This is a genomic window from Kitasatospora sp. NPDC057904 (assembly GCF_042887925.1).
Classification (GTDB): Bacteria; Actinomycetota; Actinomycetes; order Streptomycetales; family Streptomycetaceae; genus Kitasatospora.
Genome location: NZ_JBHVOL010000006.1, coordinates 115344 through 172486, shown reverse-complemented (window position 1 = coordinate 172486; position 57143 = coordinate 115344). Strand labels below are relative to the sequence as shown.

Here is a 57143-nt window from a genome sequence, read left to right as displayed (position 1 = left end):
GTGGCCTTCGGGCACGACGTCCGCGCCGGCGGGCTCGCCGAGGCCAGGCTCGGCGCCGGCCGGGGCTGCCGCTCCTTCCTGTTCGTCCCGGTCGGCACCGGCGTCGCCGCCGCCGTCATGCTCGACGGCCGGGCCCTGGCCGGCCGGCACAGCGGCGCCGGCGAACTCGGCCACCTGCGCGTGCGGCCCGACGGGGAGCCCTGTCCCTGCGGCGGCCGCGGCTGCCTGGAGACCGTCGCCTCGGCCGCCGCCATCGCCCGCCGCTACGGCCGGGCCACCGGGGAGACCGGCCTCGGCGCCAAGGAGGTCCAGCAACGGGCCGCCGACGGTGACGACGTCGCGGCCGTGATCTGGCAGGACGCCGTCGAGGCGCTCGCCGACGGCCTCGCCGCCGCCGTCACCCTGCTCGACCCCGAACGGATCGTCATCGGCGGCGGTCTGGCCCAGGCCGGGGCCTCGTACTTCGACCCGCTGCGCAGAGCGCTCGCCGACCGGCTGACCTTCCAGGGCATGCCGCGGATCGTCCCCGCGCGGCTCGGCCACCAGGCCGGGTGCCTGGGCGCCGCGCTGCTCGCCCGGGACCTCCCGGGCGTCCGGGTGCCGGCCCCGTTCCGGAGGGCCGACCGGTGATCCTGACCGTCACGTTCCGGAGGGCCGACCGGTGATCCTGACCGTCACGCTCAACACCGCCCTCGACCTCACCTACCGCCTCGACCGGCTGCGGCCCCAGGCCGACAACCGGGTCCGCGAGGCGGCCGCCCGCGCCGGCGGCAAGGGCGTCAACGTCTCCCGCGTCCTGCACGCCCTCGGCCACGAGACGGTCGTCACCGGCCTGGCCGGCGGACCCAGCGGCGACGCCGTCCGCGCCGATCTCGCGGCGGCCGGGCTCACCGACGCACTCGTCCCGATCGCGGGCGAGACCCGCCGCACCGTCGCGGTCGTCGAGGACCACCTCGGCGACTCCACCATCCTGCTGGAGCCGGGCCCGGTGGTCACCGGCGCCGAGTGGAGCGCCCTCCTCGGCCGGTACGACCGCCTGCTCCCCCGCGCCCGTGCGGTCGTCCTCTCCGGCAGTCTCCCCGGCGGCCTGCCCGACGACGCCTACGCCGTGCTGATCCGCCTCGCCCACGGCCACGGCGTGCCCGCCGTCCTCGACGCGAGCGGCGACGCCCTGCACGCCGGCGTCGAGGCCGCACCCGCGATCGTCAAACCGAACGCCGCCGAACTCCGGGCCGCCAGCGGCACCGCCGACCCGCGCGCCGGCGCCGCGGCGCTACGGGCCGCCGGTGCCCGGGCGGTGGTGGCCTCGCTCGGCCCCGACGGCCTGATCGCCGTGACCCCACAAGGGAGTTGGCGGGCCAGGCCGCCGCGCGCACTCGCCGGCAACCCCACCGGTGCGGGCGACGCGGCCGTGGCCGCGCTGGCGCTCGGGCTGGTCTCGCACACGCCGTGGCCGCTGCGGCTGACCCGCGCGGTGGCCCTGTCCGCGGCCGCCGTCGCCGCGCCGCTGGCCGGGGACTTCGACCCCGCTGTCCACCGCAGCCTGCTGCAGGAGGTGACCGCCGAGCCGCTCACCGAAACATCAACTGCTGCTCCTCCAGAGGCCGTTCAACCAGATTCCACTCAAGCACCCACCACTCGCGAAGGAGAGTCCCGATGCCACTGACGGGTACCGGAGAGATCGTCACCGCCGCCGGCACCGGTCGCGGTGTCGGGGCGTTCAACGTCATCCAGCTCGAACACGCCCAGGCCATCGTCGCCGGAGCCGAGGCCGCCGGATCTCCGGTGGTGCTGCAGATCAGCGAGAACGCCGTCCGCTACCACGGCGGCCTGGCCCCGGTCGGCCGGGCCGTCCTGGCCGTCGCCGCGGCTGCCGCCATGCCGACGGCGGTCCACCTCGACCACGCGACCTCCGCCGAACTCGTGCGAGAGGCAGTCGAATTGGGCTTCTCCTCGGTCATGTTCGACGCCTCCGCCCTGGACTACGCCGACAACGTGCGGGCGACCGCCGAGGTGGTCGCCCACTGCCACGCGGCGGGCGTCTGGGTCGAGGCGGAGCTCGGCGAGGTCGGCGGCAAGGACGGTGTGCACGCCCCCGGCGCGCGGACCGACCCCGCCGAGGCCGCCGCGTTCGTCACCGCCACCGGCGTGGACGCCCTGGCCGTCGCGGTCGGGACCTCGCACGCCATGCTCACCCGCGACGCGGCACTGGACTTCGAGCTGATCTCCGCGCTCCGGGAGGCCGTGCCCGTCCCACTGGTCCTGCACGGTTCCTCCGGCGTGGCCGACGACCACCTCGCCACCGCCGTGCGGCACGGCATGACCAAGATCAATATCGCCACCCACCTCAACCAGGTGTTCACCACCGCCGTCCGCGAGGTGCTCGCCGCCGACGAGCGGCTGGTCGACACCCGGCGCTACCTCGGAGCCGGCCGCTCCGCGATGGCCGAGGAGGTCACCCGCCTGCTGGGGGTCCTGAACACGGCGCCCCGGGGGCTGTCCGTGAGCTCGCTCTGAGGAGGTCCACCCGAGCGAGGAGATCCACCCGAGCCCGCTCCGGCCGTGACACGGCCCGGAGCGCGCTCCCCGGCCGGGCAATCGAAAACATTGCCTCGCTAGGTTTTTAGTTTTACCGTGGCAGGGACGCAGCGGCGCCCCCACCCGCTCGCCCCGCCGCCGACGCGCCGTGCACGACTCCAGCCCGCCGCGTCGGCCGACGGACCCCTGCCCCCGTGAAGGACGTCCCGCCATGTTCGCCTGCGGCTCCGGTCTGCCCCTCCCGTCCGACTTCCTCTTCGGCGCCTCCACCTCGGCCCACCCGACCGAAGGCGGCAACACCGCCAGCGACTGGTGGCACCTGGAACACGGCGATGCCGCCCCGGTTCCCGAACCCAGCGGCGACGCCGCCGACAGCTACCACCGCTGGCCCGCCGATCTCGACCTGCTCGCCGAACTCGGCTTCACCGACTACCGGTTCGGCATCGAGTGGGCGCGCATCGAACCCGCCCCCGGCCACATCTCCCGCGCGGCCGTCGCCCACTACCGGCGCATCGTCGACGGAGCCCTCGACCGCGGCCTGCGCCCCATGGTCACGCTGCACCACTTCACCCTGCCGCGCTGGTTCGCCGACCGCGGCGGCTGGCGGGCCCCGGACGCCGTCGACCGCTTCGCCCGGTACGCCGCGGCCACCGCGCCGATCATCGGGGACGACGTCCGGCACGTCTGCACCTTGAGCGAACCGAACCTGGTCGCCGCGCTTCCGACCGCCGCCGCCGTTCCCTCCCCCCGCCCGCCGCTCCCCGATCAGGCGCCGACCGATCCGGCACTGGCCGATCCGGCGCTGGCCGATCCGGCACTGACCGAGGTGCTCGTCCGGGCCCACGCGGCCGCGACCGCCGTCGTCAAGGAGGCCTCGCCCGCCGTCCGCACCGGGTGGTCCGTCGCCAGCCGGGCCTGCCAGGCCGCCCCCGGCGCCGAGGAGGCCATGGCCGCCTACCGCCACGCCCGCGAGGACGTCTTCCTGGAGGCCGCCCGCGGCGACGACTGGATCGGCGTGCAGGCCAGCACCCGCACTCGAATCGGCCGCCAGGGCCCGCTTCCCGCGCCCGAAGGCGCCGAGGTCACCCTCGGGGGCTCGGAGTACGACCCCGCCGCACTCGGCGAGGCGCTGCGCCACACGGCGTCCGTGGTCGGCGACGTACCCATCATCGTCACCGGGAACGGCATCGCCACCAACGACGACGGCCGCCGCATCACCTACACCCGCCGAGCCCTGGAGGACCTGGCCCTGGCCCTGGCCGACGGCCTCGACATCCGCGGCTACCTGCACGGGAGCGCCCTCGACGGCTACGAGTGGGGTTCCTACCGGCCGACATCCGGCCTGATCGCCGTCGACCCGCACACCTTCCTGCGCGTCCCGAAGCCCTCCGCCCGCTGGCTCGGCCGGATCGCCCGCACCGGCATCCTGCCCTGGCCCGCCGGGTCCACGACCGAGCGCTCCGCCGGGTGAACGGCCGGCCGCGCCGACGGACGAACGGCCCGCCGCGACGGGCCGGGGTCAGCCGGCCCCGCCCGCGATCGGCTGTTCGGCCCAGATCGTCTTGCCGCGCCGGCCGTAGCGGCAGCCCCAACGGGTGCTGAGCTGGGCGATCAGGAACAGCCCCCGGCCGCCCTCGTCGGTGTTGCGGGCCCTGCGCAGCCTGGGCTGGGTGTTGCTCGGGTCGGTGACCTCGCAGAGCAGTACCCGGTCGCGGATCAGGCGCAGCCCGATCGGGGCGCCGCCGTAGCGGACCGCGTTGGTGACCAGCTCGCTGACGATGAGCTCGGTGGTGAAGGCCAGGTCCTCCAGCCCCCAGGCCGCGAGTCGCCGGGCGACGGCCTCGCGGGCGTCGCCGACCGCGGCCGGATCCGCCGGGAACTCCCAGTGCGCGGTGGCCCCCTCCGGGACGGCCCGGGTGCGGGCCAGCAGCAGCGCGATGTCGTCGCGGCGCGGGTGGGTGCCGAGTTCCGCGAGCAGGGCGTGCCCGGTCTCGGTGAGGCTCCGCCCCGGTCCGCAGAGTCCGGGGAGGAGGTCCGCCAGCCGCCGCAGTCCGGCGTCGGCGTCGTGGTCGTCGCCTTCGAGCAGGCCGTCCGTGCACAGGACGAGGACGCTCCCGGGCGCCAGGTCGATCGTGGTGGCCTCGTAGGGCGCGCCGCCCACCGCCAGCGGCGGGCCGGGGACGACCGCCACCACGTGCGCGGTGCCGTCGGGGCGCACCACGACGGGCGGCGGGTGCCCCGCGCTGACGAACGTGCACCGGCAGGCGACCGGGTCGTAGACGGCGTACAGGCAGGTGGCGCCGACGGCGTCCTGGGTCCCGGGCGGCGCCTCCTCGGCGAGGCGCTGGACCAGGTCCTCGACGTGGGTGAAGAGGTCCTCGGGGTCCAGTTCCAGGTCGGCGAGGGTGCGGATCGCGGTGCGCAGCCGGCCCATGGTGGCGGCGGCGTGCAGGCCGTGGCCGATCACGTCGCCGACGACCAGGGCGACCCGGAGCGACGGCAGCGGGATCACGTCGTACCAGTCGCCGCCGATCTCGGCCCCGCCGCCGGCCGGGCGGTAGATCCCGGTGGTCTCGGTCGCCGCGGTGTCGGTGGTCTCCGGCGGGAGCAGTCGCCGCTGGAGCGCGACGGCCGCGCGGTGCTCGCGGGTGTAGCGGCGGGCGTTGTCGATGGCGAGCGCACCCCGTGAGGCGATCTCCCGCAGCACGCCGGCCTCCCGTGCGGTGAACGCCTCGGGGTCGTCCACCCGCCAGACGGACAGGCTGCCGAGCATCAGGCCGCGGGCCAGCAGCGGGGCCACGACCGTCGAGCGCCCGCCCTCCGGGAGGAGCAGTCCGGCCAGCCGCTCGTCGCCGCCGAGCAGGGCGGCGGCCTCGTCCCGGCCGAGGATCACCGCCCCGTCGCGGCGCACCCTGGTGACGACTTCGCGGTCGACGTACGGGAGGGCGGGGATCGCCTCGCCCAGCTGGACGTGTCCGGCCGGCCAGGTCCCGTCGGCCGAGGCGACGGCGACCTTGCGCATGTGGGGGTCGCCGCCGCCGATCCAGCGCGGTGGCTCGTCGCCGGCCAGCACGGCGTCGGCCAGGTCGACCGAGGCGAGCTGGCCGAGGGCGGGGACCACGACGTCGGCCAGTTCCTGCGCGGTGCGCTCCACGTCGAGCGATCCTCCGACGCGCAGGGCGGCCTGGTGGAGCACGTCGAGGTGCCGGAGGGTCCGCTGCTGTTCGACGGCGGCGTCGGCCTCCGCACGTTGGGCGCCCGGCTGCGCGCGGTGTGCCAGGACGAGGACGTCGGACGAGCCCTCCAGGGGCATCGTCCGGAAGGCGACGTCGACCGTGTGCCCGGAACGGTGCCGCAGGAGCGCCCGGCCGGCCGTCGGGACCGCGACGGCCGCGGCACGGGACGGCTTTTCCGGATCACGTGCGAGCAGGTCCCGGACGGGATGGCCGCAGACCTCGGCGGCCTCGCGCCCCACCAGTTCCGCCGCTGCCGCGGACCACCGGGTCACGGTGCCCCGGTCGTCGAGGACCGCGGCGGCGAGGGCGTCGAAGGGGAAGGACCGGTCGTCGGCGGAACCGCTGGGAACGTCCATCTCGCTCCTCGTCGGTGGAATCACCCGTCCCAGGAGGACCATCCCATTATCGGTGCCCGGGCCCGGACCGGCCGTACGACGGCGGCCTCCCGCCGCCCGCGCTGTCAGGCGTCGGGCTTGCCCGCTCCCAGCGAGTCGAGCAGGACGTCGCGCAGCCGGGCGATGTCGTCGGCCATGTCGATCGACGGATCCAGCAGCCACTGGATCTGGAGCCCGTCGGCCGCGGCCAGCAGGATCCGGGCCGCCCAGTCGGCGTCCGCGGAACCGGCCAGACTGGGGGGCGCGGTGGCCGGACGGCCCGCGCCGAGGGCGCGGACGATGCGCTCGTTGAGCACGCGGTAGCGTTCGGTGAAGAACTCGTGGGCGGGGTGCTCCGGTTCGGCGGCGGCCGCGGCCAGGTCGACGAAGAGCTTGACCAGTCCGGGCGTCCGGGCTGCGTCCGCCACCATGTCGGCCCGCCAGAGCGCGGCCTCGTGCCCGAACTCCTCGGCCGCGGCGGCGTCGCGGGCTTCGAGCACGGCGGTGAGGAGGGCCTCCCGGCCGCCGAAGTGGTGCAGGACGCCCGCGTCCGTCAGACCGACCCGCTCGGCGATGTCCCGGACCGACACCCCCCGGCTGCCTGCCTCGGCGTAGGCGGCCAGCGCGGCGTCGAGGATCATCTTCCGCTTGGCGGCGGTCTTGGCGTAGGGGCCGCGGGGTTTGCGCGTACTCACCGCAGCACTCTAGCCCCGGCCTGCGACGAAAACCTCGCGCTACTGACTTTTCACGCTTGTCGTGGCGCCAGGGCATGGGCCGTGGTCGCCCTTGGCGCACTCCCGTGCGTCGCCAGTGCCGGACATCGGGGGCCTCGTCGCCTCACTCGCGAACACCCGGTTCGCCCGCGCCACGGTAGAACGCACTCGGAGCCCGGCCGACGGCGCGGCGGAACATCGCGGTGAACGCACTCGGTGTCGCGTAGCCGAGCTCGGCGGAAATGCTCGTCACCGGAGCGTCCCGCGCCAGCAGGGTCAGGGCGTGGACGAGCTTCGCCTGACGGACCCAGTGGGCGAGGGTCATCCCTGTCGCGGCGGAGAACCGGCGATGCAGGCTCCGCGTGCTGAGGTGGGCGCAGGCCGCCGCCGATTCGGCCGTCCAGCGCGCGCCCGGGTTCTCCCGGATCGCGGAGCACAGGCGGACGAGGGCGGGGTCGGCCGGGGCGGGGAGGTGCAGGGCCGGGACGGGTTCCGGTTCGAGTTCGAGCAGCAGCAGGTCCATCAGCTTGCCTTCGCGCCCGTCGACCTCGTAGTCGATCGGCAGGCGGGTCGCCTCTTCGACGAGCTCGCGCAGGAGGGGGGACACCGAGACGACCAGCGGGCCGGTGAGCAGGCTCGGCGCCGCCGACGGCTCGATGTAGAGGGTCCGCATGCGCACGGCACCCGTGCAGGTCATCGCGTGGGTCACTCCGGCCGGGACCCAGACCGCACGCGTCGCGGGAACCACCCAGATCCCTTGATCGGTGGTGACGGTGACGGCCCCGCTGGTGCCGTAGATCAGCTGTGCCCGGCGGTGGCTGTGCGGGGGGATGTGGTGCCCGTCCGGGAGGTCGCGGGCCATGGCCGCCACGGGCCTGGGGACGAGCTGGTAGTCGTCGCGGTCCTCGCTCTTGCCGTGCATTGGCACACTCTCGACAGTAGACGGCACATCGGCGACAGCTTGCCATGTCCCGCCCTCCCTAGCGTGTCCTCACGTGATCGAATCCGACAGTCGACAGCACCGTGGCAAGCGTCCCGCTCAGCGGCGGCTGACCGCCTTGCTGGCCACCACCAGCGCGGTGACCGGGGCGAACGTCTACCTCTGCCAGCCCCTGCTGGGGGACGCGGCCGGATCGCTGCACGTCTCCGCCGGGGCGCTCGGCGCACTGCCCACCGTCACACAGGCGGGGTTCGCCGCGGGGATCGCGCTGATCGTCCCGGCCGGTGACGGTGTCGACCGGCGCCGGCTGATTCTCGGCCTGTGCGCGGCCTCCTCGCTCGTTCTCGCCGCCTGTGCCGTCGCACCTACGGCCTTCTGGCTGGTGGCCTGCGGCCTGGTCCTCGGCGTGCTGTCTCCGGTCCCCCAACTCGTGGCGCCGGTGGCCGTCGCGCTGGCCGGCGCCGACCGGATCGGCCGGACCCTGGGAGTCGTCCAGGGCGGACTGCTCGTCGGAGTGCTGGCGTCCCGCGCCTATTCGGGCGTCCTCGCCTCGGCGGCCGGGTGGCGCGCGGTCTTCTGGTGTTCGTGCGGGGCGACCGCGCTGCTGTCGCTCGCCCTCCGGCGGGCCCTGCCTCCTCTGCCGCCCGCCGGGCCCGTGGCCTACCGAAGCGCGCTGTCGTCCGTTCCGAAGGTGTTCGCCGCCGACCCGCTCATCCGCCGGATCACGCTCTCAGGAGCGCTGGTCGGGATCTCCTTCGGCGCGTTCTGGACTCCGCTGACGTTCCTCCTGGAGGAGCGCTACCGCTACGGGTCCGCCGCGGTGGGCCTGTTCGGTCTGGTGGCCGCGGCGAGCGCCCTGGTGTCCCCCCTCGCCGGGCGTCTGGCCGACCGTCTGGGCCCGCGGCGCGCCCAGACGGTCGTGATCGGGACGGTCCTGGCCGGTTGGGCCGTCCTCCTGCCCGGCGGGACGAACCTCGGCCGGCTGATCGCCGGCGTGACGCTGCTCGACATCGGGACGTGGAGCAACCAGGTGGGCTGCCAGCGGATCCTGTTCGCGCTGCGGCCCGCCATGCGCAGCCGGCTGAACGCGTGCTACTTCACCCTCCGCTTTCTCGGCATCGCCGTCGGCTCCTTCGCCGGCACCCTGGCGTGGCGGTACGGCGGGTGGGGCGCGGTGGCCGCCGTCGGCGCCACCGCCAGCGCTTCGGCCCTGCTGCTGACCGCCGGCCGCCCCGACGGCCTCGCGGGATGCTTCGGCCACCGGTCAACGAACCACGGTCCAGCAGCTTCATGATCGAGGCCCTCACGACAGCCTCGGGTGCGGCACCGGGTGCCGGTGCAGGCCGGTCACAGGAGGAAGACGGCGACGGTGGTGGCGAGGAGGAGGGTGGTGACGGTGGGCCGGCAGAGGAGTCGGGCGGCCATGTTGCCGTTCCAGTCGAGGAATTGGAAGCGGCGGGTGGAGGTGTACTCGACGACGTTGAAGGCGACCAGGGCGATGACGAGGTAACCGCCCCCTCGCTTCCCATCGGAGCGAGAGGGCGGTCGTGCGTCAGCCGGCGAGACGGCGGGACTCCTCGAAGTGGCTCGGCCTGCCGTCGCGCAGCACCAGGGCGCCCTGCTGCTCGGCGTCGGCGCGGCGCATCAACTGCCAGGTGCCGTCGGCGCGGTGGAGGACGGTGGAGTGCCAGGGGGTGGTCCAGGCGTCGGGGGCGTCGAGCAGGCGGATACCGAACTTGGCGGCGCCACGCGGCTGGGGGTGGATGGACAGGCGGACGGTGCGGGGGCGGTGCTCGGCGATGAGGTCTCCCCACGCGCGGCTGCGCTGGATGACGCCGTAGGCGCGCTGCCGGCACTCGCGCTGGAGGGCGGACCTGGTGCCGGTGAAGTCCACGGTGTCCTCGGTGAGGAAGCGGGTGATGCCCCGGTAGAGCGCGAGGGTGTGCTCGTCGCGCCTCACTTCGGCGCGCAGTTCCTCGACGGTGGGCGCGTACGCGGCGTGCACCCGGGCCCGCTTCTCGTCGTACGGCAGGTCGCCGAGCACGTCGCGCAGGTCGAAGACGGACAGCCGGGTCAGGCCCTCGCGGCGGATCAGGGCGGCGAGTTCGTCGGAGTAGGCGTCGATGTGCGGGTCCGGCACCCGGATCAGGTCGCCGAAGATGTGCCCGTCGGAGCAGATCTCCATCCGGGCGCCCGGCTCGTACACCTCGCCGACCGCCCGGCAGAGGTCGTCGAGGAAGGTGAGCGAGAGGCGTTCGCCCTCGTCGGGGAGATGGCCGAGGACCTTCGCGGGGCTGGGCGACTTGCAGGGGAAGCCCGGCAGGGCGAAGACGATCCGCTCCCCCGCCTCGACGAACTCGGCCAGCTGCCGGAGCTGTTCGGGGAAGTCGTCGACGGCGGCCGGGCGCGCGGTGTCGGTGGCGCGGCGGTGGGGCAGCAGCAGTTCCAGGACGGCGGCGCAGGTCTGCCGAACGGGTCTGGACGTGCTCGTGATGGACTCGGTGGGCATTGCGGCTCCTCCATGAGGGCATGGCGGGATGGCGGCCCGGCGCCGCTTGTCTCGGCAGGAGGCGGTGCCGGGCCGCCCTGGTCGGGCGGGATGGGTCAGGCGGGATGGGTCAGGTCAGGTGCGCTTGTCGTAGGCGACCGGGTTCTTGCCGAGGCTGGGGTCGTTGAGCGCCTGGTGGGCGGCGTCGTAACCGGTGACCAGCCAGGCGGCGATGCCGGAGGGGAAGCGGACCCGGTGGACGGGCCCGGCGTCGCGCATCCGGCGGTAGAGGTCGTAGGGGTCGGTCTTGTAGGCCGAGCCGTACAGCGGGATCGGTTCGCCGGCGGCGGCGCCGGTGACGGGGCAGCGGCCCTCGGGGCGGTCGGGGGTGGTCATGCCGGGTTCCTTCGGGGTTGTGCGGAGGTCGTGCGGTGGCGGGGTCACAGGGCCAGGGCGGGGCGGTAGCAGGGTCACAGGGCCAGGGCGGGGCGGTGGTGGTCGAGCCACAGGGCGAGGTCGACGACGCGTTCCAGGCGGAGCCGGTGGCCCCACTGGAGTTCTTCGGCGGGGGTGTCGAGGGCGGTCTTGATGACCGTCTCGTCGGCGATGTCCCGTACGTGCGGCGCGTCCAGCGCCTCGCGGGCCAGGTGCTGGAGGCCGCGGTTGTAGTCGGCGTGGTGGGTGGCCGGGTAGTGGTTCTTCGGACGCCAGAGGACCGAGCCGGGGGCGATGCCCCGGCCGACGTCGCGCAGCAGGCTCTTCTCGCGGCCGTCGTGGTTCTTCATCGCCCAGGGGGCGTTGAAGGCGTACTCGACGAGCCGGTGGTCGCAGTAGGGCACCCGGACCTCCAGGCCCTGGGCCATCGAGAGGCGGTCCTTGCGGTGCAGCAACTGGCGCAGCCAGCGGGTCAGCGAGAGGTGCTGGAGTTCGCGCTGCCGGTGCTCCGCGGGCGTCTCGTCGTCGAGGTGCGGGACCGCGGTGAGCGCGCTGCGGTAGGTGTCGGCGCGGAACTCGGGGATGCGCAGCCGGGCGGCGAGCTCGGGGTTGAGCGGCATGGCGGCGGCGTCGCCGGTGACGAGCAGCCAGGGGAAGGCCTGTGCGGCGAGCGCCTTGGGGTTGTGGAACCAGGGGTAGCCGCCGAAGACCTCGTCGGCGGCCTCGCCGGACAGGGCGACCGTGGAGTGCCGGCGGATCTCGCCGAACAGCAGGTAGAGCGAGGTGTCCATGTCGCCGACGCCGATCGGCGAGTCGCGGGCGACGACGACGGCCCGGCGGTGGTCGGGGTCGAGCAGGGCGCGCGGGTCGAGGATCACGGTGGAGTGGTCGGTGCCGATGAAGGCGCCGGCCTCGGTGGCGAAGGGCGTGTCGTGGCCGGTGCGCAGGACGTCGCCGGTGAACTGCTCGGCCTGGTCGCTGTAGTCGACGGCGTAGGAGCGGAGCCTGGCCTGCGGGCCTTCCCTGAGCCGGAGTTCGTCGGCGACGAGGGCGGTGACGACGGTGGAGTCCAGGCCGCCGGAGAGCAGGCTGCACAGCGGCACGTCCGCCTCCAGCTGCGACCTGGCGGCGCGGTCGACGAGCTCGCGGACCCGCTTCTTGGTGGTCTCCGGGTCGTCGGTGTGCGGGTGTGCGGCCAGGTCCCAGTAGCGGCGCTCGCGGATGCCGTCGCGGTCGAGGACGAGCAGCCCGCCCGGGTGGACCTCGCGGACGCCGGCCCAGACGGTGGGGCCGGTGTTGAACAGCAGGCTGTAGGCCTCGCGCAGGCCGTCGGCGTCGACGGTGGGGGTGAGCTCGGGGTGGGCGAACAGGGCCTTGGGCTCGGAGCCGAAGGCCAGGCCGCCGTCGACCGCCGCCCAGAAGAGCGGCTTGACGCCGAGCCGGTCGCGGACGAGCAGCAGGCGCTCGCGCCGCTCGTCCCAGATGGCGAAGGCGTACATGCCCTCCAGGTGGTCGACCAGGGCGTCGCCCCACTCCAGGTAGGCGCGCAGCACCACTTCGGTGTCGCTGCGCGTCTCGAACCGGTGGCCGCTGCTTCTGAGCCGCTCGCGCAGCTCGTGGTGGTTGTAGACCTCACCGCTGTAGGTGAGCACCACCTGCGGCTGCTCGGGGCGGTCGGCCATGGGCTGGGCGCCGCCCTCGATGTCGATCACGGCGAGCCGGCGGTGGCCGAGCGCGGCGTGGGCGCCGGTCCAGACGCCCCCGGCGTCGGGCCCGCGCAGGGCCATGGTCGCGGTCATCGCCTCGATGACGGGGGTGCTGCGCCGGAGGTCCTGGTGGAAGGACGCCCAGCCGGTGATTCCGCACATGCGTGTGCTCCAGGGGTGGAAACGTGACGGGGAGGTGGCGCGGGCTCAGACCGCTCGCGCGGCGGTCGCGCGGCCGTGCCGTGCCAGCAGCGGGACGGCGAGGCACGCGCAGGCCGCGGCGAGACCGAGGCCGAGGTGCAGGCCGCCCGTCCCGGAGCCGCCGAGGCTCCACGTGGCGGTGGCGAGGGCCGGGCCGAGGGTGAAGCCGAGGCTGCGGGCGAGCTGGACGGTGGAGGCGGCGGTGGCCGTCGTCGCCGGGGTGGCCGAGGTCATGACCATCGCCTGGGTCGGGCCGCCGTACAGGCCCATGCCGGCTCCTGCGAGGGCGAGGCGCCAGGCGATGTCCGGCAGGCTCCAGGTGTCGCCCAGCGGAACGAGCAGCAGGAAGCCGAGCGCGGTGAGCGTGGCCCCGGCGGTCGCGGTCGGCCGGGCGCCGAAGCGGTCCGCCAGCCGTCCGCCGAAGGGCCCGCCGATCCCCATGGCGAGCGGGAAGCACAGGATGGTCAGGCCGGTGGCGGTGGCGCTGGCGGCCTCGTCCCGTTGCAGGTGCAGGGCGAGCAGGTAGTGCATGACGGCGAAGGCCAGGGCGATGGCCAGCACCGCGGTGTTCAGGCCCGCCGTCCGGTTCGCCCGCAGCACGGATCTGACGGGCTGTCCGCCCGCGCGCCGCAGCCACAGCGCGGTCAGCGGTGCGGCCGGGGCCGCGAGCAGCAGCCAGGCCGGGGCGTCCGCCGTGAAGGTGAGCCCGAGGAGGACCGCGCAGACGGCGCCCCCGATGAGCGCCGCGTCGGTGAGCTCCGTCCGGCCGGGCTTGACCAGGGCGCCACTCCGGGGCAGGTGGCGGCGGGCGAGGAGCCAGGCCCCCAGGCAGACGGGCAGCTTGACGAGGAAGATCGCCCGCCAGCCGAGGTGGTCGAGCAGCACTCCGCCCAGGGCCGGGCCCGTGACCGCGCCGAGCGGCCCTAGGGTCGCCGGCACGCTCATCGCCCGGCCGCGCAGTTCGGGCCGTACCGACCGCATCGCCAGCACCGGCATCAGCACGAACAGCACGGCGCCGAAGGATCCTTGGACGACCCGGGCCGCGATCAGCGCCCCGGCCCAGGGCGCCGCGGCCGCAGCGGCGCTCCCCAGGGCGAACCCGGTGACGGCGGTGAGCAGCGCGGGGCGGGTACCGACCGCGTCCAACCAGCGTCCGGCCGGCAGGAGCAGCGCCACCAAGGGGAGTTGGTACCCCAGGACGGCCCACTGAGCGGTCTGCGCGGATATGTGGAAGCCCTTGCCGATGTCCGCGAGCGCGATGTTGACGATGTTCATGTCGAGCATCGCCACGAACGACAGCATCCCCGCGACCGCGACCAGGCTCCAGCGGTCCGTGCCGGCCGGCGGCGCCGCCGCCTGGCCCGTCGTCGCGCTCACGCCGTACACCCCTTGCCGGCGGATCCCGGCCGATCCGACCAGCGCCTCATGGGCCGCATGCTCCGTCCTCCTCCTGTGCCGGGCGCCGTCGGCGACGACACCCGGCCCATGAGTCGGACCGGAACCCCGAGAAGTTCCGAACACCTGCATGATTCTTCGCCGGACCGGCGAACTGCCCCCGAGCTGCCAGTCCGATGTTATGAATAGTTCAGCTGTCCCAGCGACAACAGCTCAGATCCCGCTTGGCGGGGATCAGCTTGACGGGGGCACGGCCACCGGGGTGCCCCGCAGTGCGGGGTCGTCCTCGGCCATCCCGGCATGCTCTCGGCCCGGGTCTCACCGATGGACTCCGAGGCACGCCGGAATGAGGGTTTGACGTCACCGCGAGCACAACCGGTTCAATGCCGACTTGCTCTCATCGTCCGCGGCACGGCAGATCATCAACCGCTGGTCCGGATCCTGGAGTGGCATGAGCACTTCGAAGTTCACGGCGATCACACCTGCGTCCGGATGCCGCATCACCTTGTGTCCGCGGCCGTTGACCTTCACGTCCCGCTCGGCCCACAACCGCGCGAATTCCTCGTTACGGGTGGTGCATTCGGTGATGAGGTCGGTCAACGCCTGGTCCTCCGGGTGCGCGGCCCACGCTGCGCGCAGGTGGGCGATTCCCTCCCGCACGACGCGCTCTCGGTCGACGTAGAACTCGCGTATCTCCGGGTGCACCAGGCACAGCCACATGGCATTGCGTTGCGACGGCGGCAGGGTGTCGAAATCCAGCAGCAGCCTCGCCATTTCGCCGTTCCAGGCCAGGATGTCGTAGCGGTGGTTCATCAGCAAGGCCGGCAGCGGCGACAGGTCGGCGACCAGCCGGGCCAGCGGGGGTGCTGCAGTGGTGGCGGGCTTGTCGGCGTTGCGGGGGCGCTGCTGGGCCAGGTTGAAGAGGTAGGCGCGTTCGTCGGGGGCCAGGCGCAGCGCCCGGGCCAACGCCTCCACCACGTTCGCCGAGGGCCTCAGTCCCCGGGCCTGTTCCAGCCGCGCGATGTAGTCGATGCTGACCCCGGCCAGTTCGGCGACCTCTTCACGACGCAGTCCCGGGGTCCGCCGGGCCTGCTGACGCGACGGCAGGCCGAAGTCTTTCGGGTCCAGGCGCTCGCGCCGGGTCCGCAGGAACGCGGCCAGCTCCATTGTCGTGTCCACGGTGCGGGTCATCATGTCCGCTCCAACAGCCAGGGTAGGACTGGTGTTCCCAGGAACTTCTTTCCCTTATCCCCGGCTCGCGGCGGTCACAGACTTGTTCCCGGTAACGGATGACAAGCACAGGAGGACACGATGTCGCTCACCCTCGACACCTACCGGCTGCTGGGCCGCTCCGGGCTGCGGGTCTCCCCGCTGGCGCTGGGCGCGGCGACCTTCGGCACCGAGTGGGGCTGGGGCGCCGAGCAGGACGAGGCCCGAAAGCTGTTCGACCTCTACGTCGAGCGCGGCGGCAACTTCGTCGACACCGCCAGCACCTACACCAATGGCCGCTCCGAGCGCCTGCTGGGTGAATTCACCCGCGACAACCGCGAAAGTCTGGTGCTGGCAACGAAATACACCACGCTGCGCCGGCCCGGCGACCCGAATTCCGGGGGCCCTCACCGCAAGAGCCTGTTCGCGTCGGTGGAAGCCAGTCTGCGACAGCTGAATACGGACTACATCGATCTGCTCTACCTGCACGTGTGGGATTTCACGACACCGGTCGAGGAGATCCTGCGTGGCATGGACGATCTGGTCCGGCAGGGCAAGGTCTTGTACGTGGCGATCTCCAACGCCCCGGCCTGGCAGGTGTCGCGCATGCAGGCGATCGCCGACCTGCGCGGCTGGTCGCCGCTGGTCGCCCTGCAGATCGAATACAACCTGATCGAGCGCACCGGGGAACGTGACCTGATCCCGATGGCACGCGAGATGGGGTTGGGCGTGGTGCCGTACTCGCCACTTGCCGGCGGGGTGCTCACCGGCAAGTACAGCCGCGACGACCTGACCACGACGAACACCGCGGTCGACGACGGCACCCGTAAAATGTTCAACATCGCCAACGGCGGGCTCACCGAACACGACTTGGACATCGCTGATGTCGTGAAGGAGATCGCCGCGGAGCTGGGCCGCACAACCGCCCAGGTCGGGCTGGCCTGGACCCTGCAGAACCCGGATGTGACGGCATCGCTCATCGGCGCCCGCACTCTCGCGCAGCTTGAGGACAATCTGGGTGCCCTGGAGGTCGACTTCACGGCCTCCCAGCTGGCCCGCCTCGACGAGGCCGGCGCGATCGAACTCGGCTACCCGCACGACCTGCTCGCCGGCGACAGGATGCGCACGGCGACCCACGGCGACCTGTTGGTCGAAACCCGCCGCTGATACCCGATCGAGCCCCGGGGCCCGACCCGGGCCTACGACGTGACCGGCTCGGCGCGGTAGGCGTGGTCGATGTTGTCCTCGACCCAGGAGCGCAGCGCGTTGAGCGGGATCGCGGCGCTGCGGCCGAGCGGGGTGAGGGAGTACTCGACGTGCAGCGGGACGGCGGGGTAGACGGTCCGGTCGAGGATGCCGAAGTCCTCCAGACGGCGCAGTGTCTGGGTGAGGACCTTGGGGCTGACGCCCTGGAGCTTCCGCTGGAGTTCGCCGAAGCGCTGGGGGCCGTCTTCGAGGGCACCGATGGCGAGCGCGGACCACTTGTTGGCGAGCAGGTCGAGCAGGGCGCGGCAGGGGCACTGGGCGGCGTAGACGTCGTGGTGCACGTGCTGGCCGCTGGGGCAGGTGGTCGCCATGCTCACTCTTCCTCATCAGGTCACTTCCCAACGGGAAGTACTAGACCTTGATGGTAGCCACCCCCACGGGGATAGCGTCGTCGACGTCGGAGGAGGGCCCGTCAACAGCCCTCCACGGAGCGCACTTGGGCCTCCACGCGGCGGTCTACGGCCACGACCGCTGGAAGAACGAGATCGGCCCCGTGGTCTACGGCCTGCTGATCCCCGAGAAGTCCGTCGTCACCCGTGTGACCCCCACCCCTGCCTCACCGCTGCGGTAGCAACGCACTTCTCGGTGCCCACGCCGCGTACGGCGCGGAGCACAGGTGGTCGGCGGTGACCGTCCTGCAGAGCACGCCGACGTCCCGTCCGAGGCAACCCCCGCGGGAGCAGGGACTTCAGGGTTCCGGAGCCCCCACGGCGCGCAGGCTCCGGAACCCTACGCTTCCACAACGAATGTGGCATTCCGCACCCGACGTGCGTGCACGCTCTGGTAGGCAAGTGGCGGCTGCAGGCGGGCGGCCGCGCAGTGCGACGCCCGCGGGAGGGGAAGCACATGAGCACGTCATCGAGGTCGGCCGTCATCGCCACCGAACAGCGGGCGGTCGACCGCGCGTACGCCTGTTACGAAGCCAAGCTCGCCGAACTGTCCGGCGACGCGACGGCCCGGGCGGCAGCCAGCGGGAAGGACGGCATCGCGGCCCGGGCGGAGTCCTCGGCCAGGGCGGAGGTGTTCCGTCTGGAGGGCGAGAACCTCGTCACGATGCGGGTGGACACCCGGGCGGACGGGACGGGCGAGCCGGAGGTCTTCTACGTCGGGCGGCGGACGGTGCACGACGTCGAGACCCGCGACACCGTCGTCATCTCCTGGACCAACGCGCTCGCCACCGCGTGGCGCCTGGCCACGCCGGACGCCCCGGGCGAGGTCCGGTTGCGGCGGCGTCTGGACTGCGACCAGCGGACGGTCCGGGACTACCGCGACGAGATAGCTCCGCCGGTCCCGGCCTCCGTCGGCCCGGGCACGGATGTGCCGTCCCCCGGAGACGTCTTCGGCCCCGTCTCCGGGGCCCGGCAACCGGTGGTGGACGACCTGCTCCTCCGGGACCTCGACCGCGCCCGCCGCAGCCGCATGCGCGACATCGTCGAAACCATCCAGCCCGACCAGATGGCGCTGGTGGCCGGCCCGTCCACGGGTGTCCTGGTCGTCCAGGGCGGTCCGGGCACCGGGAAGTCGGCCGTCGGCCTCCACCGGGTCACCTGGCTCGTCGACAACAAGCGCTTCCAGGCGCAGGACATCCTGGTGGTCGGCCCGCACCGGAGGTTCCTGGAGTACGTCGGCCGGGTCCTGCCCACCCTGGGCACGCGCAACGTCACCGCCGTCGAGCTCTCCTTCCTCTGGGAGGGGAGCGTGCGAGCCGAGGACGACCCGTCCGTGCGCCGGATCAAGTCGGACGAGCGCATGGCCGACGTGCTGCGGCGCCGGGTCGAGGGCAACTGCCGGCCGGCCGCCGTCGACGCCGCCGTCACCGCCCCCGCGGACGAGCACGGCGAGCCGATGTTCACCATCGTCCTGGGCAGCGCACCCTTGAGGGTGCCGGCCTCCGAGGTCCGCCGCGTCTTCGAGGCCGCCCGCACCGGACCGGGCCACTACCGGGCCCGTCGGGACCGCTTCCGCGACGTGCTGGTCGACCTCCTGCTGGCCGCGCTGCGGCAGGGTTTCCCCCAGCGCGCTCGTGACCGGGCCGTTCGGCAGAGCATCGAGCGCCATCGCCAGGTGGCCGCGCTCGTCGAACGCGCGTGGCCTCCCCTCAGCCCGGAGGAGGCCCTGCGGAGCCTGCTGAACTCGCCGGGCAGGCTCACCGAGTGCGCCGCCGAGGTGTTCGACGCGGCCGAGCAGGCACTGCTGTCGCGCCCGGCCGCCGAACGTGCCGAGGACGAGCCGTGGACCCTGGACGACCTGGTGTGCCTCGAAGAGCTACGGACCCTCATCTCGGGTGAGACGCCCCAGCGTTACCCGCACATCGTCGTGGACGAGGCCCAGGACCTGACTCCCATGCAGGCCCGGTCGCTGCGCCGCCGCAATCCGAAGGGGTCGATGACGGTGCTCGGCGACCTCGCGCAGGCCACCGGGCCGCACGACTACCCGAGTTGGGAGCGGATCGGCCGGATCCTGGCGGGTGAGGGCGGCTGGCAGCTCGAAGAGCTCACCACCAGCTACCGGGTGCCGGCCCAGATCATGGAGTTCGTCGCTCCGCTCGCCCGGGCGGTGGCCCCGTCCGTTCCCTTCCCGGCCGCGGTGAAGGAGGCGGACGGCGAGCCGGTGCGGATCGTGGAGACGACGCCTTGGCAGCTCCTCGCCGAGGCGGTCGGGCACGCGGCACGGCTGGCCGGATCGGACGGTCACACCCAGCGCTCGATCGCCCTGGTCGTCCCCGACGATTCGGACTGGCTCCAGCAGGTCCGGCTCCTGGTCGACTCCACGGAGGCGATGACCGACGAGGTCCGGGAGGCGGTGACCGTCCTGACCGCCGGCGAGGCGAAGGGCATGGAGTTCGACCACGTCCTCGTCCTGGAGCCCGCGACCATCACCGCCCGCGGGGCCGAGGGCCCGCGGCAGCTGTACGTGGCCCTGACCCGGAGCACACAGACGCTGACGGTGCTGCACACCTCGCCCTTGCCTGCGGTCATGCTGCCCGCCGTCGGCCCGTCGCCCTCCGCCGGACCGGACGATCCCGCACCGCGGCCGCTGTCCGGCCCGGCACAGGATCGCGTCTGCTCACGCTTCCACCTGGACGGGGAACGCTGCGAGCTGCCCACGCAGAACGCCGACGGCTGGTGCCGTGACAGCTCGTGCGGCGGCTTCCGGACGAGCTCGGTGCCGGAGCGCCCGACACCTCGCAACCTGCCCAGGGTGCCCGCCGACGCCGACCTCGGGACCGGGCTGGACGCGTCGGAGGCCTTCCTCGGCAGGCTCCGGGTGACCAGGGCCGCCGTCCGGGCCTTCGTGACCGCGCACGGCGGGAGTGACCAGGAGGCCGAAGCCGAGATCCGTGGCGTGATCGCCACGTTCCTGACCGACGGGCGCCAGGCCCAGCAGACGGACGGCTACCGCCTCGTCGACCTCCATGGCTACCGGTTCGTCCTGAGCCACGACGGGACGGCCCTGACCGGCTACCGGAGCGTGCACGGCGAGCGGAGCCCCGCGCAGTACCTGGCCGGGGTCCCGTCCCGGTACCGGGTCTCCGGGCCCGCCGTCGCCGACCGCGGCCCGGCGCTCCAGGACACGGCCGCGGTGCGCGCCCTGACGGTCGAGCAGATCCAGGTGAGCGCCGAGGCCCGGGCCGCGTACGCCGACCTCACCTCGGACCGGTCGGATCAGACGGACGCCTTCCTGGGCCGGCTCCGCAGCGCGCTGGCGGCGGACCTGTCCGGCGGCCACGTCGAGACCCAGCCGCGGGGCAATCACCTCGTCCTCGGTTCGTCGCGCACCTGGAACCTCTCGCCGGACGGCAGTTCGGTGCTCTTCGTCCGCAGACCCACCCCGTTGGACGCGGAGATCCTGGCGGCCACCGGCCTGGAAGCCGCGGACGAACTCACACCCGGTACCGAACTGCGGGTACGCGCCCTCGCCCACGGTGACCAGCTCCACTGGAGGGTCACCCCCGTGCCGGAGGACCGGAAGCGGCGGTACATCCTGAAGCTGAGGCCCACCGAGCGGGCACCCGAGGCCGGGCAGGAGCTGGACGTCTGGGTCGTGCAACGCCGCTCCGGCGTGTACGTCGTGTCGGCGAACGACTTCGGGCGCCACGAGATCTCCGGGCGCGCGACCGAGCGGTACAGGAGCGCGCTGGCGGTCCTCACCGCCGTCGGTGAGGACGACGTCCCGGCCGAACTCCCCCAGACCGGCCTCCTGGGGCTCGACGCTCTGGTCGGCGGCTGCCTCCGCCGCGACCAGGCCGACTGGCTCTCCGTCTGGCGCCTCCTGGGATCGCCGTCCTCCGCCGACCTGACGGTGCTGCGGGACCTCTCCCGCAGCCTTCCGGAGGCCGTGCGGTCGGCGGACGCAACCGAGTTGGCGCGGCTCGGCGAGGTCCTGCGGAGCAGCGGCTGGCGGGACCGGGCGGGCGCCGCCCTGGCGAAGCTCACGGGCGAGGAGTCGGGCGGGGAGTCCTCCGAGGTGGCCGCCGAGGTGTCCGCCGTGGCCGTGCCGGCCGGTGTCCTGACGGCCGAGCTCGCGGCCGCGGCCGAGGCCGACCGGACGTGCCTCCAGCACGAGGCGGTGCGCCACCGGCTCATGGCCGACCTCTTCGCGGCGGGCCACAAGCCGCGGGACTCGTCGATCGTCGACGTCGTCCGGCCCGGAGAGCGGGGTCCGATCGTCTGCGAGGTCCTTCCCGCCGGCCACACCTCGTACCACGCCGTGCGGGCCGGCGCCGTCCGGGTCCGGGAGATCGGGCAGGTGACCGACGAGACCCCCGAGCGGCTGCACGTCGTCCTCACCTCGCCGCCCGACGAGCCGTGGATCCCCGGCCTCGTGGAGCGGGTCCTCGACGTCGCCGTCCTGTGGCCCTCGGCCACCGGCTGGCAGGGCCCGGGAAGCTCGTCCGCGACCGGCACCGAACAACCGGGCCGCTGACCGTCCGACACGTGTGCCCGACGGCGGGGTTCCACCGTCGGGCACACGTCCGGGGCACCGAGTTGCGCGAACCGGGGGCACACGTTCATGTGCCCGCTACAGCACCAGGGTCACTTGGCGAACGCGGTGTTGCTGTTGTACGCAACGGTGGCCCGAACGACGGCTGCCCGTCAGTACGAAGCGCTGGTGGCGCACCGACCGAGGTCGGTGTTACACACGATGACGTACGAGGTGATTCCGGAGTCCTGGAGTTGGTAGGTGTAGTGCTCATCGCCCCGGACGTTGCTGTAGGCGCTGGACCAGTTGCCGTTCGACTGCTGGAGGTTCACCGTGCAGTAGTTGCCCATGGTGGAGATCACGTAGCCCTGCACCCAGTCGTGCCCGTTGTAGTACTGATCGATCATGCCCCCGGCACAGCCGGGGACGTTGGCGGTGAAGGTGGCGTCGGCCGACGCCACACCAGTGCTCAGACCCAGGCTGCCTGCTGCGACGGCAGTCACGGCGGCGAGGCGGACAGCAGCGGTTCGCAACCCAATCATCTTTTCCCCCTGTGGAGTTGACGGCTGGTCACTGCGACGACCCATGCTGCCATCGAACCCCCCTGAAGGCACGTCTCCCGTACAAATCCGCACACCCCTCGGAGTCGCTGATCACGGTGGCGTAGCGGCTCCGGCGCTTTGTCCTAGGCGTGGGAGTGGTCGTGGTCCTGCTGGAGCCCGTATTCGTCCCACACCGGGAACGGGTCATCGAACGACGTCCAGACGTGCGGCCCGGCCGCGTGCTCGGCGTCGTCCAGCAGGCAGTGGGCGAGTGCGGCGCGCAGCTCGTCCTTGCGCAGACCGGTGCCGATGAAGACCAGCTCCTGGCCGCCGTGCACCTGCTCGTCGCCGAGGCCGGTCAGCGCCGTGGCATCGGTCAGAGTGGCCAGGTTCGTCGTCAGGCTCATGGACGGGCGCATGCCGGAGGGTTCGAAGCGGGCGACCGAGCCCGCCTGGGACCACAGGCCGGTGAAGGCCGGCCGGGAGGCGAGCCAGAAGAAGCCCTTCGAACGCAGGACGGTGCCGAACTCCCCCGCGTCGAGCCGGCGGCTCACCAACTCCCAGAGCCGGCCGGGATGGAAGGGCCGCTCGGCGCGGAAGACCAGGCTGGTGATGCCGTACTCCTCCGTCTCCGGCACGTGGTCACCGTTGAGCTCGGCCACCCAGCCCGGGGCCTCCTGGGCCTTGGTCAGGTCGAAGAGCCCGGTGCCCAGGAGTTCGGCGGGCGGGACCCGACCGCCGGTCGCCCGGACGATCCGGGCCGCGGGGTTGAGGCGGCTGAGTGCGGCGGCGAGCCGGTCGGCCTCCTCGGCCGTGACCAGGTCGGTCTTGTTCAGGACCAGGACGTCGGCGAATTCGACCTGGTCCATCAGCAGGTCGCTGACGGTGCGTTCGTCGTCCTCGTACTGATCGAGGCCGCGGGCCGTCAGCTCGTCGCCGCCGCGCAGCTCGGGCAGGAAGTTCGCGGCATCGACCACGGTGACCATGGTGTCCAGGCGGGCGACGGCCCCGAGGGTGGCACCGTCGTCGCGGGCGAAGGCGAAGGTGGCCGCGACCGGCATCGGCTCGGAGATGCCGCTGGACTCGATCAGCAGGTAGTCGAAGCGCCCGGCCCGGGCGAGCCGGTCGACCTCCTCCAGCAGGTCGTCGCGCAGGGTGCAGCAGATGCAGCCGTTGGTCATCTCGACCAGGCGTTCCTCGGTCCGGGAGAGCGCGCCGCCACCCTCGCGGACCAGGGCGGCGTCGATGTTGATCTCGCTCATGTCGTTGACGATGACCGCGACCCGAAGGCCGTCGCGGTTGTTCAGCAGGTGGTTGAGCAGCGTGGTCTTTCCCGCGCCGAGGAACCCGGACAGCACGGTGACCGGCAGGCGGCCGTTCACCGGCCGACTCGCACTGCGCCGGTGCCGTAGGGCAGCAGAGCCATCTCGCGAGCGTTCTTGATCGCGCGAGCCGTCGCGCGCTGCTGCCGAGCGGTCATCCGGGTGATGCGGCGGGCACGGACGCGGCCGCGGTCGGAAATGAACTTCCGAAGCAGGTTCGTGTCCTTGTCGTCGATGTACGTGAGGGGAGGATTGGGGCCCGTCCTGCGGCCCCGGCGGGCGGGGGCGATCTTGATCACAGCTTCCCTGGTTCTGGTGAGAGTTGCGTACGCGTGAGGCGACGACGGGATCGAGCGTGTCCCTCGGGGTCGCACCCCGTGCCGCGCGGGCCGGGAGGGTCCGCGTGGCACGGGGCACGACCGGTTCACGAGGTGTGCTACCAACTGGCCTTGCGCACACCGGGCAGGACCCCGGCGTGGGCCTGCCGGCGCACACCGATGCGGGAGAGCCCGAAGGCCCGCAGGTAGCCGCGCGGGCGGCCGTCGACCGCGTCGCGGTTGCGGACCCGGGTGGCGCTGGCGTCGCGCGGCTGGCGCTGCAACTCGGCCTGCGCGGCGAGACGGTGCTCGGGCGAGGTCGCCGGGGAGGCGATCAGTCGCTTGAGCTCGGCGCGGCGCTCGGCGTACCGGGCGACGATCACGCGGCGCTGCTCGTTCTTGGCGATCTTGCTGCGCTTGGCCATCAGACCTTCCCTCCCCGGGCGCGCACGACGGCGACGGCCTTCTCGATGCCGAGCTTGTCGACGGTCTTGATGCCCTTGGCGCTGAGCGTCAGGCGGACGAACCGGCCCTCGCTCGGCAGCCAGTAGCGCTTGGTCTGGATGTTGGGGTCGAAGCGGCGCCGGGTGCGGCGGTGCGAGTAGGAGATGGCGTTGCCGAACCCGGGCTTGCGGCCCGTGAGTTGGCAGTGGGCGGACATGGCGACTCCGTGCCGGTGAGGACAGCGGCGGCAGGCGGGCCGGCCCGTGGGGATGCCGCCGCTGCCGCGAATGGTGAGCCGACACTAGCACTAGATGAAAACGAAAACCATTACGTTATGGTGGGGCTCGCACCCGGGGCCCACACCCGGCCCGACACACCTTCCAGCGCCGATACGGCCTCACCGGCTCCAAGCCCGGCACAGCGAGCCGACGCACACCGGCTCGCCCGGTACCCCAAGGAGGAATGAGTTGACCCCGCAGGGCGATCCCCGCCCACTGCCCGTCACCGTGCTCGGCGGCCTCGCCACCGGCCTCCGGGACTGCGTCGCCGACCTGGCGCGCATCGAGGTCCCGGGCCTCGCGGTGCTCGCCGTGAGGGTCGGCTCCGACGGCCGTACGGTCGCCTGGCAGGTGTACGAACGCCGCGGACCGGTCGGCGGGGGCACGCTGACGCCGGCGCGGCCGTGCGCCTCCGACGCACTGCCGCCGGCCCTGCTCGCCGTGCTGCTGCGCCTGGCGCGCACCGCCCGCTACCGGCGCCTGCTGCTCACCCTGCCACCGGGCATGGCACCCGACCTGGTCGCCCTGGATATGGGGGAAGGGCACGTCTGTGGGCAGGCACTCGCCGACCATCTGCACATGGACACGGTCGCCGCCTGCGTCGACCTGTCGCGACTCGAGAACGATCTCGGCAGCGGCGACCGGCTCCTGGACCGGGGACTGGCCATCGGGCCCGCAGACCGGCGCACCGTCGCCGAGACCGCCGCCGGCCACCTCGCGAGTGCCGGCACCGTGGTGACCTCGGACGCACACGACCCCGATCCCGCCGCCTCCGCACGCGCCGTCGCCCTGGTGAACCACCTCTCCGCGTGCCACTCGATGGCCCACATCTGCCACGACCCGCTGACCGGCGCCCTCTGGACGCCCAACCTCTCGGCGCTGATCGGCCAGAACCGCTTCGACCCCGACGACGTACGGGACCGGCACGGCCCATTGCCCGTCCCCCGGCAGCCGCGCGCACCGGAGTTCGGCGTCCGCACCACGTACTGGTCGTCCCGCCGACCCCTGCACGCACAACGCTTGTACGACGCCCTGCCACAGATCTGCCCAAGCGCCATTCGCGGACGCGGGCACCTGTGGCTCGCCAACCGGCCCCGGTCCATCCACCGGTGGGAGTCCGCCGGCGAGCACCTGGCCATCCAGACCGCCGGCACCTGGCTGCCCGAGCAGGACGACACGGCATGGCGAACGGCCTCGGCCGAGCGACGCACGTTCGCCGCGCTGTTCTGGCACCCCTACTACGGCGAGCGCCGCTGCGAACTGACCTTCACCGGCATCGACCTCGACGTCCCCTCGCTCCACGAGCGGCTGAACGACTGCCTGCTCACCGACGCCGAACTCGCCCTCGGCGTGGAGCACTGGCAGCTGTCCGACGACCCCTTCGCCGCAACCCTCGACACCGACCCGCCATCGCCCTGACCTCCGACGATCACGACGCCCGGCCTGACACGGACTCAGCGGACGGCCACGTGGACGCAGCTCGGGCCGCTCCCGCAGGTTCGTTCAGATCACATACATGACTGCCGACGACACCAGTCACCCCTCGTCGTCACCAACTGCGGGACAGAGCCGTTCACGGGACACGTCCATCCCTCGAATGACGCGACCACGATCGCGAGGGTCGAACGCGGGTTGTCCATACGTACCGGTGTCACCGAGTTGCCGACCGGACAGGTGCCCGTGCCCGTGACCTTCGAAAGGGATTCAGCGTTGATCCGGCGTGACCTACGCATCGTTTGACGGGACGACAGCTGGTTCATTCACTTCGATGTGTGGCCTGGCCCCGGTCTCTGCATGCGGAGAGGAGCACACGTGGCGCTGACCCGTGACGAACGCGAGGGGTTCCTGGCGGAGCCTCGTGTCGCTGCCCTGTCGGTCGATGCAGGGGAAGGGCGCGGTCCGCTGATCGTCCCGATCTGGTACCGGTACGGGCCCGGTGGCGATGTCAGGGTGATGACCGATGTGGGCTGCCGCAAGGCGCTGCTCATCGAGAAGGCCGGACGCTTCAGCCTGATGGTCGAATGTACGGAGCCGCGGGTCCGCTATGTCTCCGTCGAGGGGCCGGTGGTCCGCACGTCGCCCGGGTCGATCGAGCTGCTCCGCGAAGTGGCGGCCCACTACCTCCCTCCCGAGCTGGTCGATCGCTGCGTCGAGATCGCGACAGCGAGGTACAGCGGCGAGCGCGTGGTCTTCCACATGGCCCCCGAGAGGTGATTGAGCAGGGACCTCAGCGCGCCATGACCAGGCCGGAGGAGGACGGGCCCGGAGCCCGGTTCGGACCGTAGCCGCGGTCTTGGTGCAGGCGGTTCGGGCCCTCTGGTGTACATGTGGGGCGCCGAAGGCGGCAAGCCCGGCAACGGAGTCACCAGCGTCCGAGAACTCGATCACGTGCCCGGGGTCACCGTAAGTGCCGACCAGGCCGATGACCTCGACCTCGATGCCCGTCTCCTCGCGCACCTCGCGAACGACGGCACCCGGGAGGTTCTCACCGATCTCGAGGCCCCCGCCCGGCATCCCCCACCGGCCGTTGTCCGAGCGCCGTTCGAGAAGCAGTGCCACGCACCGCCAACCCCCACCTGCTCATCACCCAGCAGACCGCCAGCACCACCAACCCAGTCAGTCGAACCCCGGGGCCGCCTTGCCCGGAGCCGGGAGGGCCGGCACCTGATCGACTGGGACCGTCGATGCGCTCGGCGGCATACTGGCGGGATGAGCTTCGGGGTGGGGTCCGGCGAGAGCAACTGGGGTGGCGGGGTGCTCCAGGAGACGTTGGGGCGTGTGGCGGAGGGCCTCGGGGTCGTCTTGCCTGAGCCGGACGGGCAGTGGAGCGGCATGGCGGTGTACGTCGACGCGGGGCTCGGCCGGCGGGTGTCGGTGCGTCCGGCCGGCGAGCAGCGGCGTGCCTTCTGGGTGTATCTCCACAGCAACGGCCGGCGCCTGGCCTGCGGGTGGACCGCCGATCCGGCCGAGGTGGTCAGGGCGGCGGTGGCCTGGACCGGCGGAGCGGGGCTCGAGGAGACCAAGGAGCAGGCTCCGTGCATCGAGTTCCGCCCTTGGGCCCTCGCGCACGAGCGGGAGCCGCTCGGTGTTGTCGAGTTGGCCTGGTGCCTCAAGCTCGACAGCATCCACATGCCGCCGATGAACCGGTTCCCGCGCGTGCATGCGCTGTTGGCGGCCGCGTACACCCAGCCGGTGCTCCGCCAACTGATGCCGGTGACCAGCCACTTCAACCTCTGGTTCTCCACCAGTACCACGGCGCGATGGAATACGACACGGGTCGGGTACATGATCTGGCCGCACGATGAGGGGTTCTACGGGGTACGGAACCGGAGCGAGTTGCTCGCGCGCTTCGAGACGCCGGAGGAGGCCGTCGCCTTCGTGGTCGCCGTCCTGCCGGCGGGAATCGGGCCGGCACGTTAAAAGGGTTGTTTCCCCACTCGGAGCGCTGGTTGCCGTGGGCCGGGATGCCGCCGGCGTCCTTGAGCATGCGGGCCAGGTGGAGCTGGTTCCACGTCATGAAGGTCGTGTTGCGGTTCGTGAAGTCGTTCTCCGGGCCGCCCGAGCCGGGGTCCAGGTAGGACGGGCCCGGGCCCGCCTCGCCGACTCAACCGGCGTCGGCCTGTGGTGGGATGACGTAGCCCAGGTGCTGGAGGCTGTAGAGGATGTTGCAAGCCCTTCAGGACTGATCACAGCGCCACCGCCGGTACCCGCTATTGGGGGCGCGGATCACTTCGCAAGCCCTTCGGCCCGTCGAACAGGCTGTCATCGTATGCAACCCGGACACCGCGGCGGCCGGTCCTTGGGCGTCCCTGATGTCCGGCAGCGCAGCTCGCTCGGGTGGACGCTCACGGTGAACGTGCGGCCCTTGTCCTTGCCACCTCACCGGTGTCCTGCTGGAAAGTGCCGGTGTCCGCGGGCCCCGACGCCGGATCAGATGAACCGCCACAGGTGGTCGCTGGTGCCGGAGTCGTCCCAGAGCACGGCCTGCGCTCCCAAGGCGGTGGAGGCACCGGAGATACCGAGGACGCGGCCGCTGTTGGCGCACTGGATCCTGAAGGTGTCCCCACCTCCGTGGCGCAGGCGCCACCGGTGGTCGGTGGCGCCGTTGTCGGTCCACTGGACGATCCGCGCGCCGTTGGCGGTGCCGCCGTTCTCCACGGCGAGGACTTTGCCGCTGTTGGAGTTGCGCAGCCGCAGGTGGCCGCCGGTGTCGAGGGCGGCCGTCCAGAGGTGGTCGGCGGTGCCGTTGTCGTCCCACTGGATGGCGAGGCCGCCGTCGGCGCTGGACATGTCCTTCACTCCGAGGACCCGCCCGCTGGCGACGTTCTGGATCCGCCTGGCACCGACGGGGGCGAACTGCCACTGGCCGGCGGCGGCACCGCTGTCGGGCAGCTGTACGGCTGCGGTGCCCTGGACGGTGGAGCCGCCGGCGATGCCGAGCAGCTTGCCGGTGTGGACGTTCTGGAGCTCGTGGTAGCCGTTGCCGGCGTCGACGACGGTCCACCGGTGGTCGGCGGTGCCCGTGTCGGCCCACTGGAGGATCGGGGCGTTGTCGGCGGTGGACATGTCCTTCACGCCGAGGACCTTGCCGCTGTTGACGTTGCGCAGCCGCAGTGCGGTGCCGTCGACGACGAGGGCCCAGTTGTGGTCGGCGGTGCCGGTGTCGGGCCACTGCAGGGCGAGGCCGCCGTCGGCGGTGGACATGTTCTGGATGCCGAGGACGAGTCCGCTGGCCGCGTTGACCAGACGAAAGCTCGCACCGTCGGTCCGCCAGTAGACGGTGTAGTTGAAGCCCTGGGCGTCGTGGAACGGGCCGAGGTCGACCGTCGCTCCGTCGGCGGTGGCCGTGAAGGCGAGGGCGGTGCTGCTGGTCCGGGTGATCGTGGTGGCGTCCAGGGTCGGGAGGGCGGACAGCGCGGTGCTGCCGTAGTTGCCGGCCAGGACGGCGGGGCCGTACGTGATCGCCGCGACACCGGGGCTGTCGTTGGCGGCTTCGAGTGCCACCCGCATGGGGAGCTCCACGGTGACGGTGTCGCCGGAGACCCAGGACCGGGTGAGGGTGGCGTACGTGCCCGGGGTGGCCGCGACGCTCTGCGCGACGCCGTTGACGCTGACGCTGGCGCCCGAGGTCCACCCAGGGATGCGGACGCGCATGGACCACGTCCCGCCGACGTCGCCGGTGACCTTGAGTGTCGTGGTGTCCTCGGCCGGGAACGCGGTGGTCTGGGTGACCGTGATGCCCCGCTCGGTCCAGTCCAGGACGGACGGGAGGAACAGGTTCACCGTGAGGGTGGTGCCCTCGTGGAAGTAGATGGAGTCCATCAGCTTGGTGTTGGACTCGATACCCGTTCCCTGGCAGCACCAGAACGTGCCGTAGTCGGTGCTCCAGGTGCCGCCGCCCCAGGCCGGGCCCTTGCCCCGGCGGCCGCCCGGGTCGAGGGAGCTGAAGTACGTGATGTGGCCGTGCGGGTCGGCCGGGTTCTGGGCGCCGATGACGTGGTTGAGCAGCGCCTTCTCGTAGAAGTCGAAGTACGAGGCCCGGTCCGGGCTCAGCTGCCACAGCTCCCGGGTCAGCTTGAGCATGTTGTAGGAGTTGCAGAGCTCGCAGGTGTCGTCGGTGAGGTAGCCGGAGATCGCGTTCGCGGCCCGGAAGTGCTCCGCCTGGCTGTTGCCACCGATGGCGTAGGTGTGCGCGCCGGTGGTGATCGCCCAGGCGTTGGCGGCGATGTCGCGGTAGCGGGTCGTCCCGGTGGCCTTGTACTCGCGGACGGCTCCGATCCACTTGGGCACCTGCGTGTTGGCGTGTAGGCCGTCGAGCTGGTCCAGGTTCGCGGCGAGCGGATCGAAGACCGCGGCGTGGTCGAACCGCTGAGCGGTGGTCAACCAGCGTGCGTCACCGGTCTGTTGGTAGAGACCGGCCAACACGTCGTTCATGCCGCCGAACTCGGTGCCCAGCATCGACTGCATCGTGCCGTAGCCGAGCGCGGCGGTGCGGCGGTCGACCCAGCCGGCGAGTGCGAGGAGCACGTCGCGGGCCTGGGTGTTGCCCAGGAGGCGCCACACGTCGAGCAGACCGGCCATGGTCTTGTGGACGCAGTAGTACGGGACGTTGCCGTTGCCCAGCCTGCCCGCTTCGAGGCTGGCGAAGTCGGCCTCGGGGAAGCCCGACAGGTAGCCGGCGGAGAAGCCCGCGGCAGCGTTGTTGGCCTGGCACTTGGCGAGTTCGGCCACCATCCGGTTGGCCTTGTCGCGGCAGACGGTGTCCCCGAGCGCGGCGGCGGCCTGGGCCCACGCCGAGAGGAAGTGGCCCTGCACGTGGGTGCGGAACGGGAACCCCGGGTCGTCCCAACCCCCGTTCGTGGCAGCCGCGTTGGTGGATAGCCGGTGGTTGGCGCGGAAGTTGTACAGCAGGCGGTCGACGTCGACGAAGCGGAGGTAGGCCAGGGTGCGGTTCTGGTTGTCGAGCCATCGGCTGCTGGTGAGCCGGACCTGACCCAGCTCGAACGGGACTGTCGACACTCCGACGTCGGACCTGACCGGTCCCGTCTGCGCCGCGGCGGAGACGGGACCGAGGGCGGGGCCGGCGGCGGCCACGGCCGCGACGCCGGTCGCCTTGAACATGGCACGGCGACTGAAGGGGCGAGCCTGCATGGCGAACTCCACGGTGTGTAAGAGAAGAGAACGGGGAGTGCAGCGGCCAAGGAATCCACACACAAGGGCTGTTCGGCTCCAACCGGCTACCGCAGGCGCGGCGCCCGCCCGCCCGCCTGTTACAAGAGTGTTAACGCTCACAAATAGCGTGTCAATACTTTCGACGGGCAGTGCCGGCAACGTCGCTGCGGCACAACTGTCCTGCATCCCCGCCGTCCGAGCTTTCCCGCCCCCACCAACCTCGGGAATCTCTTCACCCGTCACGTCGGCACCTGCCCCGGCACCTTCCGCCGCGTCCGCCAAGGCCAGTAGCAGTTCCGTGAAGGCCAATTGGCGCGCGCGGCCGATGCTGTCGAAAGCGATTCGACAGTCCTTCGAGGGCGATTCGACAGTCAGCAGGTGAAAGAAGTGTGTCCCCCTGCACAGAGCCTTGCTGTGCTGAGTCCCCGTCATTATTACTGTCTACAGACGCAAGCGCTTCGACCCTTCGCACCTGCGTCGGGCGAGCCCGGTGCTTGCGAGCAAGGGGACCGAGCACCGTTCCCGCAATTCCTGAGCGCGCCACCTCGGACGGGGCTGAGCCGCGCCCGTCCCGAGCCCGGACCCGCCGGCGAGCGACACCTCGCTGCGCCGGACCCCGCCACCAGACCGGGGAGTCCGGAACAACCCATCGCCGTCCTTGGAGGGACACATGAGATGGCACACCCGTAAATCCATCAGCAGCAAGTCAGCCGGGTCCGGTCGGCTGGTCCTTGTCGTCGCCGTGATCGCCGGGTTCCTGAGCCTCGCGTCTCCGGCGCAGGCCCAGGTGTCCTCGACCTGCGACAAGGGGGGTCAGTACACCCAGGGCAGCTGGACGATCTACAACAACATCTGGGGCCAGAACGCCGGTTGGCAGTGCCAGACCGTCAACAGCATCAAGTCCTGGTACGTCGACGCCGACCACTCCGGCGGCGGGATCAAGTCCTACCCGAACACCTCGGTCCGACCCCGGACGCCGCTGTCGCAGTTGAACTCGGCGGGCTTCTGGTTCAACACGTCGTCGGCTCCCGTCTCCGGCAGTGACTGGTGGAACTGGACGAGCGACTTCTGGTCGACCGGCAACCAGGACGAGATCATGGTCTTCACCAGCTGGTCCGGGACGGCAGGCGGCTGGGGACGGCAGATCGCGTCCAACGTGACCATCGGCGGCATCCAGTACGCGTCGGTCTGGCAGGCCGATCCCGGCTGGAACGTCCTGCAGCTCATCCCCGCTCAGCAGAGCAACACCGGCACCATCGACGCCTCGGCGGTCTGGCGATGGGCCGCGTCGCAGCACCTCCTGCGCAACACCGACTTCGACACGATGCAGTTCGGCATCGAGATCACCTCGACCAGCGGCATGCAGAAGCGGTACTCGCTGAACTCCTACAGCGCCTGGTGGAACAACACCTCCGGCGGCGGATCGAACATCTAGCCGCACGACGCGCGACCCGACGGTGCACTCCGTCCGCGTATAGGGACGGCGCCGGAGCGATTCCCGACGCGCACCTTTCCGCACCGCAACACCCAGTGGCCGCCCGTCGACGACGGGCGGCCACATGCGCCGCACGTCCACGTGGCAGAGGCTGAGGGCCTTGGCCACGTGGGCGCCAGATCATGGGCAAAGCCCCAGGCCAGAGGCCTGGGGCTGGCCTTTTGCGTGCCCGGTTCCCGCTGCGGGTGGCCGATCGGCGGGTCCGGCACCCCCGCGCACGCCGGAACCGGACCGGCCGGACCGTCACGCACGGTGACGCCGAGTCCGTCGGCGCGGCGTTCATCACGATCAGGTTTCAGCCACCGGCTCAAGGCTTGCCCTACGGGCGTGTAATCGATTCCAATCGTGGGAACGCGTTGATGTAATCGATTCCACGAGGAGGTGGGACGGCTGTGACGAGCATCAAGGACGTCGCCGCCGAGGCAGGCGTGTCCGTCGCCACTGTCTCGCGTGTCCTGAATGAGCACCCTTCGGTGAGCGAGGACGCGAGGGCGCGGGTGCTGGCCGCCGTTGCGTCGCTCGGGTACCGGCCCAACGCCGTGGCGCGGTCGCTGCGCACCGATCAGACCCGCACCCTGGGCCTCGTGATCAGCGATGTGCTGAATCCGTACTTCACCGAGCTCGCACGGTCCGTCGAGGAAGAGGCGCGGGCGCTGGGGTACAGCGTGATCATCGGGAACGCCGACGAGCGGCCGGAACTGCAGGACCACCACGTACGGACGCTTCTGGACCGCCGTATCGACGGGCTGCTGGTCTCGCCCACCGACGGCGGGTCGCCGCTCATGCTGGACGCCGCCCGGGCCGGGACACCGATGGTGTTCGTGGACCGGTGGATCCCCGGCGTCGACGTGCCGGTGGTGCGGGCGGACGGGCGGGGTGCCGTACGGGATCTCGTCCTGCACCTGCACCGGCTGGGGCACCGGCGGCTGGCGATCATCGCCGGGCCGGCGGCGACCACGACCGGGCGGGAGCGTGTGGAGGCGTTCCGCGAGGCGATGGAGGAGTGCGGCCTCGACCTGCCGGGCCGGTACATCGGCCAAGGCGACTTCCAGGCCGACAGCGGCCGACGGGCGACCGAGCGATTCCTCGACCTCGCCGAGCCCCCGCAGGTCGTGTTCGCGGCGGACAACCTGATGGCGCTGGGCGCCCTGGACGCCGTACGCGCCCGTGGTCTGCGGGTGCCGGACGACATCGCGCTCGCCGCGTTCGACGACATCCGCTGGTTCGTGCACACGGACCCGCCGATCACCGCGATCGCCCAGCCCACGGGCGAACTGGGCCGGGCCGCCGTGCGCGCGCTCGTGGACCGCATCGAGGGGCGGGAGCCACGATCCGTGACGCTCCCCGCCCGTCTCGTCGTTCGCCGCTCGTGCGGCGAGAACGCCGCTACGAACGAGAACGCTACGAACGAGAACGCAACGAACGAGACCCCCGCAACGAACAGGAGCCAGTCGTGAGCAACGCGGACGAGTTGCTGCGCATCGAGGGCATCCGGAAGACCTTCCCCGGGGTGGTCGCACTGGACCGCGTCGACTTCGACCTGCGGCGGGGCGAGGTCCATGTGCTGCTCGGTGAGAACGGCGCGGGAAAGAGCACCCTGATCAAGATGCTCTCCGGTGCCCACGCACCCGACGAGGGCCGCATCCTGGTCGGTGGTGAGGAGGTCCGCATCCATGGTGCGCAGGACTCCCAGCGACTCGGGATCGCCACCATCTACCAGGAGTTCAACCTCGTCCCCGATCTGACGGTCGCCGAGAACATCTTCCTGGGGCGCCAGCCGCGCCGGTTCGGGATGATCGACCGGAAGAAGATGGAGGCGGACGCCTCGGAGCTTCTGGAGCGCGTCGGCGTCAGCGTGTCGCCCCGCGCGCGGGTGCGCGAACTCGGCATCGCGCGCCTGCAGATGGTCGAGATCGCGAAGGCGCTGAGCCTGGACGCGCGGGTTCTGATCATGGACGAGCCGACGGCCGTGCTGACCTCCGAGGAGGTCGAGAAGCTGTTCGTGATCGTGCGCACGCTGCGCGAGGACGGCGTCGGGATCGTCTTCATCACGCACCACCTGGAGGAGATCGCCGCCCTCGGGGACCGGGTCACGGTCATCCGGGACGGCAAGTCGGTCGGACAGGTGCCCGCCTCCACGCCGGAGGAGGAGCTCGTCCGGCTGATGGTGGGCCGGTCCATCGAGCAGCAGTACCCGCGCGAGCGGGCCGTGCCGGGCACCGCGCTGCTGTCCGTGGAGGGACTGTCCCGGGACGGTGTCTTCCACGACGTCAGCTTCGAGGTGCGGGCCGGCGAGGTCGTCGGCGTCGCGGGGCTGGTCGGGGCGGGCCGTACCGAGGTGGTCCGGGCCGTCTTCGGGGCCGACCCGTACGACCGCGGTACGGTCCGCGTCTGCGGGGCTTCCCTGAAGCGGCACGACATCGGCGCCGCCATGACCGCGGGGATCGGGCTGGTGCCCGAGGACCGCAAGGGTCAGGGGCTCGTGCTCGACCAGTCGGTCGAGGAGAACCTCGGACTCGTCACCCTCAAGTCCGCGACCAGAGCCGGAATCGTCGACCTCAAGGGTCAGCACGACTCCGCCGCGCGGATCGCCGGGCAACTCGGCGTCCGGATGGCGGGGCTCGGTCAGCAGGTGCGCACGCTGTCCGGCGGCAACCAGCAGAAGGTCGTCATCGGCAAGTGGCTCCTGGCCGACACCAAGGTGCTGATCCTCGACGAGCCCACGCGCGGCATCGACGTCGGCGCCAAGGTCGAGATCTACCAGCTCGTCAACGAACTGACGGCGGCCGGGGCCGCCGTACTCATGATCTCCAGCGATCTGCCCGAGGTGCTCGGGATGAGCGACCGGGTGCTGGTGATGGCCCAGGGCCGGATCGCGGGCGAGTTGTCCGCCGACGAGGCCACGCAGGACGCGGTCATGTCGCTGGCCGTGAGCAATCCCACTACCGAACTGGAGGCCTCCCGTGGCCGCTGAAACGCTCACGAGCGGTACGGGCGCCGGTGGCGCCGCGGCGTTGCGCCGTCTGCTGCTCGACAACGGCGCGCTGACCGCGCTGATCGTCCTCGTCATCGCCATGTCGGCGCTGTCGGGCGACTTCCTCACCACCGACAACCTGCTCAACGTCGGCGTCCAGGCGGCCGTGACCGCCGTCCTCGCCTTCGGCGTCACCTTCGTGATCGTCTCGGCGGGCATCGACCTGTCGGTCGGTTCGGTGGCCGCGCTGTCGGCGACCGTGCTGGCGTGGAGCGCCACGGCACACGGAGTGCCGGTGGTCGTCGCGGTGCTGCTGGCGCTGGCGACGGGTGTGGCCGCCGGCCTGGTGAACGGCTTCCTGATCTCGTACGGCAAGCTGCCGCCGTTCATCGCGACGCTCGCGATGCTGTCGGTGGGGCGTGGTCTGGCGCTGGTGATCTCGGACGGATCGCCGATCGCGTTCCCGGGCTCGATCTCCCACCTGGGTGACACGCTCGGCGGGTGGCTGCCGGTGCCGGTGCTCGTCATGGTGGTCATGGGGCTCATCGCGGCGTTCGTGCTCGGCCGTACGTACATCGGCCGCTCGATGTACGCCATCGGCGGCAACGAGGAAGCGGCCCGGCTCTCGGGTCTGCGGGTGCCCAGGCAGAAGCTCGCGATCTACGCGCTGTCCGGTGTGTTCGCCGCGGTCGCCGGTGTCGTCCTGGCCTCCCGGCTCTCCTCCGCGCAGCCGCAGGCCGCCACCGGGTACGAGCTGGACGCCATCGCCTCCGTCGTCATCGGCGGCGCCTCCCTCGCCGGGGGTACGGGCAAGGCGTCGGGGACGCTGATCGGCGCGCTCATCCTCGCGGTGCTGCGCAACGGGCTGAACCTGCTGAACGTCTCCGCGTTCTGGCAGCAGGTCGTCATCGGTGTCGTCATCGCCCTGGCGGTGCTGCTCGACACGGTGCGGCGCAAGGCCGGGGCCGCTCCCACGGCGATCGGGGCGCCCGGCGGCGGGAGGGGCAAGCAGGTCGCCACCTACGGGCTCGCGGCCGTCGTGGCGGTGGCGATCGTGGGTGCGACGTCGTTCCTGCACAACGGTCCGAAGTCCGGCACTCAGAAGATCGGGCTCTCGCTCTCCACGCTCAACAATCCGTTCTTCGTGCAGATCCGGTCGGGTGCGCAGGCCGAGGCGAAGAAGCTGGGGGTGGACCTGACGGTCACCGACGCGCAGAACGACGCCTCGCAGCAGGCCAACCAGTTGCAGAACTTCACCAGTTCGGGGCTCGGGGCGATCGTCGTCAATCCGGTGGACTCCGACGCCGCGAGCAACCCGGTGGCGGCCGCGGGCAAGGCGAAGATCCCGGTCATCGCCGTCGACCGCGGCGTCAACAACGCCGACGTGAACGCGCTGGTCGCCTCCGACAACGTCGCCGGCGGTGAGCAGGCGGCGAAGAGCATCGCCGAGAAGCTCGGGGGCAGCGGGAAGATCGTGATCCTCCAGGGGCTGGCCGGTACCTCCGCGGCGCGCGAGCGGGCCGAGGGCTTCGCCAAGGGACTCGCGGCGTACCCGGGGATCGAGGTCGTCGCTCAGCAGCCGGCCGACTTCGACCGGACCAAGGGGCTCGACGTCATGTCGAACCTGCTCCAGGCACACCCGGACGTCCAGGGTGTCATCGCCGCGAACGACGAGATGGCGCTCGGCGCGGTGAAGGCGCTCGGGTCCAAGGCCGGCGATTCCGTGCAGGTCGTCGGTTTCGACGGAACCCCCGACGGGCTGAAGGCGGTCGAGCAGGGGACGCTGTACGCGTCCGTGGCCCAGCAGCCGTCGCAGCTCGGGAAGATCGCCGTGGACAACGCGGTCAAGGCGATCAAGGGCGAGAAGGTCGAGGAGACCATCAAGGTGCCGGTGAAGGTGGTCACGAAGGAGACCGTGGCCGGGTTCACCGGCTGAGACGGGGAAGGGGTGGCCGGAGTGCCCGCGGAAGCGGGGCTCCGGCTGCCCTGTTTCGGATTTCTGATTGGGGAGTTTCATGTACGACTACGACGTGTTGGTCGTCGGGTCGGCCAACGTCGACCTCGTGATCGGTGTCGAGCGCAGGCCCGGGGCCGGGGAGACGGTGCTCGGCTCGGACCTCGCCGTCCATCCCGGCGGCAAGGGGGCCAACCAGGCGGTCGCCGCCGCGCGGCTCGGGGCGCGCACGGCGCTGCTCGCGCGGGTCGGGGACGATGCGAACGGGCGGCTGCTGCTGGAGTCGCAGCGGAACGCGGGGGTCGACACCGAGGGCGTCCTGGTGGGCGGGGCCCCGACCGGCGTCGCGCTGATCACCGTCGACCCGTCGGGCGACAACAGCATCGTGGTGTCGCCTGGCGCGAACGGGCGGCTCACGCCGGAGGACGTCCGGGCCGCCGGGCCCCTGTTCCACGCCTCGCGGGTGGTCTCGACGCAGCTGGAGATCCCGTTGGAGTCGGTCGTGGAGGTCGTGCGGCAACTGCCGCCCGGCACGAGGTTCGTGTTGAACCCCTCTCCGCCGCGGGCGCTGCCGGCCGAGGTCCTGGCGGCCTGCGACCCGCTGATCGTCAACGAGCACGAGGCCCGGGTGATCCTGGGCGGCGAGGCCACCGGCGACGATCCCGCCGAATGGGCACGGGAGTTGCTCGCGAGCGGCCCCAAATCGGTCGTGGTGACGCTCGGTGCGGATGGTGCGTTGGTCGCGTCCGCCGAGGAGAAGGTCGTGCGGGTGGCGTCGGTGAAGGTCGACGCCGTCGACACGACGGGCGCCGGTGATTCCTTCACGGCCGCGCTGGCCTGGAAGTTGGGTGCGGGGGCATCGCTCGCGGAGGCAGCCGCGTACGCCGCCCGGGTGGGCGCCGTCGCCGTGACGCGGCGGGGGGCCCAGGAGTCGTTCCCCACCGCCGCGGAGGTCGAGGCGTTGTGAAGAAGGGCGGGATTCTGAATCGCCATCTCGCCGGAGCCATCGCCGGGTTGGGGCACGGTGACCGGGTGCTCGTGTGTGACGCGGGGATGCCGGTTCCGGACGGGCCCCGGGTGGTCGACCTCGCCTTCCGGGCGGGGATCCCGTCGTTCGAGGACGTACTGGCCGGGCTCCTCGACGAGTTGGTGATCGAGGGGGCGCAGGCGGCGCAGGAGGTCCGGGAGGCGAACCCCGCCGCGGACGGGTTGCTGACCGGCTCCTTCGCCGGGCTGGAGTACGTGCCGCACGAAACGCTGAAGGAGCTGAGTGCGGGGGCGCGCTTGGTGGTGCGGACCGGGGAAGCCCGGCCGTACGCGAACGTGCTGCTGCGGTGCGGAGTGTTCTTCTGACTGACGCCGGGGCGCGGCTCGTCACCCAGGCCGTCCAGTCTGCGCTGCCGTAGCAGGCGATGGCACGGGCCCGGGTGCGTCGCAGGTGTAGGCGGCCGGGTCGAAGCGGCTCAGCTGCCGGATGAGCCGCCCGGTGGACCAGGGCCAGGCGAAGGTGTTTCGCCCGCTCGGGCTGAAGTAGTAGCTGGTGCAGCCGCCGGAGTTGTACACGGTGGTCCGTAACGCCTCCTGCACCGCCGCATTGTGTGCGGCCTGCGCGGCGGCCCGGACCTCCAGGACCCGCCGGCCGTCGCGGTCGAGGTGGGCCAGGGCGTCGGTGAGGTAGGCCAGTTGGGCTTCCAGGACGGTGATCGCGGAGGTGGAGCCCCCGAGCAGGTTGGGGCCCAGCAGTAGGAAGAGGTTGGGGAAGCCGCTGACGGTGGTCCCCAGGTACGCCTGCGGTTCGCCGTCCCAGGCGTCGTGCAGCGTCCGGCCGCCGCTGCCGTACAGGCTCCGGGCGAGCGGCGGCTCGCCCACGCGGAAGCCGGTGGCCGTGACGAGGACGTCCGACCGGGCGGTAGTGCCGTCGGCGCCGACGACCTCGTTGCCTCGCACGGCTGCCACGGCGGTGGGGTGCACGTGGACGTGTGGCTGGGCGAGCGCCCGGTAGAAGGTGCTGGAGGTCAGCAGGCGCTTGCAGCCCAGTCGGTAGGTGGGCGTGAGCGCCTGGCGCAGCAACCGGTCACGGACCGCGAGCCGCAGGTGTGCACGCGCGCCCGTCTCCAGCAGGCGGGCGAGGCGCGGGTGGCGGAAGGCGTAGCCGAAGCCCTCCTGCAGCACGTACTGCCCGGCGCGCAGTGCGTTGCGGGAACGGGGCAGGTGGTCCAGCAGCCAGTTGGCCGCCGCGGGCACCGGCAGGTCGGGCTTGGGAAGCACCCACTGGGCGGTTCGCTGGAAGAGGTGCACGGCGGCCGCTCGGGAGGCGATGGCCGGGACGAGCTGCACGGCGGAGGCGCCGGTGCCCACCACGCTCACCCGACGCCCCGTCAGGTCGATGCTCTGGTCCCACTGGGCGGTATGGAGCACCGGCCCGCTGAACTCCTCGACCCCGGGGACGTCGAGGTGGCGCGGGATGTGCCACGGTCCGGTGGCCAGGACCAGCACCTCGGCACTATACGGCCCTTTGCTGGTCTCCAGCAGCCAGCGCCCGGCCACCGGATCCCACCGGGCTCCGCGCACCTGGACGCCGAAGCGCAGCACCTCGCCGAGCCCGTGCCGCTCGGCTGTCGCCCGCAGGTAGGCGTGGATCTCCTGCTGCCCGGCGAACAGCCGGCTCCAGGCGGTGTCCGGAGTGAACGAGTAGCTGTAGAGCGTCGAGGGCACATCGCAGGCGCAGCCCGGGTAGGTGTTCTCCCGCCAGGTGCCCCCGAGTTGCGCCGCCTTTTCCAGCACGAGGAGATCGCGCACCCCCGCCTGGCGCAGCCGGATGGCGGCGCCGATGCCCGAGAACCCCGCGCCGACCACGAGGACGCGCACATCTCTCCTGGGCCGGGTGTCCTGAGTCGGGATGACGGCGCCGGTTCGCAGGCCGGTCACGTTCATGGGTGCCTTCTGACTTCCGCAGCAACAGGACGAACCGGCGTGGAAAACACCGGAGTTGTTCCTGGAGAACGGAAGAGGAGGCCGGGAGGTCACTCCTTGATGGATGATCCGTGGTCGGCGCCTCTCAGCGCTCGAGCAGTCCCTCACGATCCGCGTGATCCGTGCGCTGGATCTCCCTGTAGATCGTCGCGACGCCGCCCGCGCCGCAACCGCCAAGAACGGCACGGACGGCGGCCGGGGCAGGCCCACCGCCAGGAAGGTCGCCCCGAAGCGCGGAAAGCCGCGCCGCCGCTCCTGAGCCGCACTCCCCGTCAGGCGCCCGCGGCCTTCTCCGGCACGGCCGTGGCCGCGTCGGGTCCGGACGGGGTCGCTGCCGGGAGCCTGGCGCTGCCCAGCACGGCCGGGCCGACGAAGGACGGACTCGCGGGGAAGACCTGGCGCTCGACGTGGTCGACGACGAATCCGGCCGCCCGGATCGAGTCGAGCGTCGGACGGTTGCACTCGCAGCAGACCACCAGCCGGTTCAGCCAGTTCATCCGGTCCTGGTGGCGGGCCACCTTCGGGTCCTCCGAGCGCATGTGCTCCAGGAAGAGCAGCCGCCCGCCGGGGCGCAGCACCCGGCCGAGCTGGCGCAGTGCCCGCTGCTGATCGCTCACCCCGCACAGCACCAGCGTCGACACGACGACGTCGAAGCTGTCGTCCTCGAACGGAAGGTCCTCGGCCGGCGCCCGCAGGACCGTGGTGCGCGGAGCCCGCTCCGCGACGTGCCGCTCCAGCCGGCGGACCATCGCCGGCTCGGGCTCGGTGACTGTGAGCGAATCGACTCCCTCGCCGTAGAGGGCGAGGTTGGCCCCGGTGCCGCCGCCGATCTCGAGCACCCGGCCGCCGGCCTCGGCGATCAACCGGCGACGCAGGTCGGTCAGGCCCTGCCGCTCGGCCTTGGCCATCATCCTGTCGTAGGTCACCGCGAACAGTGTGCTTCTGACACCCATGACTGCCTCGATTCACGGTCCGACGTTCTGCCTCGACGCTAGGCCCGTGCCGTGCCAGGCACATGGGGCGGATGCCTCATCTTCGGCATCTGCGGCGCCGTCGTCCGCGTCGTCGTTCCCGGAACCGGCCCCGCTCTCAGATCAGACCGTTCTGCACCGCGAAGAGGCAGGCCGAGGCCCGGGTCGAGGTCCCGATCTTGGCGTAGATGTGCTCGATGTGGTTGCGCGCGGTCTTGGGCGAGATCACCAGCCGTGCGGCGATCTCCTTGCTGGAGCAGCCGCGGGCCAGCAGCCGCAGCACGTCGATCTCGCGGGCGGTCAGGCCCGCGGGCCCGGCGCCGCGCCGCGGCGTGCGGTGCCCGGCGGCCGCGAGGACCGCGGCGACCGCCTCGCCGTCCAGGCGTCCGGCGGCGACCTCGGCGTGCAGCTGCGCGGCGGCCTCCGCCGCCTGGAGCGCCGCCCGGTGCGGGCGCGGCTCGATCATCGACTGGTACGCGTCCGCGACGCCCAGGATCCGGCTCGGCCGGGAGATCGCGCCGCCCGCGAGCCCGCGCGGGTAGCCGGAGCCGTCCAGCCGTTCGCGGTACTGCACGGCGACCTCGCCCAGGGGGGCGAGCGCCGGGGACTGCCGGAGCATCCGCTCCGTCAGATAGGGCTGCAGCCGCACCCGTTCCCACTCCCCCGCGCCCAGCGGGCCTGGTTTGTCCCAGATCGCGTTGGAGACGCCGAGGCGGCCCAGGCCGTGCACCAGGCCGGCCCGGCGCAGCGTCGTCACCTCGGCCGGATCCATCCGCAGCCCGAGCGCCGCCGCCTCGGCCAGCGCCGCCACGGCACGGCCGTGGCCCAGCGTGTACGGGGACTTCAGATCCACGAAGTCGGCGACCGCGAGCAACGCCGCGTCGAACTCCTCCTCGCCGAGACGCACGCCGAGCGCGGGCTCGGCCCCGATCACCGCCTCCCAGGTACGGGCCGTGTCCAGTCCGCCCACGATCTCCTCGGGCTCCCGGCAGAACTCGACCGCGAGTCCGGGATCGAACTGCGTCCCCGCCCGACGCCTGGCCAGCGCCGTGGCCGCGCCGGTCCCGCCGATCCGGTGCGCCACCTCGACGTACTCGGACAGCTGCGCGAGCCGGGAGGGCAGCGGCACGGCCTCGCCCTTGAGCTCCCCCGGCCAGCCGCGCCCGTCCCACTGCTCGTACGAACAGGCCACCGCCTCCTGCACGGCGTCCGGCAGACCGAGCCGCCGCGCGAGCTCGCGGGCCAGCGCCGAGTGCGAGCTGATCATCCCGTTCATATCGCGGAACCCGCCGAGCGTGAACTCCAGGCCGACCCGGAACCGGTGCAGCGGCGGATTGCCCGATCCGATCAACCGCAGCGTCGCCGCCGCGCCCGCCAGACTGCGCTGCTCGTAGGCGTACTTGCCGGCCTTCAACGTGATGTCGTCGCCGAACCACTTCGCCTGCTCGTGCGCGTCCGAGTGGCAGCCGACGTTGACCAGCAACGCGGTGTAGTAGACGACCAACCGGGCGTCGTCGTCCAGGCCGAGCCGCTCGGCCAGCCGCAACGCGATCAGGCACTGGCGCAGCACGTGCTCCATCGGCTGGCCGAAGCCGAGGTCCACGCCCAGCGAGAGCGCGGCCACCAGCTCCGCCAGACGCACCCCCGCTCCGCTCTCCGCGCGGCTCGTCACCCTCACCACGCTACGCCCCCACGCACCGCTGATCTCGATCTGTGGAGGTCTTGGGCCGAGCCCGGCAGGTCCAACACTCTGTTCACGTTGCATCCGATGCAGTACCGCGCATGAGACTGGCGGACTGTCGATATTTCAACCATGCCGTGTTCCCTGGCATCGTCCGTTGGATGGCCGAGTGGCAGTTCGCCTATGGGAGGTCGGCTCTCCTGGCTTGGTTCGCGAGTAGCGACAGCGCCCTTTACCGGCCGCCGTCACCCGTGCGCACCGGGGGTTCGTCGGGCGACGGTCCGGTGTGGAAGATCGGCCAGCAGATCTCGGTGCGCCACTCGGCGGTCTCCGCGCTCTCGTGGCGGCCAACGGGGTAGTACTCGCGGATCGGGCCGTCCACGGCCAGGGCATGCTCGGCGACGTAGGCGCCGAGGGTTCCGTAGGCCAGGTCGATGTTCGCGTGCGGGCCGCGGTGGACGATCGTGGCCAGCTCGACAGGCGGTACCACCAACCCGTCGACCCGGCCCATCGGCCGTACGGGTCCGGCGCACGGCACGAAGATCGTCGCCGGTCCGTGCCCGTGGGTGAACAGGTCGGTACCGAAGATCCCGCCGGCCGGCGCGTCGGCGGCCAGGCCCTGGGCGTCGAGCGTCGCGTAGATCTCACCGAGCGCACCCTGGTACCAGGCCAACGCCTCGGCGACGTCCACCGTCCCGGTGATCGCAGCCGCCGGCGTGGCCGGAACGCTCCGGCGCCCGATCTCGGCCCGGGTGCCGCCCGGCGGGCGGGTGAGCAGGTCACGCAGCGAGGCGACCGCGGACTGGCTGCGCGCCAACTCCTGCTCCATCTGGTTCAGGTGCGCGGCCAGCAGCGCGTTGCGGGTGCCGAGGTCGGGGGCGGCCAGCACCTTGGCGATCTGCTCGACCGGCATGTCCAGGGCGCGGAAGCGGCGGATGATCTGCGCGGTCGGGATCTGCGCGGTGGTGTAGTACCGGTGGCCGGTGTGCCGGTCCACCTCGTCCGGTTCCAGCAGGCCCACCTGGTGGTAGTAGCGCAGCGTCTTCACGCTCAGGTGCGTGGCCCTCGCGAAGTCCCCGATCGGCAGTGTCGCGTCCATGCCTGCCACTGTGCCACCTCCCCCAAGGGGAGATGCAGGGGCGCGCACGGGTCTTGCACCTCTCGCCGGGGCACGCCCGAGCCTGCTTGCAGGCGGTCGACCGGGAGATCGTCGGCCTCGCCGTGATCCGCAACCAGCCGTCCCCGCACCGACGGACACCGCTGTGTCCGGCCCGCCCGAGGCCCGCGGCGCACGCAACCGGCCCGCCGACCCGCGTGCGCCGCCACTTCGTTGCGCACCCATCCGTCCACCTCCGGAAAGCGGGACCACTTCCCATGAACCACACCCTCGACCCCGAACTCGTCCCCCTCCTGGCCGCCCGCACCGAGCAGGCCGCCGGCGTAGCCGCCCGCGAGCGCGGGGACTGGAGGTCGATTCGCGAGGCCGGCAACCTCGGCCAGGCCGCCATGGCGGCCCTGGTCCCCCCGGTCACCGGGATCAAGACCGCCACCTACTTCGCCACGGCGCCCGACGGCGCCCGGATCGAACTGCGCTGGTACACCGCCGGCGAGACCACGGCACCCGGCCCGGCCGTGCTCTGCGCCCACGGCGGCGGCATGATCCTGGGCGACCTGGACGCCTACGACACCCTGCTCTCCTGGTACGTCGCGCACAGTCGGGTGCCGTTCCTGTCCGTCGGCTACCGCCTGGCCCCCGAGGCGACCGGCACCATGCTCGCCGAGGACGTCTTCGCCGGCCTGACCTGGCTCACCGACCACGCGCGCGAACTGGCCGTGGACACCGGACGCATCGCGGTGATGGGCGACAGCGGCGGCGGCGCCCCCGCCGCGGCCACCGCCGTCCTGGCCCGCGACCGGGGCACTCCCCTAGCTCGGCAGATCCTGGTCTATCCCATGCTCGACGACCGCAACCAGGGCCCCGACCCGGCCCGCGAACCCTTCCTGACCTGGACCTACGACGACAACCACACCGCCTGGAAGGCGGTGCTCGGCGACACGTTCGGCACCGCGGATGTCTCCCCGGTCGCCGCACCGGCCCGCCTGACCGACTTCACCGGACTGGCCCCTGCCTACATCGACACCGGTGACCTCGACATCTTCCGCGACGAGGACATCGCCTACGCCGCGCGCCTGGCCGCCGCGGGCGTCCCCGTTGAACTGCACGTCCATCCCGGGGTCCCGCACGGATGGGACCGCCTCGCCCCCCAGTCCGGGGCCGCCCGACGGGCCTTCGCCGACCGCATCCGCACCCTGGCGGCCCTCTGAGCGGCCGGCTTCGCGGGGGAAACCCCCGATGTCCAGCGCTGACGGCAGGTCCTGGGCAGGGGATCTCCCCTCGGGGGAGACCCCGTCTCGGGGCTGGGTCTTGCACCTCCCCTGACGGCACGCCGCAGGGTTGTCCGTAGCGGCCGATCAGGGCCGCGAGACGAAGGGAGCAAAGTCATGACGACGACCGTGCAGGACAAGGAAGCCATCATCGCCATCGTCCGCGAGATGGCGGCGTCGATGACCGGTGCGCAGAGCACCCGGCACTGGGCGTCCGACGTGCTGTGGTTCGACATCCCGCCGTTCGCGTCCAGGGGCGTCGCCCCGGCGCGCAAGCTGTTCGACGACACCTTCGCCAACTTCGAGTCCTGCAACGTCGAGATCCTCGAACTGGACGCGAAGGTCAACGGGGACATGGGCATCGTCTGCACGGTGCAGAGCACGAACATCGTGCTCAAGAACGGCTCCGCCAAGCACGTCATGGCCCGGCAGACCGACTGCTTCGAGCGTCGTGAGAACGGCTGGGAACTGATCCACCAGCACGCCTCCGTCCCGGCCGGCGGCGAGTGGGACGGCAAGATCACCACCATGTAGGGCCTGATCCGCGACGCGACCGGCCTCCCTGCCGAGCGGATCTCCTCGGCAGGGAGGCGCCCGTGACGGCAGACCCTCCCAGCCTCGCCGCAGGCAGCAGCCGAGCCCCCCTTTCAGCACCTCCCGGGCCAGCAGATCCCGCCGGTCGCGGCGCCACCCGGGCTCACCGATTGCCACCGCCCGAGGGCCCGCGCCCCGGTGGCCGAGTTGCCGGCGCTCGCACCGGATGAAGGGCGCCCCGCCACTCCGGGCAGGAGTGGCGCGGCCTCGGGTGCATTACGGGAGGTCTCGCAGCATCACCGAGTACCGGGGTGAGTCCGGGAACGGCTGGCGGTCACCGACCTTGCGGTAGCCCCACGACGCGTACAGCGCTGCGACCTTCGGGTGGTCCGGATCGACCAGCAGTACGGCCAAGGCCTCGTCACGACCTGCCATCAGTGCGGAGTGCAAGAGCTCGGCGGCTCCGGTCTTGCGCCATCGGGGACGCACCATCAGCTCGGAGAAGGAGAACGTCGAATCCCGTTCCGGTGCAGGATCGATGTGCTCCCGCCACCATTCTCGCCCGGTCTTCGCCGGTGCGCCGTAGGCGAATCCGACCGGCTCCTCGCCGTCGAACCCCACCACGCATGTGAAGCCTTCCAGCCCCGACCAGTGATCCACGAACCACGGGAACCGCTGAGTGAACGGATCGTCCATCTCGGCTGCGTAGGCATCGGCGTGCACGTCTATGAGCAACTGACGGAACCCGTTCGGCAGTTCGCCGCGCTGGTAGTACCGCAGTTGGAGTTCGGTCATGATCGGCTCCATTCGGCGCGGAAGCGGTCCGCCCACTCTCGCGCACTGGGGGTGGTCGCGGAAAGGGTCAGCAGGCTCGACGGCGGAACACCGTTCATCAGGTCGACGACGCTCACCGCGGTAGCCGTTGCGAGTTCCGCATCTCCTTGTCGAACCTGTGCCAGTGCCAGGCGAGCCGTAGCGAGCGCTCGGTTCCGACGGAACTGTTCGGGCAAGGCACTGAGCGCTCGGTGCGACGCGCCCTCGGCCTGCTCGGGTTCGTCAAGCCGCTCATACACGATGGCCGTGAGTACGTGCAGCTCCGCAGGCCCGTAGAACGCCATCCACGTCGGCCGAGGCTGTTCGATCGAATGCCCCAGCGCCTCGTCGGCGAGCCCGATCGACCGCAGGGCGGCCTGACGGTCCCGAAGGTTGGCGAGCGCCACCGCAACGCGCGCATGAGCCATGGAGGCGAACAGCGGGTCACGGCGGGTGATCCGCGTGGCCTGCGCGGCTCGCGCAGCAGCGAGCGCATCGCCGTACCGACTCTGGCTGTTGGCCAGAATCGCAATCGAGTTCCACACCCGGAGTTGGGCGGTCGAGTCCCGCGCGAGACCGGCAAGCGTTGCGCAGCGGTCCAGGTGTCGCTGCGCCTGGTCGAACAGGCGGCTGTCGATGCACGACCAGGCGGCGAGAGCCGTGTAGGCGGCCGCGACGCCGAACAGGCGTTGACGCACGCGTTCGCCGGCAGTGCCGTTCTGCAAGTCGACAGCCTGCTGGGCGCCGGCGACCGCGGCGCGTTCGAGGGCAGTGTGGCCGCCCTGGTGGTCGTCCAAGGCGTCCAAGGTCTGGAGCCTGGCGCTCGCACGCTCAATGTCGGCGTGTCCGACCGTGCTGCGACTTGCAAGCATCGGAACGGCAAGCGCGGCGACGGCGGACGGTCCGGATGTGAGGAATGTTCTACGTCGCACAGGTCCCTCCGGCGGCAACACGGGGCGCTGGCCCCGAGGGGTGAAGCCGAGTGCCTCGGCCGAGCAGTCGAATACTGCCTCCAGCCCAGCGCGCTGCTTCGCGTTCGGCCACCCGGTCCGCCCGGACACCCAGTTGTGGACGGTCCGCTCCGTGACGGTCCCCAACCGGCCCGACACGGATTCTGTGTGCTGGTTGATCCGCTGGGCCAACTCGGAGTGACGCAGGCCCAGTTCTGCGATGGCCCGGCGAAGTACGACGTTGCCTCCCACGCGCTCACCGTAGCCCTGCAGTCACCCCCTGTGCAGACTGCCAAGTAAAGGGACTCTCAAGACTTCCGGTGGCTGGCGCGTAGGAAGCGGCGGGATTTCCTTACAGTCTCAGCTCCGCAACCGTTCACTGGACAGCACCGCCAGGCGGCGGATCGGCCTGCGCTCACCGTTCGACAACCAAGCAGCCCACTCCCAAGCCGATGTGGTGGGAAGCCAGTGCGCAAGGAGGTGTTGCACCGTGGCTGAGTCCCTGCTCTCCCGCCTCACAGAGGAGATGCGGGCGCAGGCCGAGGAGGCGTGCGCCGAGCTTCGGAACGCGACCGAGGCGGCAGGATGCCCGTTGCCCTCGCTGACGGTCGATACCCCGTCGATCGTGACGGGACGAGTCCTGGTCCACCTCGGCGGCGCGCCGCCCGAGGTGATCAGCCGACTCGCCGAGGTACTGCGGGCCGGGGCCGATGCCTTGGCGGCCAAAGACCAGAGCGCCCGGGAAGCCGACTTGGACGACCCGGCGTTCTGCACGGCCCACCTGAGCCCCGAGCTGCCGCCGAAGGGGGCCGTGAAGTGATCCCGCGCATCACCACCGCCGCCGAGCGGCAGCGCGCTGCCCAGCACTGGCTCGCCTGCGCCGCCCCGGTGCCCCGCCTCGTCTACCGTGACTGGAAGCAGGACGGGCTGGCTCTGCTGCCTGCGGGTGTTCTGTTCGCCGTCGTCGCGGTCTCGGCGGCCGAGGTCCACGCGGCGGCGCGGACCGACCAGCCCACGCTGGTGGACCGCTATCTCAGCCGCGTTCTCGGCGGCCCGGTGTTCTGCTACGACTCGTTCGAGGCCTACTTCGCGATGGTGCCGGCCGGCACCGCACGCGGCTGGAACCTCTGGTGACCGGCTCCGTGCCGGCTCGGTCCCGGCCGTTCGCGCTCACCCCGACACTGCGGAGCTGTGGGTCGCCGCCACCCTCGCCCTCCACTCCCGGAGCGCCGCCGCCAGTGTCGCCGTCCAGCACCCCGACGAAGTCCGCGACACCGATGTTCACAAGGGCGCCGCAGCCCTCGGCGCCGGCCTTCGACAGGCCCCTCGCCCTACCCGCTCGCCCGTAGCCACCTCCTCGACACACCGGGAACCGACCTTGGCCCCGCCGGCACCCACGCGGCCGGCACAGCTTCAGCTGTACGGACTCCAGCCGCCGAAGCGGGCCAACAGGTGACGGGCGTCGTCCTCGTTGAGCCCGAGGGCCCCGGCGGCCTGTTCGAGGCTCGCGTCGTCGCGGGCATCATGGGCGGCCCAGTACGCGACCCGCTCGGCGGTCACTTCGAGTTGACGAGCCGCCCGCACGGCCGCGAGCGGAGAGGTGGTGCCCAGCCTCTGGATCTCCTCGCTCAGCCGGCGCAGCAGGTCGGTGACGGTCTCGGGCAGGGGAACAGCGGACCGTTCGACGTCGGTGGTGTGCTCGTCCCACTGCTCCAGGCACCTGTCCGCCGCGTCGCCGCCTGCGACGGCCAGCTTCTGCTCGCCGATGTCGTCCCAGTCCAGCGGGTGTTCGGGGCCGGTCCACCCGCAGGAGCACACCGCGCGCAGGGCATGCGCTCGCGGGACGAAGGCGAAAGCGCCGTCATAGACGCTCCACTCCGAGACCGTCTGCCCGCCCGCGCTGCTCGACAGCGGGAAGAAGACCGGTCCGGGAACGGTACCGTCGGCCAGGAGCACGCCGACCGCACCTTCGTGCGAGGAGCCGAACTCCGGTGTCGTCCACGTCTGCCGCTCACCCATCGCACCCCTCCACAACCTCATGAGCCTGCAAGCCCGTTGCGAGGCCTTGAAGGCGACGATGGCGCAGCCTCGGCTCCCGTGTCACCGAAACAGCGAAACGTCAGCCCCCGGGGTGGCAAGCGGGTACAGGCCCTTGGGTCGGCTCAGCGGTGCTCGGGGTTCTCGAAGTCGAAGCGGCAGCCCGCGTCCCACTCGGAGCGCTGGTTGCCGTAGGCCGGGATGCCGCCGGCGTCCTTGAGCATCCTCGCCAGATGGAGCTGGTTCCACGTCATGAACGTGGTGTTCCGGTTGGTGAAGTCGTTCTGCGGACCGCCCGAACCCGGGTCCAGGTAGGACGGGCCAGGGCCGGCCTCGCCGACCCAACCGGCGTCAGCCTGCGGGGGGATGACGTACCCCAGGTGCTGGAGGCTGTAGAGCACGTTCATCGCGCAGTGCTTCGCACCGTCCTCGTTGCCCGTGATCAGGCAGCCGCCGACGCGGCCGTAGTAGGCGTACTGACCCTCGGAGTTGAGGATCGACGAGCAGGCGTAGAGGCGCTCAATGACCTTCTTCATCACCGAGGAGTTGTCGCCCAGCCAGATCGGCGGAACACCCTGTCACCCGACCTGACCTACCGGACAGGCCCGGCGAGTTCTCATGGCAACCGTGATGCGGGTCTCGCCGGTGGGTTCGGCGCACGGCCCGGCGGCCGTTGCCCACCGGCCCCGGGGTCAGGCCGTCGCCGGGAGCGTGACCGTGAAGACCGTGCGCCCCGGGCGGCTGGTCAGCTCGACCGAGCCGTGGTGGGCGGTGACGACCGCGTGGACGATGGCCAGGCCGAGGCCGGTGCTGCCGGTGGCGCGGGAGCGGGCGCGGTCGCCGCGGACGAAGCGTTCGAAGACCTGTCGGGCCAGCTCCGGGTCAATGCCCGGCCCGGTGTCGGTGACGGCGAGGCGCACCACCTGTCCCGGGGCCGACGCCAGGTGCACGGTCACCTCGGTGCCTCCGGGCGTGTGGGCGGCGGCGTTGGCGAGGAGGTTGGCCACCACCTGGCGCAGCCGGTCGGCGTCGCCCGGCACCAGGACGGGCTGCGCGGGCAGGTCCAGCCGCCAGTGGTGGTCGGGGGCGACGGCTCGGGCGTCGGCCGTGCCGTCCAGGGCCAGGCGGGTCAGGTCGACCTGGTCGGCGGCGAGCGGCCGGCCGGCGTCCAGGCGGGCGAGCAGCAGCAGGTCCTCGACGATCGCGCCCATCCGGCGCGACTCGGCCTCGATCCGGCCGAGCGAGTGCCGGACCTCGTCGGGGACCGGTCCGGGGTGGCGCAGCGCCAGCTCGGCGTGGCCGCGGACGGTGGCGACCGGGGTGCGAAGTTCGTGGCTGGCGTCGGCGGCGAAGGCGCGCAGACGTTCCTCGACCAGGTGGCGCCTGGCCAACGACTGCTCGACGTGGCCGAGCATCCGGTTGAGCGCGGAGCCGACCCTGCCGACCTCGGTGCGCGGGTCCTCGTCGGGCACGCGTTCCGACAGGGTCACCTCGCCGCAGCCCAGCGGCAGCGCGCTGACCCGCTCGGCCGTGTCGGCCACGCGTTTCAGGGGGCGCAGCGACAGCCGCACCCAGAGCGCGCCGGCGACCCCGGTGGCGGTCAGGGCCACGCCGAAGACCAGCAGCTCCACCATGACGAGCTTGTTCGTGGTCGCCTCGACCGGGCTCATCGGCAGCCCGGTGACGAGCACGTCGCCGTCCCTCCCGGCCACGGCCCGGACGCGGTAGTCGCCGAGTCTGCCGAGTCCGACCTCACGTGCCGACCCGTCCGGCGGCAGGGCGGCAAGGTGCCCCTGGTCGGCGGCGGAGAGGTCGACGCGGTCGTCGGTGTCGGCGGGCCGGTCGCCGGCCGCCACGTCGGCGTCGTCGGCGTCACCGTCCACCACGCCCGCGCCGGTCACCCGACCATCGAGCAGGCGGGCGCCGAACGTGCCGGGGGCCTGCGCGCGGGTGTCGGTGGCCGCGTTCGGTCCGCCGGCGTGTTCGAGACTCGCGGCGTAGCGTGCGCCTGCGGCGGCGATCTGCTGGTCGAGCCGGCCGACCAGGAAGTGCCGCAGCAATTCGGTGGTCGCGAGGCTCACCCCTCCGCAGGTCAGCAGCAACAGGGCCAGCACGCCGGTGATCAGCCGGGCGCGCAGCGTCCGCGGGCCGACGGGCAGGCCCCTCACCGCGCGGGCTTGATCAGGTAGCCGGCGCCCCGGACGGTGTGGATCATCGGCGACCGCCCCGCGTCGAGCTTCTTGCGCAGGTAGCTGATGTAGAGCTCCACCACGTGTGCCTGACCGCCGAAGTCGTACGACCACACCGCGTCCAGGATCTGGGCCTTGCTGAGCACCTGTCGGGGGTGGTCCATCAGGTAGCGCAGCAGTGCGTACTCGGTCGGACTGAGCTCGACGGGCTCGCCACCCCTCGTGACCTCGCGGGCGCGATCGTCCAGGACCAGGTCGCCGAGCGTCAGGGCACCGTCCGGCGGTCCGGCCGGTCCGGCCACGGGGGTACGGCGGAGCAGGCTCCGAAGCCGGACCACGACCTCCGCCAGGCTGAACGGTTTCGTGACGTAGTCGTCCCCGCCTGCGGCCAGGCCCGTGATCCGGTCCTCGACGGTGTCCCTGGCGGTCAGGAAGAGCACCCGCACCTCGGGGCGGGTGGCGTGGATGCGGCTCAGCACCTCCATGCCGTCGAGGTCCGGCAGCATCATGTCGAGCACCACGGCGTGCGGCTGCCACTCGGTGGCGGCGGCGACCGCTGCGACGCCGTCCGCGGCACCGCGCGCCTCCCAGCCCTCGTAGCGGAGGGTGGCGCAGAGCACGTCGACCAGGTCCGGTTCGTCGTCCACGACCAGGATCCGCCAGGACGGCGGATCAGCGCTGCGGTCCATGTGGCTCCTGGGGCTCGGGCGGGTCGACCGGTCGCGGTCCGGTCGGCCTCGATTCTGATGGACGGCCATGAGAAAGCCGTGAGACGCGGTCTGCCCGGCCGGCCCCGGCCGGCGGCTCTGAGCTGCGAGAACGCCTCCGGCTCCGGTCGGCAGCGGCTGGACTCAGAGGGAACTGAGAGCTTGCGCTGTCAAGGTGGTCGGGCACTGATCGAGACGTCGATCGAAAGGTCGATCGAAAGGGAAAAGGGGGGCCGGTCTTGGGCGCAGTCGCCCAGAGCCGCCGCGCACCGCGCGCCAACGGGGGGCTTCCGGTGCGGTTCCTGCCGTCCGCCGTGCTCGCGCTGATCGCGGTGGGTGCGCTCGGCGTGCTCGCGCCATGGTGGCGGGACACCGTCGGGGTCGACGGCACAGCCGGGTGGCTGACCGGCGCGGGCCGGATCACCGGTCTGCTCGCCGGATACGCGGCGCCGGTGCTGCTGCTCCTGATGGCACGGATTCCGGTGCTGGAGCGCGGGGTGGGCGCCGACCGGCTCGCCCGCTGGCACGCCTTCGGGGGCCGGTACCTGGTCGGCCTGGTGGCGGCGCACGTGACGACCGTCATCTGGGGCTACGCCCTGACCGACGGCCGCGGGGTGGTCGGTGAGGGCGTGCAGATGGTCCTCCACTTCCCCGACATGCTGAAGGCGACGGCCGCGACGCTGCTGATGTTCGGCACCGGCATCGTCTCGGCCCGTGCCGCCCGCCGCCGGCTGAGCTACGAGGCCTGGTACTACCTGCACCTGGCCACCTACCTCGCCGTCGCACTCGGCTTCGCCCACCAGCTCAGCGACGGCGCCGACCTCGGCGACGGCCCCGGCCGCGTGCTCTGGTACCTGCTGTACGGCGGAACGGCCCTGCTGATCGGCTGGTGCCGGCTGGCCGTGCCGTACCTGCGCGATCGAAGGCACCGGCTGCGGGTCGCGGAGGTACGCCGGGAGGCACCGGGCGTGGTCTCGTTGTTCCTCACGGGCGAGCGGCTGGACGAACTCGGGGCGGAGGCGGGCCAGTTCTTCCGCCTCCAGTTCCAGGCCCCGGGCCTGCGCTTGGCCGCCAACCCGTACTCGCTGTCCGCTCCGCCGCACTCGGAGTACCTGCGTTTCACCGTGAAGGACCTGGGCGGGCACAGCGCGGCCGTCGCCCGGCTCCGACCCGGTACCCGGGTGCGTGCCGAGGGCCCGTACGGCGCGTTCACCGGGCGGCTGCAACGCAAGCGGAAGGTACTGCTGTTCGCGGCCGGTGTCGGGATCACGCCGCTGCGTGCGCTCTTCGAGACGCTGCCCGGTGAGGTCACCTTGGTCCAACGCGTCCGCAGGCCACAGGACTTGCTGTTCCAGGACGAGCTGGCGGCGGTCGCCGCGGCCCGGGGCGCCCGGGTGCACCACCTGGTGGGCTCCCGCACACAGGTGGGCGGTCTCGGGGCGGCGCTGTCCCGGCTGGTGCCCGACCTGGCCCGGCACGAGGTCTACCTGTGCGGACCGGAGGAACTGGCCCGGGACGCGGTGCAGGCGCTCCGGGCGGCCGGGGTGCCGCGGTCCCGCATCCACCACGAGTCGTTCGCGTTCTGAGTTTCGCGTTCTGAGTGCAGAGGAGAATTCGAGATGCGCAGGGCCGTCGTCACCGCCTCGGCGACCGCAGCCGGGATCGTGCTGCTGCTGTCGTTGGAACCCCACGCAGGGGTGACGAGCGCGGGCGTCAAACCGATCAGCTCCGACCCGACCGGGCTCGCCCGGAACGCGCCGACGTCCGCAGCAGGCCCGGTGGCCGCTCCGAGCGCCGGCACGGGCGCAGCGCGCAGCATCACCGGCGACGCGGTCGACACCCGTTACGGGCCGGTACAGGTCCGGGTCGCCCTCAGCGGCGGCAAGATCACCCGGATCGACGTGGTGCAGTACCCCTCCGAGAGCGGCCGCGACCGTTCGATCAACTCGTACGCCCTGCCGCTGCTCAACAAGGAGGCCATCGCGGCGCAGAGCGCCGACATCGACGTGGTCTCCGGAGCCAGCTACACCAGCGACGGCTACACCCGGTCCCTGCAGAGCGCGCTGGACAAGGCCCGGAACTGACCGGGCGGAGGCCGGAGGAGCGATCACGCGGTGGGGCGGCCGGAGGAGCGTCACCCGGTGCCGATCCGGCGCCCGGTCACCTCGCCCGGCCGCACGCGCACCCACAGCGGGCGGTGGCCGCCGGCCCACGGGACGGCGCCGGGGAGCGCGGCGAGTCGCCGTTCCTCGTCCGGATCGTCGATGCGGTGCGCCTCGCCGTGGATGAGGACGCTCCAGCCGTGACCGTGGCGGTCGTCGATGTGATCGACCTGGAACGAGACCGGGGTGCCCTCGGGCGGGGCGGCGGCGACCCTGGGCGACGTGCGGTAGACGACCGTCCGGGCGTCCACCGCGTAGTTGACCGGGAGCACGTCCGGTGACGGTCCGCCGGACAGGCCGATCCGGCCGACGCCGTGGGTACCGATCAGCTCCCAGCACTCCGCCTCGGCGAGGTGGAACAGCAGCGGTTTCGGCCCGGGCCCCGCCTTCCCTGGCGGGGCGTCGGGGCGGTCGCCCGCGGCCAGCTCCGACCAGGTGGTCCCGAGGGCGGTGGCGATCCGGACGAACGCGTCCGGGTCGAATTCCGGTCCGGCCCGCATGAGCAACCGCAGGTAGGACGGAGCCATGCCGGCGCGTCGGCACAAGACGTTTTCGCTGAGGCCGAGTTGGCGACAGCGGTCGACGACGCGGCGGGCGATGTCCTCGGCGTCGGGGTGGGCGGCCATGGCTGGTGCTCCTCGGTGGTGCGGATGAGGTCACGTCCGGAAGAGCGCGACCTTGAGGGCGCCGGTGTCGGCAGCGTCGGCGAAGACGTCGTACGCCTCCTGCATCTCGGGGAGGCCGAAGCGGTGGGTGACGAGACCGCCGATGTCCAGTCGGCCGGCGGCCAGCAGGTCGAGCAGCATCGGGGTGCTGCACGTGTCGACGAGACCGGTGGTGATGGTGACGTCCCTGATCCAGAGGTCCTCCAGGTGGAGCGTCGCCGCCTTGCCGTGCACGCCGACGTTGGCCACCCGGCCGCCCGGGCGCACCAGGCCCGTGCACAGTTCGAAGGTCCCGGGCACGCCGACCGCCTCGATCGCGACGTCGACGCCGAGGCCGTCGCGGCTCAGTGCCCGCACGACCTCCGGGGTGGCCTCCGCCGCGGTCAGCGCCGTGTCGGCGCCGAAGCGCTTCGCGGCGTCCAGGCGGGTCCTGGCGAGGTCGATCGCGATGACGCGGGCCGGACTGTAGAGCCGGGCGGTGAGGATCGCGGCGAGCCCGATCGGGCCCGCGCCGACGATCGCGACGGTGTCGCCCGGGGTGACCTGCCCGTTGCGGACCCCGACCTCGTAGGCGGTGGGCAGGATGTCCGCGAGCAGCAGGGCGTCCTCGTCGGTGACTCCGCCGGGGAGCCCGTGCAACGAGGTGTCCGCGAAGGGGGTCCGGACGTACTCGGCCTGGCAGCCGTCGATCAGGTGGCCGAGGATCCAGCCGCCTCCGCCCGTGCACTGGCCGTAGCTCGCGGCGCGGCAGTAGGCGCAGCGGCCGCAGGCCGAGATGCAGGAGATCAGCACGCGGTCGCCGGACGCGACGGTGCGCACGCCCGGACCGGTCTCGACGACGGTGCCGACGGCCTCGTGGCCGAGGACGCGGCCATCGGTGACCTCGGGGACGTCGCCCTTGAGGATGTGCAGATCGGTGCCGCAGATGGTCACCGCGTCCACCCGGACGACGGCGTCCTCCGGGTCGCGGACCACCGGGTCCGGGGCGTCGCCCCAGACGCGGCGGCCGGGTCCGTGGTAGGTGAGCGCTTTCATGCCGTGTCCGCTCCTTTCAGGTGGCGGAGCCGGTGCTTCCGCTCTTCCAGCGTTCCGCCGGACCGTGCGGGGCGCCATGGGGCTGGTGGGGTCCCCGCCCAGGGCCGTTGGGCCCCCTCGGCCCCGCAGCACGGGCCGTGCACGCCTACGCTGGTCAGTGGCATCGGGCGAGCCGCGGAGGTTTCGTTGGGCAGCGCATCGGAGATCGGCGCGTCGGATACCGGTGCCCCCGTGCCGAAGCTGCGGCTGGATGAGCTGCTGGACGAGCTCCAGGCCCGGCTGGACACGGCCCGGGGCACCCGCGACCGCGTGCACAGCCTGCTGGAGGCGGTGCTGGCCGTGGGGCGCGACCTGGAGCTGTCCCAGGCGCTGAAGCACATCGTGGAGGCCGCCGTCACGCTGGTGGACGCCGAGTACGGCGCCCTGGGCGTGATCGGCGAGGACCAGCGGCTGTCCCGGTTCATCCCGGTCGGCGTCTCGGACGAGCAGGTCAAGCTGATCGGAGCGCTGCCGTCCGGCCACGGCATCCTCGGCGAGCTGATCCGCCACCCCGAGCCGCTTCGGCTCACCCGGATCGCCGATCACCCGGCCTCCTACGGCTTCCCGGCCGACCACCCGC

Annotated in this window: 49 protein-coding genes and 4 pseudogenes (2 of these 53 cut by a window edge); 24 read left to right on the top strand and 29 right to left on the bottom strand. The window is 72.1% G+C overall.

Translation table 11 applies throughout. From position 1 onward, the window contains the following. The 4 genes from ACFVSN_RS17630 to ACFVSN_RS17615 all read left to right on the top strand — a co-directional run. A protein-coding gene (locus ACFVSN_RS17630) for an ROK family protein (protein WP_387955849.1) crosses the window boundary here: on the top strand, positions 1-630 show its 3' portion. The gene continues 300 nt to the left of window position 1, outside the view; the window shows 630 of its 930 coding nt (coding positions 301-930); the start codon falls outside the window, past its left edge; the stop codon is at positions 628-630. Between the two features lie 31 nt (positions 631-661). Continuing rightward, on the top strand, positions 662-1666 hold the full coding sequence (locus tag ACFVSN_RS17625) for a 1-phosphofructokinase family hexose kinase (protein WP_387955847.1): 1005 nt from the start codon (positions 662-664) through the stop codon (positions 1664-1666). Further along, positions 1657-2517, top strand: a complete 861-nt coding sequence (locus ACFVSN_RS17620) for a ketose-bisphosphate aldolase (protein ID WP_387955845.1) — start codon at positions 1657-1659, stop codon at positions 2515-2517. Before ACFVSN_RS17625 ends, ACFVSN_RS17620 begins: the two co-directional genes overlap by 10 nt. A 232-nt stretch (positions 2518-2749) precedes the next feature. Beyond that, positions 2750-4009 (top strand): family 1 glycosylhydrolase, encoded by a 1260-nt coding sequence (locus tag ACFVSN_RS17615; protein WP_387955843.1) that lies wholly within the window; start codon positions 2750-2752, stop codon positions 4007-4009. A gap of 48 nt (positions 4010-4057) precedes the next feature. On the opposite strand, the gene ACFVSN_RS17610 is transcribed toward ACFVSN_RS17615, so the two are convergent. The 3 genes from ACFVSN_RS17610 to ACFVSN_RS17600 form a co-directional block, all read right to left on the bottom strand. Next, positions 4058-6130 (bottom strand): SpoIIE family protein phosphatase, encoded by a 2073-nt coding sequence (locus ACFVSN_RS17610; RefSeq protein WP_387955841.1) that lies wholly within the window; start codon positions 6128-6130, stop codon positions 4058-4060. A gap of 104 nt (positions 6131-6234) precedes the next feature. Further along, complete coding sequence (locus ACFVSN_RS17605; protein ID WP_380440762.1) at positions 6235-6843, bottom strand: TetR family transcriptional regulator; 609 nt, start codon at positions 6841-6843, stop codon at positions 6235-6237. 142 nt (positions 6844-6985) lie between these two features. After that, positions 6986-7783, bottom strand: coding sequence for an AraC family transcriptional regulator (locus ACFVSN_RS17600; RefSeq protein WP_387955839.1), 798 nt, complete (start codon positions 7781-7783; stop codon positions 6986-6988). A gap of 73 nt (positions 7784-7856) precedes the next feature. Between ACFVSN_RS17600 and ACFVSN_RS17595 the strand changes: the two genes are divergently transcribed. After that, the gene (locus ACFVSN_RS17595; RefSeq protein WP_387955837.1) at positions 7857-9095 is read left to right on the top strand and encodes an MFS transporter; all 1239 of its coding nucleotides are present in this window, start codon (positions 7857-7859) and stop codon (positions 9093-9095) included. 258 nt (positions 9096-9353) lie between these two features. On the opposite strand, the gene ACFVSN_RS17590 is transcribed toward ACFVSN_RS17595, so the two are convergent. The 5 genes and pseudogenes from ACFVSN_RS17590 to ACFVSN_RS17570 form a co-directional block, all read right to left on the bottom strand. Beyond that, positions 9354-10310: an L-tyrosine/L-tryptophan isonitrile synthase family protein gene (locus ACFVSN_RS17590; protein ID WP_387955835.1), complete on the bottom strand. Its 957-nt coding sequence runs from the start codon at positions 10308-10310 to the stop codon at positions 9354-9356. Positions 10311-10451: 141 nt separating this feature from the next. Continuing rightward, a pseudogene (locus ACFVSN_RS17585) lies at positions 10452-10685 on the bottom strand (cytochrome P450); the annotation flags it as partial. A 74-nt stretch (positions 10686-10759) separates the two neighbouring features. Then, entirely contained in the window at positions 10760-12592 is a 1833-nt protein-coding gene (asnB, locus tag ACFVSN_RS17580; RefSeq protein ID WP_387955833.1) for an asparagine synthase (glutamine-hydrolyzing), read from the bottom strand. A gap of 45 nt (positions 12593-12637) precedes the next feature. Beyond that, positions 12638-14008 (bottom strand): MFS transporter, encoded by a 1371-nt coding sequence (locus ACFVSN_RS17575; RefSeq protein ID WP_387955831.1) that lies wholly within the window; start codon positions 14006-14008, stop codon positions 12638-12640. A 378-nt stretch (positions 14009-14386) separates the two neighbouring features. Beyond that, the gene (locus ACFVSN_RS17570) at positions 14387-15220 is read right to left on the bottom strand and encodes a helix-turn-helix transcriptional regulator (RefSeq protein WP_387955830.1); all 834 of its coding nucleotides are present in this window, start codon (positions 15218-15220) and stop codon (positions 14387-14389) included. A 117-nt stretch (positions 15221-15337) separates the two neighbouring features. Here ACFVSN_RS17570 and ACFVSN_RS17565 point away from each other — a divergent pair, with 117 nt between their 5' ends. Continuing rightward, on the top strand, positions 15338-16402 hold the full coding sequence (locus ACFVSN_RS17565) for an aldo/keto reductase (protein WP_387955828.1): 1065 nt from the start codon (positions 15338-15340) through the stop codon (positions 16400-16402). Between the two features lie 32 nt (positions 16403-16434). On the opposite strand, the gene ACFVSN_RS17560 is transcribed toward ACFVSN_RS17565, so the two are convergent. Continuing rightward, positions 16435-16812, bottom strand: coding sequence for a winged helix-turn-helix transcriptional regulator (locus ACFVSN_RS17560; RefSeq protein WP_380440782.1), 378 nt, complete (start codon positions 16810-16812; stop codon positions 16435-16437). Between the two features lie 125 nt (positions 16813-16937). On the opposite strand from ACFVSN_RS17560, the gene ACFVSN_RS17555 reads away from it, so the two are divergent. Both ACFVSN_RS17555 and ACFVSN_RS17550 read left to right on the top strand, forming a co-directional pair. Beyond that, positions 16938-17072 carry a hypothetical protein gene (locus ACFVSN_RS17555; protein WP_387955826.1) on the top strand — a complete coding sequence of 45 codons (135 nt, stop codon included), beginning with the start codon at positions 16938-16940 and terminating at the stop codon, positions 17070-17072. A gap of 275 nt (positions 17073-17347) precedes the next feature. Beyond that, entirely contained in the window at positions 17348-21427 is a 4080-nt protein-coding gene (locus tag ACFVSN_RS17550) for an AAA family ATPase (protein WP_387955824.1), read from the top strand. Between the two features lie 170 nt (positions 21428-21597). On the opposite strand, the gene ACFVSN_RS17545 is transcribed toward ACFVSN_RS17550, so the two are convergent. The 5 genes from ACFVSN_RS17545 to rpmB all read right to left on the bottom strand — a co-directional run bounded on the left by ACFVSN_RS17545 (position 21598) and on the right by rpmB (position 24266). After that, positions 21598-21927, bottom strand: a complete 330-nt coding sequence (locus tag ACFVSN_RS17545) for a hypothetical protein (RefSeq protein WP_387955822.1) — start codon at positions 21925-21927, stop codon at positions 21598-21600. A gap of 182 nt (positions 21928-22109) precedes the next feature. Continuing rightward, positions 22110-23348 carry a GTP-binding protein gene (locus tag ACFVSN_RS17540; protein ID WP_387955820.1) on the bottom strand — a complete coding sequence of 413 codons (1239 nt, stop codon included), beginning with the start codon at positions 23346-23348 and terminating at the stop codon, positions 22110-22112. Beyond that, entirely contained in the window at positions 23345-23587 is a 243-nt protein-coding gene (rpsR, locus tag ACFVSN_RS17535) for a 30S ribosomal protein S18 (RefSeq protein WP_387955818.1), read from the bottom strand. The genes ACFVSN_RS17540 and rpsR overlap by 4 nt, the downstream gene beginning before the upstream one ends. A 137-nt stretch (positions 23588-23724) precedes the next feature. Beyond that, positions 23725-24030, bottom strand: coding sequence for a 30S ribosomal protein S14 (rpsN, locus tag ACFVSN_RS17530; RefSeq protein ID WP_387955816.1), 306 nt, complete (start codon positions 24028-24030; stop codon positions 23725-23727). Then, a complete protein-coding gene (gene rpmB / locus ACFVSN_RS17525; protein ID WP_387955814.1) occupies positions 24030-24266 on the bottom strand; it encodes a 50S ribosomal protein L28 in 237 nt (78 codons plus the stop codon). The genes rpsN and rpmB overlap by 1 nt, the downstream gene beginning before the upstream one ends. Before the next feature lie 250 nt (positions 24267-24516). Here rpmB and ACFVSN_RS17520 point away from each other — a divergent pair, with 250 nt between their 5' ends. Both ACFVSN_RS17520 and ACFVSN_RS17515 read left to right on the top strand, forming a co-directional pair. After that, positions 24517-25746: a GTP-binding protein gene (locus ACFVSN_RS17520; RefSeq protein ID WP_387955812.1), complete on the top strand. Its 1230-nt coding sequence runs from the start codon at positions 24517-24519 to the stop codon at positions 25744-25746. A gap of 393 nt (positions 25747-26139) precedes the next feature. Then, entirely contained in the window at positions 26140-26541 is a 402-nt protein-coding gene (locus ACFVSN_RS17515) for a pyridoxamine 5'-phosphate oxidase family protein (protein ID WP_387955810.1), read from the top strand. Between the two features lie 156 nt (positions 26542-26697). Here the strand turns inward: ACFVSN_RS17515 and ACFVSN_RS17510 are convergent. Next, positions 26698-26880: pseudogene (locus ACFVSN_RS17510) on the bottom strand (NUDIX domain-containing protein); the annotation flags it as partial. Positions 26881-27036: 156 nt separating this feature from the next. Between ACFVSN_RS17510 and ACFVSN_RS17505 the strand changes: the two are divergent. Further along, positions 27037-27747 carry a DUF6193 family natural product biosynthesis protein gene (locus ACFVSN_RS17505; protein ID WP_387955808.1) on the top strand — a complete coding sequence of 237 codons (711 nt, stop codon included), beginning with the start codon at positions 27037-27039 and terminating at the stop codon, positions 27745-27747. Between the two features lie 13 nt (positions 27748-27760). On the opposite strand, the pseudogene ACFVSN_RS17500 reads toward ACFVSN_RS17505, so the two are convergent. Both ACFVSN_RS17500 and ACFVSN_RS17495 read right to left on the bottom strand, forming a co-directional pair. Then, a pseudogene (locus ACFVSN_RS17500) lies at positions 27761-28000 on the bottom strand (flavodoxin family protein); the annotation flags it as partial. A gap of 257 nt (positions 28001-28257) precedes the next feature. Next, positions 28258-30948: a beta-L-arabinofuranosidase domain-containing protein gene (locus ACFVSN_RS17495; protein ID WP_387956219.1), complete on the bottom strand. Its 2691-nt coding sequence runs from the start codon at positions 30946-30948 to the stop codon at positions 28258-28260. A 793-nt stretch (positions 30949-31741) separates the two neighbouring features. Here ACFVSN_RS17495 and ACFVSN_RS17490 point away from each other — a divergent pair. From ACFVSN_RS17490 to rbsD, 6 genes are all read left to right on the top strand, one after another. Beyond that, positions 31742-32434 carry a hypothetical protein gene (locus ACFVSN_RS17490; RefSeq protein WP_387955806.1) on the top strand — a complete coding sequence of 231 codons (693 nt, stop codon included), beginning with the start codon at positions 31742-31744 and terminating at the stop codon, positions 32432-32434. Positions 32435-32886: 452 nt separating this feature from the next. Beyond that, positions 32887-33951, top strand: a complete 1065-nt coding sequence (locus ACFVSN_RS17485) for a LacI family DNA-binding transcriptional regulator (protein WP_387955804.1) — start codon at positions 32887-32889, stop codon at positions 33949-33951. Beyond that, positions 33948-35468, top strand: a complete 1521-nt coding sequence (locus ACFVSN_RS17480) for a sugar ABC transporter ATP-binding protein (protein ID WP_387955802.1) — start codon at positions 33948-33950, stop codon at positions 35466-35468. Before ACFVSN_RS17485 ends, ACFVSN_RS17480 begins: the two co-directional genes overlap by 4 nt. After that, positions 35458-37404, top strand: a complete 1947-nt coding sequence (locus ACFVSN_RS17475; protein WP_387955800.1) for a substrate-binding domain-containing protein — start codon at positions 35458-35460, stop codon at positions 37402-37404. Before ACFVSN_RS17480 ends, ACFVSN_RS17475 begins: the two co-directional genes overlap by 11 nt. Positions 37405-37483: 79 nt before the next feature. Continuing rightward, positions 37484-38389: a ribokinase gene (locus tag ACFVSN_RS17470; protein WP_387955798.1), complete on the top strand. Its 906-nt coding sequence runs from the start codon at positions 37484-37486 to the stop codon at positions 38387-38389. After that, positions 38386-38775, top strand: a complete 390-nt coding sequence (gene rbsD, locus ACFVSN_RS17465; protein ID WP_387955796.1) for a D-ribose pyranase — start codon at positions 38386-38388, stop codon at positions 38773-38775. The genes ACFVSN_RS17470 and rbsD overlap by 4 nt, the downstream gene beginning before the upstream one ends. 21 nt (positions 38776-38796) lie before the next feature. Here the strand turns inward: rbsD and ACFVSN_RS17460 are convergent, their stop codons facing one another. The 4 genes from ACFVSN_RS17460 to ACFVSN_RS17445 form a co-directional block, all read right to left on the bottom strand. Beyond that, a complete protein-coding gene (locus ACFVSN_RS17460; RefSeq protein WP_387955794.1) occupies positions 38797-40356 on the bottom strand; it encodes a flavin-containing monooxygenase in 1560 nt (519 codons plus the stop codon). Between the two features lie 311 nt (positions 40357-40667). Beyond that, a complete protein-coding gene (locus ACFVSN_RS17455; protein ID WP_387955792.1) occupies positions 40668-41321 on the bottom strand; it encodes a class I SAM-dependent methyltransferase in 654 nt (217 codons plus the stop codon). Positions 41322-41484: 163 nt separating this feature from the next. After that, on the bottom strand, positions 41485-43038 hold the full coding sequence (locus ACFVSN_RS17450) for an HD domain-containing phosphohydrolase (RefSeq protein WP_387955790.1): 1554 nt from the start codon (positions 43036-43038) through the stop codon (positions 41485-41487). A gap of 241 nt (positions 43039-43279) precedes the next feature. After that, positions 43280-44146, bottom strand: coding sequence for a MerR family transcriptional regulator (locus tag ACFVSN_RS17445; protein ID WP_387955788.1), 867 nt, complete (start codon positions 44144-44146; stop codon positions 43280-43282). Between the two features lie 275 nt (positions 44147-44421). On the opposite strand from ACFVSN_RS17445, the gene ACFVSN_RS17440 reads away from it, so the two are divergent. Both ACFVSN_RS17440 and ACFVSN_RS17435 read left to right on the top strand, forming a co-directional pair. Then, positions 44422-45372 (top strand): alpha/beta hydrolase fold domain-containing protein, encoded by a 951-nt coding sequence (locus ACFVSN_RS17440; protein ID WP_387955786.1) that lies wholly within the window; start codon positions 44422-44424, stop codon positions 45370-45372. Between the two features lie 177 nt (positions 45373-45549). After that, the gene (locus ACFVSN_RS17435; RefSeq protein WP_387955785.1) at positions 45550-45966 is read left to right on the top strand and encodes a YybH family protein; all 417 of its coding nucleotides are present in this window, start codon (positions 45550-45552) and stop codon (positions 45964-45966) included. A gap of 276 nt (positions 45967-46242) precedes the next feature. On the opposite strand, the gene ACFVSN_RS17430 is transcribed toward ACFVSN_RS17435, so the two are convergent. Together ACFVSN_RS17430 and ACFVSN_RS17425 are read right to left on the bottom strand one after the other, a co-directional pair. Further along, positions 46243-46761: a GNAT family N-acetyltransferase gene (locus ACFVSN_RS17430; protein ID WP_387955783.1), complete on the bottom strand. Its 519-nt coding sequence runs from the start codon at positions 46759-46761 to the stop codon at positions 46243-46245. Continuing rightward, the gene (locus ACFVSN_RS17425; RefSeq protein WP_387955781.1) at positions 46758-47981 is read right to left on the bottom strand and encodes an XRE family transcriptional regulator; all 1224 of its coding nucleotides are present in this window, start codon (positions 47979-47981) and stop codon (positions 46758-46760) included. The genes ACFVSN_RS17430 and ACFVSN_RS17425 overlap by 4 nt, the downstream gene beginning before the upstream one ends. A gap of 238 nt (positions 47982-48219) precedes the next feature. On the opposite strand from ACFVSN_RS17425, the gene ACFVSN_RS17420 reads away from it, so the two are divergent. After that, positions 48220-48549 (top strand): hypothetical protein, encoded by a 330-nt coding sequence (locus ACFVSN_RS17420; protein WP_387955779.1) that lies wholly within the window; start codon positions 48220-48222, stop codon positions 48547-48549. After that, complete coding sequence (locus ACFVSN_RS17415) at positions 48546-48863, top strand: hypothetical protein (protein ID WP_387955777.1); 318 nt, start codon at positions 48546-48548, stop codon at positions 48861-48863. The genes ACFVSN_RS17420 and ACFVSN_RS17415 overlap by 4 nt, the downstream gene beginning before the upstream one ends. Positions 48864-49142: 279 nt before the next feature. On the opposite strand, the gene ACFVSN_RS17410 is transcribed toward ACFVSN_RS17415, so the two are convergent. The 4 genes and pseudogenes from ACFVSN_RS17410 to ACFVSN_RS17395 all read right to left on the bottom strand — a co-directional run bounded on the left by ACFVSN_RS17410 (position 49143) and on the right by ACFVSN_RS17395 (position 52644). Next, a complete protein-coding gene (locus ACFVSN_RS17410) occupies positions 49143-49748 on the bottom strand; it encodes a hypothetical protein (RefSeq protein ID WP_387955775.1) in 606 nt (201 codons plus the stop codon). A 143-nt stretch (positions 49749-49891) separates the two neighbouring features. Beyond that, positions 49892-50332, bottom strand: a pseudogene (locus ACFVSN_RS17405) (flavodoxin family protein); the annotation flags it as partial. 126 nt (positions 50333-50458) lie between these two features. After that, positions 50459-51934 (bottom strand): sensor histidine kinase, encoded by a 1476-nt coding sequence (locus tag ACFVSN_RS17400; protein WP_387955773.1) that lies wholly within the window; start codon positions 51932-51934, stop codon positions 50459-50461. Further along, entirely contained in the window at positions 51931-52644 is a 714-nt protein-coding gene (locus ACFVSN_RS17395) for a response regulator transcription factor (RefSeq protein WP_387955772.1), read from the bottom strand. The genes ACFVSN_RS17400 and ACFVSN_RS17395 overlap by 4 nt, the downstream gene beginning before the upstream one ends. A 257-nt stretch (positions 52645-52901) precedes the next feature. On the opposite strand from ACFVSN_RS17395, the gene ACFVSN_RS17390 reads away from it, so the two are divergent. Both ACFVSN_RS17390 and ACFVSN_RS17385 read left to right on the top strand, forming a co-directional pair. Further along, positions 52902-54248: a ferric reductase-like transmembrane domain-containing protein gene (locus ACFVSN_RS17390; RefSeq protein WP_387955770.1), complete on the top strand. Its 1347-nt coding sequence runs from the start codon at positions 52902-52904 to the stop codon at positions 54246-54248. A 33-nt stretch (positions 54249-54281) separates the two neighbouring features. Further along, the gene (locus ACFVSN_RS17385) at positions 54282-54746 is read left to right on the top strand and encodes an FMN-binding protein (protein ID WP_387955768.1); all 465 of its coding nucleotides are present in this window, start codon (positions 54282-54284) and stop codon (positions 54744-54746) included. A 50-nt stretch (positions 54747-54796) separates the two neighbouring features. Here the strand turns inward: ACFVSN_RS17385 and ACFVSN_RS17380 are convergent, their stop codons facing one another. Both ACFVSN_RS17380 and ACFVSN_RS17375 read right to left on the bottom strand, forming a co-directional pair. Then, positions 54797-55450: a helix-turn-helix domain-containing protein gene (locus tag ACFVSN_RS17380; RefSeq protein ID WP_387955767.1), complete on the bottom strand. Its 654-nt coding sequence runs from the start codon at positions 55448-55450 to the stop codon at positions 54797-54799. 30 nt (positions 55451-55480) lie between these two features. Further along, entirely contained in the window at positions 55481-56524 is a 1044-nt protein-coding gene (locus tag ACFVSN_RS17375; RefSeq protein ID WP_387955765.1) for a zinc-dependent alcohol dehydrogenase family protein, read from the bottom strand. Between the two features lie 186 nt (positions 56525-56710). Between ACFVSN_RS17375 and ACFVSN_RS17370 the strand changes: the two genes are divergently transcribed. Beyond that, a protein-coding gene (locus tag ACFVSN_RS17370; protein ID WP_387955763.1) for a GAF domain-containing protein crosses the window boundary here: on the top strand, positions 56711-57143 show its 5' portion. Its footprint extends 1304 nt past the window's final position; only the first 433 of its 1737 coding nucleotides appear in the window; the start codon lies at positions 56711-56713; its stop codon lies beyond the right edge, outside the window.

Bases quoted from the DNA above. Each gene is read 5' to 3' on its own strand.
- ACFVSN_RS17620 (WP_387955845.1), top strand. From the start codon at position 1,657: ATGCCACTGACGGGTACCGGAGAGATCGTCACCGCCGCCGGCACCGGT.
- ACFVSN_RS17615 (WP_387955843.1), top strand. From the start codon at position 2,750: ATGTTCGCCTGCGGCTCCGGTCTGCCCCTCCCGTCCGACTTCCTCTTC.
- ACFVSN_RS17610 (WP_387955841.1), bottom strand. From the start codon at position 6,130: ATGGACGTTCCCAGCGGTTCCGCCGACGACCGGTCCTTCCCCTTCGAC.
- ACFVSN_RS17600 (WP_387955839.1), bottom strand. From the start codon at position 7,783: ATGCACGGCAAGAGCGAGGACCGCGACGACTACCAGCTCGTCCCCAGG.
- ACFVSN_RS17590 (WP_387955835.1), bottom strand. From the start codon at position 10,310: ATGCCCACCGAGTCCATCACGAGCACGTCCAGACCCGTTCGGCAGACC.
- asnB (WP_387955833.1), bottom strand. From the start codon at position 12,592: ATGTGCGGAATCACCGGCTGGGCGTCCTTCCACCAGGACCTCCGGCGC.
- ACFVSN_RS17570 (WP_387955830.1), bottom strand. From the start codon at position 15,220: ATGATGACCCGCACCGTGGACACGACAATGGAGCTGGCCGCGTTCCTG.
- ACFVSN_RS17565 (WP_387955828.1), top strand. From the start codon at position 15,338: ATGTCGCTCACCCTCGACACCTACCGGCTGCTGGGCCGCTCCGGGCTG.
- ACFVSN_RS17560 (WP_380440782.1), bottom strand. From the start codon at position 16,812: ATGGCGACCACCTGCCCCAGCGGCCAGCACGTGCACCACGACGTCTAC.
- ACFVSN_RS17550 (WP_387955824.1), top strand. From the start codon at position 17,348: ATGAGCACGTCATCGAGGTCGGCCGTCATCGCCACCGAACAGCGGGCG.
- rpsN (WP_387955816.1), bottom strand. From the start codon at position 24,030: ATGGCCAAGCGCAGCAAGATCGCCAAGAACGAGCAGCGCCGCGTGATC.
- rpmB (WP_387955814.1), bottom strand. From the start codon at position 24,266: ATGTCCGCCCACTGCCAACTCACGGGCCGCAAGCCCGGGTTCGGCAAC.
- ACFVSN_RS17505 (WP_387955808.1), top strand. From the start codon at position 27,037: ATGAGCTTCGGGGTGGGGTCCGGCGAGAGCAACTGGGGTGGCGGGGTG.
- ACFVSN_RS17495 (WP_387956219.1), bottom strand. From the start codon at position 30,948: ATGTTCAAGGCGACCGGCGTCGCGGCCGTGGCCGCCGCCGGCCCCGCC.
- ACFVSN_RS17470 (WP_387955798.1), top strand. From the start codon at position 37,484: ATGTACGACTACGACGTGTTGGTCGTCGGGTCGGCCAACGTCGACCTC.
- ACFVSN_RS17460 (WP_387955794.1), bottom strand. From the start codon at position 40,356: ATGAACGTGACCGGCCTGCGAACCGGCGCCGTCATCCCGACTCAGGAC.
- ACFVSN_RS17445 (WP_387955788.1), bottom strand. From the start codon at position 44,146: ATGGACGCGACACTGCCGATCGGGGACTTCGCGAGGGCCACGCACCTG.
- ACFVSN_RS17440 (WP_387955786.1), top strand. From the start codon at position 44,422: ATGAACCACACCCTCGACCCCGAACTCGTCCCCCTCCTGGCCGCCCGC.
- ACFVSN_RS17435 (WP_387955785.1), top strand. From the start codon at position 45,550: ATGACGACGACCGTGCAGGACAAGGAAGCCATCATCGCCATCGTCCGC.
- ACFVSN_RS17430 (WP_387955783.1), bottom strand. From the start codon at position 46,761: ATGACCGAACTCCAACTGCGGTACTACCAGCGCGGCGAACTGCCGAAC.
- ACFVSN_RS17410 (WP_387955775.1), bottom strand. From the start codon at position 49,748: ATGGGTGAGCGGCAGACGTGGACGACACCGGAGTTCGGCTCCTCGCAC.
- ACFVSN_RS17395 (WP_387955772.1), bottom strand. From the start codon at position 52,644: ATGGACCGCAGCGCTGATCCGCCGTCCTGGCGGATCCTGGTCGTGGAC.
- ACFVSN_RS17385 (WP_387955768.1), top strand. From the start codon at position 54,282: ATGCGCAGGGCCGTCGTCACCGCCTCGGCGACCGCAGCCGGGATCGTG.
- ACFVSN_RS17380 (WP_387955767.1), bottom strand. From the start codon at position 55,450: ATGGCCGCCCACCCCGACGCCGAGGACATCGCCCGCCGCGTCGTCGAC.
- ACFVSN_RS17375 (WP_387955765.1), bottom strand. From the start codon at position 56,524: ATGAAAGCGCTCACCTACCACGGACCCGGCCGCCGCGTCTGGGGCGAC.